This is a genomic window from bacterium, assembly GCA_030655055.1.
GTDB lineage: Bacteria > Edwardsbacteria > AC1 > AC1 > EtOH8 > UBA5202.
In genome coordinates this window covers 1-53664 of record JAURWH010000011.1, presented here as the reverse complement: position 1 = coordinate 53664, position 53664 = coordinate 1, and the positions used below count along the sequence as shown (strand labels likewise).

Annotated in this window: 42 protein-coding genes and 1 tRNA gene; 7 read left to right on the top strand and 36 right to left on the bottom strand. The window is 56.3% G+C overall.

The genetic code is table 11. The annotated features are described in order from the left end of the window. Nucleotides 1-166 precede the first annotated feature (166 nt). From pstB to Q7U71_00430, 6 genes are all read right to left on the bottom strand, one after another. Nucleotides 167-934, bottom strand: coding sequence for a phosphate ABC transporter ATP-binding protein PstB (pstB, locus tag Q7U71_00455; GenBank protein MDO9390230.1), 768 nt, complete (start codon nucleotides 932-934; stop codon nucleotides 167-169). 1 nt (nucleotide 935) lies between these two features. Further along, on the bottom strand, nucleotides 936-1850 hold the full coding sequence (gene pstA, locus Q7U71_00450) for a phosphate ABC transporter permease PstA (GenBank protein MDO9390229.1): 915 nt from the start codon (nucleotides 1848-1850) through the stop codon (nucleotides 936-938). A gap of 6 nt (nucleotides 1851-1856) precedes the next feature. Further along, nucleotides 1857-2783: a phosphate ABC transporter permease subunit PstC gene (pstC, locus tag Q7U71_00445; GenBank protein MDO9390228.1), complete on the bottom strand. Its 927-nt coding sequence runs from the start codon at nucleotides 2781-2783 to the stop codon at nucleotides 1857-1859. 88 nt (nucleotides 2784-2871) lie between these two features. Further along, nucleotides 2872-3699, bottom strand: a complete 828-nt coding sequence (locus Q7U71_00440) for a phosphate ABC transporter substrate-binding protein (protein MDO9390227.1) — start codon at nucleotides 3697-3699, stop codon at nucleotides 2872-2874. Between the two features lie 26 nt (nucleotides 3700-3725). Next, a complete protein-coding gene (locus Q7U71_00435) occupies nucleotides 3726-5084 on the bottom strand; it encodes a porin (protein MDO9390226.1) in 1359 nt (452 codons plus the stop codon). Between the two features lie 84 nt (nucleotides 5085-5168). After that, nucleotides 5169-5882, bottom strand: coding sequence for a CehA/McbA family metallohydrolase (locus Q7U71_00430; GenBank protein ID MDO9390225.1), 714 nt, complete (start codon nucleotides 5880-5882; stop codon nucleotides 5169-5171). Nucleotides 5883-6261: 379 nt separating this feature from the next. Between Q7U71_00430 and Q7U71_00425 the strand changes: the two genes are divergently transcribed. The 3 genes from Q7U71_00425 to Q7U71_00415 all read left to right on the top strand — a co-directional run bounded on the left by Q7U71_00425 (nucleotide 6262) and on the right by Q7U71_00415 (nucleotide 10863). Next, nucleotides 6262-6948, top strand: coding sequence for a response regulator transcription factor (locus Q7U71_00425; protein MDO9390224.1), 687 nt, complete (start codon nucleotides 6262-6264; stop codon nucleotides 6946-6948). Beyond that, nucleotides 6945-8708: an ATP-binding protein gene (locus tag Q7U71_00420; GenBank protein ID MDO9390223.1), complete on the top strand. Its 1764-nt coding sequence runs from the start codon at nucleotides 6945-6947 to the stop codon at nucleotides 8706-8708. Before Q7U71_00425 ends, Q7U71_00420 begins: the two co-directional genes overlap by 4 nt. 91 nt (nucleotides 8709-8799) lie before the next feature. Next, nucleotides 8800-10863, top strand: coding sequence for a carboxypeptidase regulatory-like domain-containing protein (locus Q7U71_00415; protein MDO9390222.1), 2064 nt, complete (start codon nucleotides 8800-8802; stop codon nucleotides 10861-10863). A 71-nt stretch (nucleotides 10864-10934) separates the two neighbouring features. On the opposite strand, the gene Q7U71_00410 is transcribed toward Q7U71_00415, so the two are convergent. The 19 genes from Q7U71_00410 to Q7U71_00320 form a co-directional block, all read right to left on the bottom strand. Further along, a complete protein-coding gene (locus Q7U71_00410; GenBank protein MDO9390221.1) occupies nucleotides 10935-12020 on the bottom strand; it encodes a tetratricopeptide repeat protein in 1086 nt (361 codons plus the stop codon). A gap of 25 nt (nucleotides 12021-12045) precedes the next feature. Then, a complete protein-coding gene (locus tag Q7U71_00405; GenBank protein MDO9390220.1) occupies nucleotides 12046-14466 on the bottom strand; it encodes an SdrD B-like domain-containing protein in 2421 nt (806 codons plus the stop codon). 70 nt (nucleotides 14467-14536) lie between these two features. Next, nucleotides 14537-15202, bottom strand: a complete 666-nt coding sequence (locus Q7U71_00400; protein ID MDO9390219.1) for a hypothetical protein — start codon at nucleotides 15200-15202, stop codon at nucleotides 14537-14539. A gap of 167 nt (nucleotides 15203-15369) precedes the next feature. Next, complete coding sequence (locus Q7U71_00395) at nucleotides 15370-15888, bottom strand: hypothetical protein (protein ID MDO9390218.1); 519 nt, start codon at nucleotides 15886-15888, stop codon at nucleotides 15370-15372. 332 nt (nucleotides 15889-16220) lie between these two features. Further along, nucleotides 16221-16814: a hypothetical protein gene (locus Q7U71_00390; GenBank protein MDO9390217.1), complete on the bottom strand. Its 594-nt coding sequence runs from the start codon at nucleotides 16812-16814 to the stop codon at nucleotides 16221-16223. A 69-nt stretch (nucleotides 16815-16883) separates the two neighbouring features. Further along, nucleotides 16884-19706 carry a right-handed parallel beta-helix repeat-containing protein gene (locus Q7U71_00385; GenBank protein ID MDO9390216.1) on the bottom strand — a complete coding sequence of 941 codons (2823 nt, stop codon included), beginning with the start codon at nucleotides 19704-19706 and terminating at the stop codon, nucleotides 16884-16886. Nucleotides 19707-19810: 104 nt separating this feature from the next. Continuing rightward, nucleotides 19811-20329 (bottom strand): hypothetical protein, encoded by a 519-nt coding sequence (locus Q7U71_00380; protein ID MDO9390215.1) that lies wholly within the window; start codon nucleotides 20327-20329, stop codon nucleotides 19811-19813. Nucleotides 20330-20517: 188 nt separating this feature from the next. Beyond that, entirely contained in the window at nucleotides 20518-20718 is a 201-nt protein-coding gene (locus Q7U71_00375; protein ID MDO9390214.1) for a winged helix-turn-helix domain-containing protein, read from the bottom strand. 336 nt (nucleotides 20719-21054) lie between these two features. Continuing rightward, a tRNA-Val gene (locus Q7U71_00370) sits at nucleotides 21055-21131 on the bottom strand. Between the two features lie 241 nt (nucleotides 21132-21372). Then, nucleotides 21373-22365, bottom strand: a complete 993-nt coding sequence (locus tag Q7U71_00365) for a M23 family metallopeptidase (protein MDO9390213.1) — start codon at nucleotides 22363-22365, stop codon at nucleotides 21373-21375. A 90-nt stretch (nucleotides 22366-22455) separates the two neighbouring features. Further along, complete coding sequence (gene kbl / locus Q7U71_00360) at nucleotides 22456-23667, bottom strand: glycine C-acetyltransferase (GenBank protein MDO9390212.1); 1212 nt, start codon at nucleotides 23665-23667, stop codon at nucleotides 22456-22458. 91 nt (nucleotides 23668-23758) lie between these two features. After that, on the bottom strand, nucleotides 23759-24265 hold the full coding sequence (locus Q7U71_00355; protein ID MDO9390211.1) for a GNAT family N-acetyltransferase: 507 nt from the start codon (nucleotides 24263-24265) through the stop codon (nucleotides 23759-23761). A 262-nt stretch (nucleotides 24266-24527) separates the two neighbouring features. Next, a complete protein-coding gene (gene kbl / locus Q7U71_00350) occupies nucleotides 24528-25775 on the bottom strand; it encodes a glycine C-acetyltransferase (protein ID MDO9390210.1) in 1248 nt (415 codons plus the stop codon). 70 nt (nucleotides 25776-25845) lie between these two features. After that, nucleotides 25846-26103 carry an acyl carrier protein gene (locus tag Q7U71_00345; GenBank protein ID MDO9390209.1) on the bottom strand — a complete coding sequence of 86 codons (258 nt, stop codon included), beginning with the start codon at nucleotides 26101-26103 and terminating at the stop codon, nucleotides 25846-25848. Nucleotides 26104-26399: 296 nt separating this feature from the next. Further along, nucleotides 26400-28100 (bottom strand): acetate--CoA ligase, encoded by a 1701-nt coding sequence (gene acsA / locus Q7U71_00340; GenBank protein MDO9390208.1) that lies wholly within the window; start codon nucleotides 28098-28100, stop codon nucleotides 26400-26402. Between the two features lie 157 nt (nucleotides 28101-28257). Next, the gene (gene acpS, locus Q7U71_00335; protein ID MDO9390207.1) at nucleotides 28258-28620 is read right to left on the bottom strand and encodes a holo-ACP synthase; all 363 of its coding nucleotides are present in this window, start codon (nucleotides 28618-28620) and stop codon (nucleotides 28258-28260) included. 542 nt (nucleotides 28621-29162) lie between these two features. Continuing rightward, nucleotides 29163-29750 (bottom strand): acetate uptake transporter, encoded by a 588-nt coding sequence (locus Q7U71_00330; protein ID MDO9390206.1) that lies wholly within the window; start codon nucleotides 29748-29750, stop codon nucleotides 29163-29165. Between the two features lie 268 nt (nucleotides 29751-30018). Next, nucleotides 30019-31050, bottom strand: a complete 1032-nt coding sequence (gene tdh, locus Q7U71_00325; protein MDO9390205.1) for an L-threonine 3-dehydrogenase — start codon at nucleotides 31048-31050, stop codon at nucleotides 30019-30021. A 259-nt stretch (nucleotides 31051-31309) separates the two neighbouring features. After that, nucleotides 31310-32476, bottom strand: coding sequence for a tetratricopeptide repeat protein (locus Q7U71_00320; GenBank protein ID MDO9390204.1), 1167 nt, complete (start codon nucleotides 32474-32476; stop codon nucleotides 31310-31312). A 357-nt stretch (nucleotides 32477-32833) separates the two neighbouring features. Here Q7U71_00320 and secD point away from each other — a divergent pair, with 357 nt between their 5' ends. The 4 genes from secD to Q7U71_00300 all read left to right on the top strand — a co-directional run bounded on the left by secD (nucleotide 32834) and on the right by Q7U71_00300 (nucleotide 39923). Continuing rightward, nucleotides 32834-34438 carry a protein translocase subunit SecD gene (secD, locus tag Q7U71_00315; protein MDO9390203.1) on the top strand — a complete coding sequence of 535 codons (1605 nt, stop codon included), beginning with the start codon at nucleotides 32834-32836 and terminating at the stop codon, nucleotides 34436-34438. 12 nt (nucleotides 34439-34450) lie between these two features. After that, nucleotides 34451-35383: a protein translocase subunit SecF gene (gene secF, locus Q7U71_00310; GenBank protein ID MDO9390202.1), complete on the top strand. Its 933-nt coding sequence runs from the start codon at nucleotides 34451-34453 to the stop codon at nucleotides 35381-35383. Between the two features lie 181 nt (nucleotides 35384-35564). Then, nucleotides 35565-36308, top strand: coding sequence for a CsgG/HfaB family protein (locus Q7U71_00305; GenBank protein ID MDO9390201.1), 744 nt, complete (start codon nucleotides 35565-35567; stop codon nucleotides 36306-36308). A 12-nt stretch (nucleotides 36309-36320) separates the two neighbouring features. Next, a complete protein-coding gene (locus Q7U71_00300) occupies nucleotides 36321-39923 on the top strand; it encodes an Ig-like domain-containing protein (GenBank protein ID MDO9390200.1) in 3603 nt (1200 codons plus the stop codon). 83 nt (nucleotides 39924-40006) lie between these two features. On the opposite strand, the gene pnp is transcribed toward Q7U71_00300, so the two are convergent. From pnp to Q7U71_00245, 11 genes are all read right to left on the bottom strand, one after another. Further along, nucleotides 40007-42085 (bottom strand): polyribonucleotide nucleotidyltransferase, encoded by a 2079-nt coding sequence (gene pnp / locus Q7U71_00295; protein ID MDO9390199.1) that lies wholly within the window; start codon nucleotides 42083-42085, stop codon nucleotides 40007-40009. Between the two features lie 126 nt (nucleotides 42086-42211). Beyond that, entirely contained in the window at nucleotides 42212-42475 is a 264-nt protein-coding gene (gene rpsO, locus Q7U71_00290; GenBank protein ID MDO9390198.1) for a 30S ribosomal protein S15, read from the bottom strand. Between the two features lie 138 nt (nucleotides 42476-42613). Then, a complete protein-coding gene (gene dtd, locus Q7U71_00285; GenBank protein MDO9390197.1) occupies nucleotides 42614-43066 on the bottom strand; it encodes a D-aminoacyl-tRNA deacylase in 453 nt (150 codons plus the stop codon). A gap of 251 nt (nucleotides 43067-43317) precedes the next feature. Further along, nucleotides 43318-45519, bottom strand: coding sequence for an aldehyde ferredoxin oxidoreductase C-terminal domain-containing protein (locus tag Q7U71_00280; GenBank protein ID MDO9390196.1), 2202 nt, complete (start codon nucleotides 45517-45519; stop codon nucleotides 43318-43320). A 50-nt stretch (nucleotides 45520-45569) separates the two neighbouring features. Continuing rightward, nucleotides 45570-45953 carry a 4Fe-4S binding protein gene (locus Q7U71_00275; GenBank protein ID MDO9390195.1) on the bottom strand — a complete coding sequence of 128 codons (384 nt, stop codon included), beginning with the start codon at nucleotides 45951-45953 and terminating at the stop codon, nucleotides 45570-45572. Nucleotides 45954-46053: 100 nt separating this feature from the next. Next, nucleotides 46054-47052: a CapA family protein gene (locus Q7U71_00270; GenBank protein ID MDO9390194.1), complete on the bottom strand. Its 999-nt coding sequence runs from the start codon at nucleotides 47050-47052 to the stop codon at nucleotides 46054-46056. A 175-nt stretch (nucleotides 47053-47227) separates the two neighbouring features. Then, a complete protein-coding gene (locus tag Q7U71_00265; protein ID MDO9390193.1) occupies nucleotides 47228-48151 on the bottom strand; it encodes a M23 family metallopeptidase in 924 nt (307 codons plus the stop codon). A 104-nt stretch (nucleotides 48152-48255) separates the two neighbouring features. Further along, entirely contained in the window at nucleotides 48256-50706 is a 2451-nt protein-coding gene (gene lptD, locus Q7U71_00260; protein ID MDO9390192.1) for an LPS assembly protein LptD, read from the bottom strand. A gap of 28 nt (nucleotides 50707-50734) precedes the next feature. After that, complete coding sequence (locus tag Q7U71_00255) at nucleotides 50735-51295, bottom strand: signal peptidase II (GenBank protein MDO9390191.1); 561 nt, start codon at nucleotides 51293-51295, stop codon at nucleotides 50735-50737. Nucleotides 51296-51304: 9 nt separating this feature from the next. Then, nucleotides 51305-51700: a TraR/DksA C4-type zinc finger protein gene (locus Q7U71_00250; GenBank protein ID MDO9390190.1), complete on the bottom strand. Its 396-nt coding sequence runs from the start codon at nucleotides 51698-51700 to the stop codon at nucleotides 51305-51307. An 18-nt stretch (nucleotides 51701-51718) separates the two neighbouring features. Further along, nucleotides 51719-53664, bottom strand: a 1946-nt coding sequence (locus Q7U71_00245; GenBank protein MDO9390189.1) for a DUF5915 domain-containing protein, incomplete at its 5' end; no start/stop codon positions are given.

Below are 53664 nucleotides of genomic sequence, written 5' to 3'. Positions count from 1 at the left end.
GGCCTTATACCACAGCTCTTTTAAACGGGTGAATTTTCCTGCGGTCATAATTTCTTCAGACCGGCATGACAGTTTTTGCTGAATTTGGGAGGCGATCGAAGCGCCGCCTTCATCCGGAGTGTAATGAACCATTAATGTTCTCATAATCTCTCCTTGTTTTATAATGTCACCCGAATCTTCCGGTGATGTATTCCTCGGTGGTCTTATTTTTGGGATTGGTGAATATTGTGGCCGTGTCTCCGTACTCTATAAGTTTGCCCAGCATTAAGAAGGCCGTCTGGTCCGAGACCCGGGCCGCCTGCTGCATGTTATGGGTCACGATGACGATGGTGTACTTTTCCTTGAGCTTGAAGATCAGTTCCTCTATCTTGGCGGTGGCTATTGGATCCAACGCCGAGGCCGGCTCGTCCATCAGGATAACTTCCGGCTCCACCGCCAAGGCCCGGGCAATGCAGACCCTTTGTTGCTGTCCCCCCGAAAGCTCCATGGCCGAGCGCTGCAGCCGGTCCTTGACCTCGTCCCAGATGGCCGCCTCTTTAAGCGATCGCTCCACCACTTCCTCCAATCTGCCCTTGGAATATGCTTTCTCGCCCATCCTCAGCCCAAAAGCCACGTTCTCGTAAATGGACTTGGGAAAGGGGTTGGGCCTCTGAAAGACCATCCCCACCTTGCGCCGCAGTTCCACCACGTCTATGTTTTTGTGATAGATGTCCTCCCCGTCCAGCAATATCTCCCCCTCGGTTGTCACTCCCTCTATCAGCTCGTTCATCCGGTTGATGGACCGCAGCAGGGTGGATTTTCCGCAGCCCGACGGCCCGATGATGGCGGTCACCTTTTTTTCGGGAATGTCCATGGAGATCTCCTCCAGGGCCTTGGTGCGGTGGTAGAAGAGGCTGAAATCAATTATTTCCAAGCGGTTTTCCCTTGTTTCCATTCTATCTTCCTTTGCTAAGCTGTCTTCTGGTGCGGGATCTGATGATGATGGCGATGATATTGAGCGAAAAGGTCAATGCCAGCAGTACCAGGGTGGCGCCCATGGCTATGGGTACGGTGGCGTCTATATCCGGAGACTGGGTGGTCATCACGAAGATGTGATAACCCAGGGTCATGAACTGGTCGGTTGGCAGTTTGGGCAGGTAGGGCAGGTAATAGGCCGCGCCGGTGAACATGATGGGCGCCACCTCCCCGGCTCCCCGGCTGACCACCAGCACCACTCCGGTCAGTATGCCGGGGATGGCCTGGGGCAGCACCACATGCCGGATGGTCTGCCATTTGGTGGCTCCCAGAGCCAGGGCCCCGGCCCTTTCCGCCTGGGGCACCGCCCTCAGGGCCTCCTCGGTGGCCACGATGATGATCGGAAGGTTCATCAGGGCCAGGGTCAGCGAGGCCCACAGAATACAGGGCTGGCCAAACAGGCCGCTCTGCCCCAAAGACCGGTCCAGGCCTCCGCCGATGAACTGGATGAAGAAGCCCAGCCCGAACAGGCCGAAGACTATGGAAGGCACCCCGGCCAGGTTGTTGACCGCCCCCCGGATCAGTTTGGTTAAAAAGAAATCAGACCGGGCGTACTCGTGCAGGTACACGGCCGTGGCCACGCCCACCGGCACCACCGCGATCAGCATCAGGATCAATGAGAAAACCATCCCGAAGATGGCCGGGAATATCCCGCCCTTGGTCATGCCCTCTCGGGGCGGCTGGGTCAAAAACTCCCAGCTCAGGCTTTTAAAACCTCCAATTATGACTGTGCCCAGTATCACTGCCAGAATGGCCAGGATCAGCAGCACCGCCGACCCGGTCAGGCCGATCTTAAGCTTATCCCCTATTTTTCTTATTTTTGTTTTATAATTCATATCAGTCTATTTCCTGGCTCCGTACAATTTGATCATCAGGCCGTCAAACAGCGCCCAGGAGACCAGGTTTATCACAAAGGTGGCCAGGAACAGCACCAGTCCTATGAAGAATAAGGCGTGATAGTGCCCGCCGCCGAAGACCACCTCCCCCAGCTCGGCCGCAATGGTGGCGGTCATGGTCCGGGTGGATTCCAGCGGATTGAACGACAAAAGCGGGGCGTTGCCGGCGGCCATCAGCACCACCATGGTCTCGCCCACCGCCCGGCCCATGCCGAACAGCACCGCCGCCGATACCCCGGGCAGGGCCGCCGGCAGCACCACTTTGACCGCGGTCTGCCAGGGGGTGGCGCCCAGCCCCAGAGCCGCCTCCCGGTAAGATCTGGGCACGGCATTCAGGGCGTCCTCGGCCAGGGAGTAAATGGCCGGTATTATGGCAAACCCCAGGGCTATGCCGGCATTGACGGCATTAAGGCGGTAGGTCCAGCCGAAGACGCTTTTCAGGAAAGAGGCCATTATTATCAGGGCAAAGAACCCCAGCACCACCGAGGGTATCCCGGCCAGCAATTCCACCACCGGCTTGATGAACTCCTTGAGCCGGCGCCCGGCGAACTCCGAGCTGTAGAGGGCCGCTCCGACGGCCGTTGGTACCGCAAAAACCAGGGATATCAGGGTCACTTTTAAACTGCCAAGGATTATCGGCCACAGCGAGAACCGGGGATTATCCGACACCGGCTGCCAGTCGATCCCCTTGAAGAATTGCCCGAAGGTTATCTCCTGCATCACTTCCCGGCTGAAGAAGATCGGCAATGTCTCCCGCAGTATGAACAGAAAAATCAGGAATATCGCGATGATGGCCAGGGTGGCGGTGATCTTGATGTTGCCCTCTATCACGGATTCCCAGAAGTAACGGAACCTTTTTTTCTGGAGGCTCATGAAGTTGATCCTTATAACAACGCCTAAATCCAGAGGACCTTGGGCCGGTAAAAGTCCCCTGGATCAGGCATTCATGGTTTTGACCGGCCTATTTTATGGTAAAATAACCGACTTTTTTCACTATCTCCTGTCCTTCGGGAGAAAGGACCCAGTCCACCAATTTTTTCATCTCACCGGAAGGCTTGCCCTGCAGGTACCAGTAAAGGTTCCGGGCCAGTGGATACTGCCCGCTCTTGACGGTTTCGGTGGTGGGCTTAAAGCTGCCCTTGGCGGTCTTGATGGCCACTTCCTTGACGCCCTTGGCATAGGCGGCTCCGCCGTATCCGATCCCGTAGACATCCTTGGCCACGGCATTGACCACCGCCGCGGTGCCGGGCAGGGACTGCATGCTGGAGGTGTAATCGGCATTCTTCAGGGCCACTTCCCGGAAGAATACGTAGGTGCCCGAGCTGTTCTCGCGGCCGTAGACAATGATCTTGGCGTCCGGCCCGCCCAGCTGGGACCAGTTGGTGGTGTATCCGGTGTAGATATCCTTGATCTGGTCCAGGGTCAGCTCGCTGATCTGGTTCTTTTCGTTAAGATACAGGGTCACACCGTCCTTGGCCACCGGCACCTCATATCCCAGGCTGAAATAGCGGTCCCGCAGTTTCTGTTTTTCCGAATCCTTCATGCTGCGGGAGGCCTGGCAAATGTTGGTGGCGCCGTTGATCAGGGCGGCGATGCCCACCCCCGACCCGCCGCCGGTGACCTGGATCACCGTTCCGGGATTTTTCTGCATGTAAATTTCAGCCCAGCGCTGGCCCAGCATCAGCATGGTGTCTGATCCTTTCAGGGTTATGGCCTTGCCGGCCAGGGACATCCCGGCCATGACAGCGACCAGAGCCACCGCCGCAAATATGATGATTTTTTTGGTCATTTTCAATTCTCCTTATTTATTTATTCTTAGAACTTGATCTGCATCTGGGCGATCAGCCGGTCGGTCTGGTAGGTCTTGTACTTGGGGTGCTGGTCCATGATCATCATGTCGGTGTTGTACAGGGTGCGGTCGGCCGACAGGGTAAAGCGCACCGCGTCATCCCACCAGTAATTTAAGGCTGCCGAGAGATTCGAGGTCTGGTCGTACTTCAGGTCGTTGGCGGTCCCGCCGTATAACGTGGTGTCGGAAGAGGTGTTGGGATCGTAGGTGTCGGCCCGGAAAGCCAGACCGAACTTTTTCCCGATGTTCTGGACCAGCATCACATATCCGCCCAGCACCTTTTTGCCGGTCTGAATGCCCTGGACGCCCTCGGCCAGCAAAGCCGTTCCGCCGATGGGCAGGAACTGATAATAGGCTTCCAGCGAACCGCCCAGCCGGCCTTTGTAATAGTTGCCTGAGGTGGCCGAGGTTTTTTCATTGCCGTCATAATAGGAGGCTGTCAGGGCCACCACCCCCAGGTCGGCCTTGGCCCGGGCGATGAAATCCTTGGGCTTGGTGGGGTCATTCCAGGGGAAAGTGCTGTTGTCAATGCCGTAGCCGTTGTAAACCCCCAGGTCCACTACCAGCGACGCCAGCGGTCCCATTTTGGTCAGCGGAGTGAACGACAATTTTACGCCGCGGTCGCGCTCGCCTTTGAACAATTTACCGGAGGCGGTGGAACGTTCCGGCAGCTCCCGCACCGAGGATGATCTTTCGATCTCCACCCCGAACGGCCAGTTCATCTGGCCCATGGTCAGTTTGAAGCCCATCGGGGTCCAGGGTTCGGACAGGGTTACCCAGGCCTCTTTCAGGGAAACCGTATTCTTGGAGAAGTCGGGGTAGATACAATACTGGGAGGTGGTGCTGGGTGTATAAACGAATTTGATCCGGCCCCGGCGGACGTAGAACCAGCTGGAGTCGGCGCCCTTGTCTGCGGCGTTGGGCAGGGTGTCTATCTTGATGTTCTTGAAGTATTCAAACCTGGTCTGGAGATAGCCCGAAACCTTAAGCTTGCTCAGCCCCGCTATGGAGCTTTCGGCAGTCAGCAGCCTTTCATCCAGCCCGTTCACCCGGTCGGAGACCACAGACACCTGCTCTTCGGCATTGGCGTTCTGCCCGGCAGTGGAAGACATCTGGTCAATCTGCAACTTGGTCGCGCTCAACTGCTGATTCAAGACATTGACCGTTGAACCCAGGTATTCCACCTGTTTTTTCAGTTCCATTACCGTGGTATCCGGTTTGGCCTTCCTGGCCGTCTGGGCCGAGGCCAAGCTGGCGGCGGCCAGCAGCGCCAATCCTGTTAAAACGACCTTGTTGAATCCCATGGTGGTTCCTTTCTTTTTCATTTTTTTATTTTCCTGCTTGCAGTTTACTGTCGCCATTATATATTTGTAATATTTCGTCCGCTTTCCCGCCAGATTAAAAGTATGTTAAACCGGTTCCGTCTGTCCCAAGCCTCCGCCCTGGGAGCCGTACAACGCCAGCTTTCCTTTTAAGTGTTCGCCGATGAAATCCAGCAGAGCTTTAAACTGGGAGCCGGTTATTACATCTCTGGTGGCTTTATGGGTGATGGATTTCCTTAACCAGGCCGCTCCCCGGCCGGGAAACACCGTATATGCCTGACCCAAAGCCTCTATGGTATGGGCGTCTGAGCCGCCAACTCCGGCCAGCTTTGCCACCTTATTGTTATAGGCCTTGGTGTACCGGTTGCTGAAAGTTTCGGTTAAGGCGCCGTTGGCCACCTCCAGCGCGTCGAATTGAAGCCGATCCGCCAGCCGTCCCACCCCGCCGCATTTGAAAAGCTTGAGCCAAAGTGAGAACGGGTGCACCGCTACCGCCAACCCGCCCTGGCGGTGGATCTCGTCCACCGTGGCCTGGGCTGTCATCAGGGGCCGGATCCTTTCTTTCAGGAAAAGGCCCACCACATGCCCGTCCGAGGTGGTGATCTCTTCCCCTAATATCACATCAATTTTTAGCCCCCACCGCTCCGCCAGTTCCCGTGCCTTTACGGCCCCGGCGATCTCATTGTGGTCGGTGATGGCTATGGTATCCAGTCCCATTTCCACCGCCCGCCGCAGCACCTGCATCACGGTGGCGGAACCGTCCGAATAGTTGGTGTGAATGTGAAGGTCCGCTTTACCCATATTAATTGCCTCCTATTTTCGGGCTTCGGCTTGGCAGCCGGTTTTGCCTGACTGGTTCAGGTCCGCAGATTTCTTTTAAAACGAACAATCCGGACAATAGCAATATATAAAATACTCCCACTAAGATCACCCCATACCGTACTAGAAATGACGCTTCGTTTTTCATTCTAACCAGTCCTTTAAGTTTACGTCCCAAATATAATCCAACCGCGTTTCTTCCCCGTATGGCCTGTGTTAATTTAATGTGAAATGGTTTGGCGGCAAGTTAACTCCGGCTTAACACCAGATTCACCTCTTTTTCACTTTACATTGGCCCTGTTTTTTATTATCATTGTAATATAACGGTTTTGTAGAAAAGCAATTTTAACCGGGGGTACTTATGGCGAAACTTATTTATATAGTGGAGGACGAGCGGGACATCGCCGACCTGGTGGAGCATTACCTTAAAAAGGACGGCTTCAGGTCCGAGTCCATTTCCGACGGCCAACGGGCGCTGGAGCGCATCCGCCGCCAGCCCCCGGACCTGCTGGTGCTTGACCTGATGCTGCCCGGGATGGACGGCCTGGAGCTTTGCCGGATCCTCCGTTCCGAGCCGGCCACCAAAAGGCTGCCCATCATCATGCTGACCGCCAAAGCCGAGGAGACCGACAAGATCGTGGGCCTGGAGATGGGGGCCGACGACTACCTAACCAAGCCTTTCAGCCCCAAGGAACTGATGGCCCGGATCCGGGCCGTCTTCCGCCGCAACCAGCCGCCGGAGGAAGCCAAGGCCGTTTTGAACTACGGAAAGATAACTCTGGACGGAGAACGCCATGTGGTCAGCGTCAGCAAGAAGGCAGTGGAACTGACCGCCAAGGAATTCGGCCTGCTGGAATATCTGCTTAAACGTCCCGGCCGGGTGCTTTCCCGGGAGCAGATACTGAATGCAGTCTGGGGCCAGGACTACTACGGCGGCAACCGGACGGTGGACGTCCATATCCGGCACCTGCGGAAAAAGATCCCCCTGCTGGATGCGGCCATCCTGACCGTCAAATCCTTCGGCTACAAGATCAAAGAGGAAGAATGAAGCACCCCAGCCTTAAAATAAAACTGGCCTCGGCCGGCCTGGTCTCGGTTCTGGTGGTGTTGAGCGGATTTTCCCTTTACCTTTATTTCAACACCCGGCAGCACCTGCTGAGCCTGGCCCTGGACGGACTGCAGGGACAGGCCCTGCTGATCAGCTCCGAAATATCCCAAAAGCTGGCGGCTGACCCGGGGGCCGACATCGACTCCCTGGCCCAGGTCCAGTCTGTAGCTCTGGGCAAAAGAGTGACCATCATCGACAGCCTGGGACGGGTGCTGGGGGATTCGGATGAGGATGCCGCCGGTCTTAAGGCCATGGACAACCATCTGGGGCGGCCGGAGATCGCCCAGGCCAGACAAAAAGGCCGGGGCCATACGGTACGGTACAGCCGGAGCCTTAAATTGGAGATGATCTATTTTGCCGTCCCAATCATGCGAAAAAACGCCCTATGGGGTTATTGCCGGATAGCCTGGCCCTGGGAGGGCTTGATAAATTACCAGAGACACCTGCTGGCCGGTGTGATCCTCGGACTGGTCTTAAGCGCGGCCCTGCTCTGGCTTTTGGTCAGCCTGGCCTGGCACCCCGAGATCGAGGCCATCAGGGACATTGAGCAGACTTCCCGCCGGCTTTCCTCCGGCGACCTGAAGGCCCGGGCGCCCCTGACCAAGGGCAGCCGGGAGACGGCGCTGGTGGCCCAGACCCTTAACCAGCTGGCCCAGTCCTGGGAGGGAACGGTCAATGACCTATCCGAACAAAGGAGCAACCTGGCCGCAGTGCTGGAGGGCATGAGCGAAGGGGTGATCACCCTGGACCAGCGCCAGGTGATAAAGATGGTCAACCACGCCGCCGCCGAAATGTTCGGGCTGGACCCCGGCCAGGCAGCGGGCCGGCTGCTTTTGGAGGCCATCCGCAGCCCCATCATGGAACAGCTGGTAAAGGAACAGCGGGAATGGATCGAGCTGGAGTGGGAAAAGAAATTTTACATCGTCCGGATCGCCGCCATCGTGGATCAGGGAAGCCTCCGGGGCTGGGTGCTGGTGTCTTCGGACATCACCCGGCTGAAGATGCTGGAGCGGATCCGAAAGGATTTCGTGGCCAACGTTTCCCACGAACTCAAGACCCCGCTCTCGGCCATCAATGGTTTTTCCGAGGCCCTGCTGGACGGCGCCCTGAATGACCGGGGACAGCTGGAGGATTTTCTGGGCCGGATCAATGCCCAGTCCCTGCGGATGAGCAAACTGGTGAACGACCTGCTGGAGCTCTCGGCCATTGAGTCGGGGAATTACACCCTCAACCAGGTCCCCTCTGCTGTCGGCCCCCTGCTGGAACGGGCCGTTGACAATCTACAGCCCCGGATCGCCGAAAAGGGACATCTGGTTCAAACCGATGACCAGACCGGCCAGCAGCCGGTCCAGATGGATCTTGATAAAATGGCATCGGCCCTGGGCAACCTGCTGGATAATGCCGTCAAGTATGCTCCCCAGAACAGCCGGATAGATCTGGCGGCCGAGATCCGGGAAAATACCCTGATCCTGTCGGTGTCAGATAACGGCCCCGGCATCAGCCGGGAAAACCTGCCCCGACTGTTCGAGCGGTTCTACCGGGTGGACCGGGCCCGCTCCCGGGAAATGGGCGGCACCGGCCTGGGTCTGGCCATCGTCAAGCACATCGCCGAGCTTCACGGGGGAAGCGCCGGAGCCGAAAGCGTTCTGGGAAAAGGCAGCCGCTTCTGGATCAAGATCCCCCGGGCCAGCCACAGTTGAAAGCGGACATGGCCGGGTGATCACCGTCGCAATACAGTTCATGATTGACCGTTGGTTTTCAATGATCCCCTTTAATTTTACTAATAGAAAAATGAGATACTTTCTGATCCCTCTTTTGCTGGCTGCCGCAACCGCATCACTGTCTCCAGCCGCAGTGATGCAACAGGACCATTTCGGTCCGGGGGTGGAACACGATCTGGCGGCCGTTTCCATCGATACCCCGGCCGCCGCTTTGGTGCCGCCGGGAATGCCCTTTTATCCGGCCTTCACTTTGGAGAATTTCGGCATTTATTACGAGGACAGTGTTTGGGCTTACTATGCCATCGACGACAGCCTGGCCCAAAGGGTCTACTTTGATTCCCTGATGATGACTGACAGCCTGGCCCCGGGTGCCGGACGCCAGCTTGTTTTTGGAACCGCGTTTGTCCCTGAGTCATTGATGAAATATACCGCTACGGCATATCTTGTCCTGACCGGGGATGAAGTCACTGCCAACGACACCCTCCAGCAGGGATTTGCCACCTTCGAATATACCGGACAGATCGAGGGCCTGGTTACCGACGACAATGCCGGGGGAATTCCCTTGGATGGAGTAATAATTACTGCCACCTCCGGCGGAACGCTGCTGGTTGATACCACCATGGCGGGGAATTACAGTTTTCCCTCGGCCCCCATCGGCACTTATACCCTTACTGCCCGGAAGACAAATTACCTTGACTCCGCTGTCACCGCCATCGATCTCACGGTGGGCGCAACGGTTTCAGTGGACTTTTCCCTGGGCTACCCCACGGTTGCCTTGAACCCGGCCGAATCGGTCAGCGTTGTCCTGTCCCCCAATTCCATTGATTCCTCACAATACCTTCATTTGGGAATTGGAGGTACAAGGGATCTGCAGTATACCGTGGAATGGCCGGAACAGGCGGCTAAAAGCAAATCCTTCGGCGACTCCCTGTGGGGCTTGGATATCAGCGGCATCACCGGCGACAACCTCTGCCTGGGAGTTGAATACGACGGCGTCAACTTATGGGTCACCGGGGCGGCAGATGACCCCGCTGCCGACCCCAATTACCTGTATAAGCTTGATAAAGGCGGCTCCCTGCTGGCCAGCTATCCCCAGCCTTCCGGTAATGGCTGGGGCTGGCGCGACCTGTGTTTCGACGGCGCTTACCTTTACGCCGCTTCCGGCGATTCGATAGAACAGATAGACACTGCCAGCGGCGCGGTCACTGGAGTGAAGATTTCCGCCCACACCAGCCCCTGCCGGGGACTGGCTTATGACCCGGCGGCCGACTGTTTTTACACCGCCAATTATTCCGATGATATCCGACGGGTGAACCGCGACGGCAGCCTGGCCGGTTCATGGCCCAACAGCAAGAACATCTTCGGCCTGGCCTGGGATGCCACCGCTCCCGACGGTCCCTGGCTCTGGGTCTTCAGCCAGGACGGCTGGCCTCAGATCCAGGCCAGCCAGTTCGACCCTTCCTCCGGCAGTTATACCGGGGTTGAGTTCCAGTGCCCGGCCGTCGACCCGGCCAACGCCTGCGCCGGGGGCGCCACCTTCAGCACTGGACTGGTGCCGGGGCGCGGAGTCCTGCTGGGCCTGCTGCAGGATGCCACCGACCGGCTGGCGGCCTATGACATCCGCGCCCACAATGCGCTCTGGCTGACCTTATCCAAAACCAGCGGCGGTTTTACCCCGCCGGACAGCGACAGCATCCGGCTGACCTTCAATAATGCCGGATTGGACAGCAATCTTACCTACCGGGCGCATATAAAAGTGATCGATCAAACAGGCACTGTCCGTGATTCAGTCACGGCAATCCTGTGCTCCCCCACCGGGGTTGAAGGCCGGGAGATATCCGGTGATATTTTGACCGGCAGAATATCTCTCAGTACCGCCCCCAATCCGTTCAGCCAACTAACAATGATCAATTTGCAGTTAACTAAACCAGGTCCGGCCAGCCTTTCGGCATATAACATATCGGGACAGCTGGTCAAGACCTTCCTGTCCCGGCGAAAGATGGCCGGCGGCATTCATCATTTCATTTGGAACGGAACCGGCGACGGAGGGCGAAGACTGCCCAACGGCTTTTATTTCCTGCGCCTGCAAACCAACGATGAACGATTGATACATAAAGTGCTTTTGCTGCGGTAATTCGCGGCCAACATGAAAAAACCGGCTTGCTATGCAAGCCGGTTTTTTTCTATCATTTGCCTCAGTATCTGCTATCCCCTGGCCTTCTTCAAGGCTTCTATTTTCTTCCTGGCGCGTTCGGCCCCGTTCTTGGCCCCGTTGTGACCGGGATCGGCCCGCAGCACCTTTTGCCACTGGGCCAGGGCTTTTTCATAATCCCCCTCGGAATATAATTTCACCGCCTCCCGGTTCAGCGTCTCGATCTCGGCGGAAGAAAGCGAAGAAGAGTTTTTCGGCTCGGCCGGCCCGGGAGTCTTCTTTTGTCCTTCGGACGATAACCGGTCTCCGCCCTTGGTCCTGCCGTTGGCCGTCCGGTTGCTTTGGGCTATCAGTTCTCCGGCGTTGATGGTCACCGTGGCCTCGCCCTGCAGTATCTCGCTGCCCTGATAGTCCACCACCGCCAGCACTTTATACTGTCCGTTGTAAAGCCCCTCCAGCGGGATCCGGAAGCGGCGCATGGAGGCGGGCAGCACCGGTTCATTTTCCCGGTTGATGGCAAAGTTCACCTTCCCGCCCCGCTTGAGATCGGTGACCTCCAGAGTGCCGGTGGGATTGCATATCATCGACCCGGAGTTGCTGATCCCCAGCACTGCATTGGCGTTCCCTCCGTCGATGCCTTTTTGAAAGGAAAGCTCCGTCAGGTCTGCCCTCTTCTGTCCCGTTCCCGGCACATTCTCAACCACCAGCGCTCCCGGCAGGTTCTGATAGTCGCCGTTTGAAACATTGGTCTCGAAAAGGATCACCGCCATATAGGTGCCCTGGGCGCTCTGGGGAACCTCTATGGAGTAGAGTACCTGCTGGCTGGCCCGGGGTGAAAGGTTGAATTCCGCCGGATCAACCTTCAGCCATTGGCTGCAACCGAAAGAGACATTCTTATTAGTGTAAATTATCGCCCCATCCTCGGTCATCCGGCAATTCATTATGTTAACTTTTAGCCGCACTTTGTTCAATCCCTGGTTCTGCACATTTACATAACCGGTCTTGGCGCCGCCGGCCTTGACCGATAGATCGATCTTGCTGGGCCAGGCCATCAGGCCGGGCGTGGCCTGCGCCGGAACCTCGGCGGCCAGCTGGATCATCATGACTGAAAATACTATGGTAAATAAAATGCGGTTCATATTTATTTTTGTTTCTCTGTTCATGCTATTGGCCTTTGATCTTCTGCAGGGCGTCCAACTTCCCTTTGGTCCTGTCCCGGTTTTTTCTGGCCTCGCCGTTTCCGGGATCAATCCTAAGTAGTTGGTTCCAGGTGGTCATGGAGCTCTGGTAATCTCCGGTTGAATATTGTTTGATCCCCAGATCATACAGCCTCTTGATCTCTTCCGCCGAAGCCTTGGCGATTTGTTTGACCGGCTGGCCGGTTTTGGAGCGGCCCGGTTTTACCGGAACGGTTTTGGGACCGGGCTCCGTCACTTGGGATGGGGCGAAGACCATCTTTCTTACCGGCCTTACCTTTTTGCCTATTCCGAAGGCTACGCCGCCTACATCGTTCTTGTTCTCTACCTCAATGAAACGCTGCTGCTCCCCGGTCACGGCCAGAGTGTCGGGCAGGAAGCGGGGATCGATAAAGACCCGGTACCTTCCCGGCTGGACATTATGGAAGATAAAATCCCCTTCATTGTCGCTGGCGGTAAACCGGCGGTTGTCTCCCATCAGCACAAATACCCCTGGCAGTCCGGCATCTTCCTCATCGCGGATGCCGTTGCGGTTCTCATCCAGAAAAACATTGCCGTAGATCTCGTTGAGCGGGGCCAGGGGAAAATCCACCCTGGGGCCCCAGACCCCGACGGTGGTGAATCGTCGCTGGCCTCCGATGCTGGGATCCATCCCGGCATCCAGCTTGGAAATGTCCATTTTCACCGAATGGCTGCCGGCGGCCACCCCCAATACCCGGTACTCTCCGCTGCGGCCGGTCTGGGCGGCCTCTTTCCCGTCTATCATTATCGGTATCCCGGGAATGCCCTTGTCGCCGTTGTCAAAGGTCATGTTTCCGTTGGCGTCCTCGTAAACCCGCCCGTTTATCTGACCCAGGCTGACCAGCTGGCCCCAGCCGTCAAAGCGCCGCTCCAATTTGAACCCCCAGCTGGTGTTCCGGACCACCGGGCCCAGGTCGGAATAATAATAATAGTTCTGGCCGAGGTCGGCCGACAGGTTCCAGCCGCTGGTCCGGTCTGTCCCGGCCTTAAGGCTCCAGCCCCAGTTCTCGGTCTTCCAGCGGTAGGTTTCGGAATTGCCCTGGCACCAGTTAGCCGATAATGAGGTGTTGAGCAGCCGGCCCCAGCGCTGGTCAAAGCCGAAGCTCTGAGACCACTGCAGTTGCTTGGGGCTGTTATAGCGGCTGCCCCTTTGGTCCAGGTTCAGCCCAAAGCTCCCCATGCGGTAACTTCCGGTCAACGATCCCTGGTGCCAGAGCCTCTGGCTTCCGGCAATGAGATCCCGGGACTCCTGCAGCTGGTAACCCAGCCTCCAAAGATAGAGCCGCCAGTTGTATTGCAGTTCCAAGCTGTTGGTGTACTGCACCATATCCTGAAAGGTCCTCCGTCCCCGGTGATAGCCCCAGGTGTAACGGTCAAATTTGTAGCTGAACAGGGGCCAGCGGGGGATCGCCGTCTGCAGGCCGGTGCCCCACTTCTGGAACTGGTTCCAGAACAGGGTGGTGTCATCCGGAGTCCTGGCCCATTTTTGACTGTAGTTGCCGAAAAGAGTGATCTTTTTCAGCAGCACCCCGCTGGAGGAAAGCGCCAGCTGGTTTTCTCCGCAACCATTGCCGTCGTTGGCGGAACTGATGTAGCCCGGACCCCGGTATTGGTAATCGGCCGAGCTGCGGAACCAGGGGTTGAAATATTCCCAGCTGCTGCTTCCGCTGATATCGGTTCGCCGGATGCCGTTAAAGTCCCGGTTATAGCTTAAGGCCAGCTGGTGCTGCCCCCTTAAGTTGGGGCGGAGGTCCCATTCCACCCGGTTGGCCCATTCGCAAAGGTCCTTAGCCTTGAGATAACTGTAATACAGCTCGGCCTTCTTATCCCGGCGGTAGGATACCCTGGATTTAAAATTGAATTGTTTGGATAATATCCCCTTGATCCCCTGGGAAATTAAAATATTATTGTTATTGAAGGTGGGGAAATTGGCCCGGTGATAAAGGTCCGGTATCCTTCCGGCGAATGTTTCGGCGGAGATCTTCTGTCCCCACCCGGTCACCAGTTTGGTGCCCCGCAGGGAAACCGAACTCTGGCCCGGGGAGACCGGTGACATGGTGATATCGCCCAGGCTGGCGTCCCATCTTCCCCCCAGGAATTTCCAGCCCGAGAACTGCATCTCGATCCGGTTCAAGGCCGGATCCTTGATTGCATTGTCGTTGAATTCCAAAAAATACCGGGTACGAAAATCCCCGGCGGTCTGGTCGGAGCCGATGCGATAATATGCCTGATAGTATCTCTGCCCGCTGGGCTGGTAAAGATAGTCGCGGTATTCCAGATTCATGAAACTATAGGCCCGGACCTGGCTAAACCCGGCCAACACCAAAAGGGTCGGCAGCCAGGCCGATATGTAGGCTGAACGGCCCATGCTTAGTCCTTAAAAATAAGGAAGCCCGGCAGATGAAGGCGGCCGGGCCGGATTAAAAGCATCTGCCTTATCAAGGCACCACCTCAAAAGAGGTCTCGCCCTCCAGCAGCTCCGGTTGACCGCAGTCGATGGTGATGTTGGCTGTGTAGTGTCCCGGTGGGATCACCTCATTGATGGTGATCTTTATGTCATTCTGCGCTCCGGGAAGGACGACCAGGTCATCTGGAAAAGGTGTGGTATTTATCTTTTTGCCCGCGGCATCTTTGATCTCCACTGTGCCCTTGGGCCTGAAATATGCATTGCCGGCGTTCTTGATCCCCACTTTAAACTCGTGCTTTTTATATCCCCCTCTTTTATAGGACAAACCCGTCATTTCCGACTGGTACTGCAGGGTGCCGTCGACGTTAACATACACCGAAACGCCCACCCGGCCGACAAACCTGACCCCCACAGTGGTCTTTACCATTGTGTCTGGCTGGCTCTCAAAGAAGATTATCGCCCAATATGAACCACTGACAGTTTCCGGTACGGTAACGGTAAACCTCGCTGCCTCAACGCCTCCGGCCGGCATCTCGAATTCGGAGGGATTGACCTCCAGCCAGTTCCCGCAGGAACGGTTCTTGCCGGCGGGATCGTAGTAGGTGATTTGGCCGTTTCTTTCTTTCTCCCAGCCTTTGACCGAAACCTTTAATCTCCGCGGCGCAGTGCTGTCTTTATTGATTATGTTTATGATCACAGTTTGGCTTTGACCCGAAGCCATCGTTAACTCACAGCGGGGGGGGGGTCACTAAACAGCCCAGCCCCCGGCCCGGTCCCGCGGCCATGGCCAGGATAAATACTGCCAATATGATTTTTTTCATATGATGCCCGCTCGTCTTCATTTACCTGTACCTATAGTTGTAATTACGGTTGGGTAATAATGTGGACCAGGGTCATTACGCCTGTGCCGATATCTTCGGTGCCGTCAAGGTTCACCCGGTACATCATGTTGCGGTTCTCCCAACCTGCCGTTGCGGCCAGCCCGGTCTGGAAGGTGCCTCCCGCTCCGAAGCTCTGCCAGCCGGCCCAACCGGGGATCCAGCCGGTGGCGTCATACTGGAAATCGCTCACGGTCAGGTTGGCCAATGAAGTGGTCATGGAAGCGGTATAGCCGTAGGTGTACGGATCGTTTGATAGGATCTGCACGGTTGCGTTGTTCGTGATCACAAAAGGGGTGGTCACGGCCGGCGGGTACAAAGGATTAAGCGACAGGTCAAGCGTCCAGTTGTGTTCGACCGCAGGAATGTTGATGCCCAGCCGCCCCGGGATGATCACGGTGAATGTTACGTTGTGGGATACCGGCGAAGTGCCGGTGATTGCATCGGCCCATACCATACCGGCGGTTGCTGCCAATACGGCAAGAAGAATTAGTAGTTTCTTCATTTCCTGCTACCTTTTTCAATTTAAAGTTTAACTGGCGCCGCTACAGAATAAACAGCAGCGACTGCATCTGTTGCTGACCTTAAGCCTGCAAACAAAAGCAACCATTGTCGGTGCCTGCATGCCGGCTCTGAGCCTCCCGCCCATACCACGTCACCCGGTGTTTCCCGGTTTTTTCTCTGCTCTAACAGGTCTTTTATCGCCTATACTGCGCTGAGAGGGGCGTCACCACAAAGCCCATCATCCCGGCCCGATCCTCGATCTGGGCCGGGATGAAAATCGCCAATGCTCTTTTTGGGTGGCGCCCCCCTGTTGTCATTTGCCTGTAGTTGTAATTACGGTTGGGTAATGGTGTGGACCAGAGTCATTACGCCAGTGCCCACTGCCTCGGTGCCGTCAAGGTTCACCCGGTACATCATATTGCGGTTGACCCAGCCAGCGGTCGCAGCCAGCCCGGTCTCGAAGGTACCGGCCGCACCGAAGTTCTGCCAGCCTGCCCAGCCAGGGATCCAGCCGGTGGCGTCATACTGGAAATCACCCACTGTCAGATTGGTCAAGGTTGTTGTCATGGAAGCGGTATAGCCGTAAGTGAACGCATTGTTGGAGATGATCTGCACGGTCGCGTTGTTGGTGATCAGGTACGGGGTCAGGGCGGCCGGCGGATAAGTCGGATCTAATGCCAGGTCAAGCGTCCAGTTATGCTCGATAGCGGGAATGTTGATGCCCAGCCGTCCCGGGACGATCACGGTAACCGTAACGTTGTGGGATACCGGGGAAGGTCCGGTGATTGCATCGGCCCATACCATGCTGGTGGCCAGCACTAATGCCGTGAGAATCAGTAATGATTTCCTCATGTTTTTGGGTTCCTTTCTATTGATTTGTTGGTTGACATCAGCCAGGCCCTGCTGATAAGGAATGCTTTTTTTCAAAGATGCGTTTCCTTTCGTTTTGGTTATTAATTAATGTTTATGTTGTTTATTAAATAACAGTGTTTTGGATCACTTGACATACAGCAGTGACCGAGTCTGCGTCTGGCCCCCGCTGGCCAGCCGGCAGTGGTAGACGCCCGCGCTCACAATCCGTCCTCCGGCATCCCTCCCGTCCCAGTTTACGCTGTGCTCTCCGGGATTCTGAACTTCACTTACCAGGCTCCTCACCAGCTGTCCGGTGATGTTGTAAACCCTTAGACTGACCGCCCCCGCAGCCGGCAGTTGATAGGTGATGGTGGTGGTCCGGACGAACGGATTGGGCCGGTTCTGTTTTAAGCCGAATTTCGGGGTCAAGCCTCCGGGGTATGCGCCGTCAACATCCAGGAACTTGGCCCAGTCCTCGTAAGCGCCTATGTCCGGGGCCGTTCCCAGATAGGGCAGGCCCACCGGGATCCCGGCGTTGCGGCAGGGGCTGGTGGACAGCAGGTGATAAGCGGCCGTATACTGCGGATCGGCCGATATGTCGTGGACGCCGGCCGGGACAACGTTGGTGTCTCCCGGAGCCTGCGGGTTCTTGTAGTTATAAGTGTTGTTCCAGATATTATTATAGTCGCTGAAGACCGAGCCGGAGCTGTCCCAGCAGATGCCGTAGATATTGTTGGTGCTGTTGGTATTGCGGATGACCAGCGTCCCGCTGAGGCCCTGGACATGGATGCCGGAATTGAGGTTGCCGTCAAATGTGTTGTTGTATAGCGAATCGCCGCTGCTGCCCCATAGATCGATCCCAAAAAAGCAGTGGTCCGAAAGGTTGCGGCAGACCGTGGTGCGGGTGTCCGAGTCCAGCACAATGCCGGCGTCTATCATACCCGAGATCCGGTTGCTGTCGATCCTGACCTGGTCCGTTCCCCATAGATAGACTCCTTCGGCCGGGTTGACGTTGTCGGCGGCGGGTCCCACGGTGTTGCCCTTGATTAGCGATGTTGTCGAACTGACGGCCAGAAGCCCGAAGCCCATGGTGGGGACATAGATCCGGTTGTTGGTGAACTGCACCTGGACGGCATCCTGGAAATAGGCCGAGACCACGCTGCCGGGATAAACCGTGAATCCGTTGAAGGTAATGTAGGAAGCGGCGCTGTCGATGATGGAGCCGTCCGCCCCGCCGGCGTAAAGCAGGGGAGTATGCCCGGCCTGGGCGGTGATCACCGTCCGGTTGGCGGCGGTGCCGGAATGCCGAGGAGTGAAGGTCAGCCGGCCGGTGTAACTGCCGCTGCGGGCATAACAGGTATCGGTACTGCTTATCACCTCCACCGCGTGGGTCATGGTCTTTAGCGGCAATGCGCTGGTGCCGGGATTAAGGTCGCTGCCGGCCACGGCATCCACATAGATGGCGGAATTGCGGGGTTTGTGGACATTAGCCCGGATCATCACATCCTGGGTCTCCAGTCCCCGGAAAGGGGTCCAGCTCCCGGTGAATTCCCAGGTCCTGCGGGATATGGGACTGTTCTGGTCCAGGCCAAAGCGCACGGTGGGATCGGATGTTTTTACGCAGATGAAGAACTTACCGTTGGAAATGGTGATATTTCTGGTGGTGTAGGAAATCGGTATCCATTTATATTGGTTATTGCCGTTCACCCTTATCGTGTCGGTAGCCAAAAGGGTTCCCGGCCCCCCGCCCGGCCCGGAGGCGTCATAAACCTGTATGAATATGGCATCCTTGTTGCGGTAATTGATATAGACCTGGGCGCTGTCCACCATCACCGGGTAGCGGCTTAGCTCGAAATACGATCCGAATCCCTTTTGGGCTGTGGCACTGGCCCCGCTCCAGGCCCAAAAAGCTTCGGCGGTGTTGTCGTCGTAGCGCAGCCACGACTGGTAAGCCACCACCGGCAGTTCCACGATCACCGAATCGTTGGCCGGGTTGGCCGGGCTTTCGGCCAGACCCTCGGTCCTGACCACCAGGGTATAGGTGCCGGCCACCATAGGATTGAATGTTTTAATGAAGGCCGTGTCCTGCTGTTGGCTTTTTGACAGCGCGATGTTCAGGATGGTGTCGGCGTAGACCACCGTTCCTGCCGCGTTCCTTATCCGGCAGATGGTCATGGGAATGACCACCGGTCCGGTCCCGAAATTTGCCACTGAAGCCTGGGGCTGGAACATATCCAACGTATGCATCACCAACGCCCCGCTTTGGGGGTTAAGGGCCCAGGCCGCGCCGGCATCGGTGGAAGTGTATGAGGAACTGGCCGGCGGATATATCCTGACCGCCCGGCCCGCCGCCGGAAGATTGCCGGCCGGGACGCCGTTGTTGTAGTAACTTAAGCCCACCGTGCCGTTATTGTTCTCTATGCCGATGCTGGCATTGGCGGCGGGAAAGGCCGGGTCGATGCGGTGGTATTGCAGTTTGATGGAGCTGTCGGCACTGGTCAGCAGTATCTGGAAATTATACCAGGCCGTGGTGTTCCAGCCCCGCACCCCGTTCCAGCTTACCACCAGCGAATCGTTGCGGGAGCGGTATTTGCACTTGCCGGCGTTGGTAAGATCAAGGTCTATGCCCAACCCGCCCACCAGGTCCTGGGGTTTGGCCAGGTTGGGAAAGCCGTTCTCCCCGCTTGCATAAGGGGTCCAGCCCCTCAAAGGCTGGGACAAGGAGATCCCGCCGTTGGCATGAACCCAGAACTGAGTGGCAGTGTTCCAGTAATATGGGAACGGAGAAGTGAAACCGATGTTGAACGGCCCGGAAAAATTGTCGTCCCCCAGGCCGGTAACGGTGGTCCAGCCCGCTCCGATGGTGTCGATCCAGACATAGGCGGGGCTGCCGGCCTGTACCGGGTTATTGTCGATGTAGCTGTAGCCGTAGGCATCCGGTCCGCCAGTGCCCTTGCTGCCGGACATACCGGCGGACCCCTGGCCGGTTAAAGGAACAGCCTGCCCTGTCAGCGGTGTAAAAATACCAGCCGACAGAATCAGCATTATGTATAACCTAATGTTCATCACTATTATTGAGACGGACTCAGGGTAAATACCAGGGGCAGGCTGTAATTCCCGGCCGGGTTCTTAAGACTGGTCACCAGCCGGTATTCCACCAGGATATACAGCCCCTCGTTGGGCGTGGCATCGCCCCGGGCTATGGTCATGGCCTGGCCCTTGGCAAAGCTCAAGTATTCTTCCTGCTGCTCCCGGACATTCTCGGTACTGCCGCTGAGGCGTGATTTGAATTCCAGCTGGCTGCAGGGAATGGTGTTCAATGCATTATCGGTGCACAGGAAATCGGTGTTGGCAGTAGCGGCCAGCGCCCACGGCACATTGCTTTTTATGGTGACCATCACCGGACTGCTCAAGGCCACCGGTCCCGAGGCAAAATTTTTGGTAAGCTGAACCGAGATCTGCGAACGGTCTATTTCCATGCTCAACAGCGCCGGGTTTTTAAAATCTATCGTCAGCGATGAATTCACCTGGGCCTGGGAAATGCCGCAGCAAATCAGGATAAATACAATGACTAAAATATTACTCTTCATGATTACACGCGCTTTATAGTGATTTTCATTAATGACCGGGGATGGTTTTAAAATTGACGGGCTTCCGGAAAAAAATATTTTTATTTGGTTTTTAGCCAACAGGCATTTTCCGTTTTTAGACAAAAATCCCGCCCTAGTATTGCCCAATGTAAAAAACATTGATCAGGATGGCGGGAATGATCCAGGGCCTATTTGAGAACGATCATGATGCTGCGTTTTTCGGAGCGGAAAATTATCTTCCCCTCCCTGGCCAGCCATCCCAAGGCAAGACATAAATTCTTGTCATCAAGTCCGGTAAGTTTCTTAAGTGTGGTTGCGGTCTGGGAACCTTTTTGATTCAGTGCTTTCCAAACCAACCCCGCATTTCCGCCGATCTCCGCAATATCCATCTCAAACCTCCACTTAACTATATTTGCATAATCTATGCCAACAAATACAGCCCTGATTTTGATAACGATTTTATCATAATCTTTTGGGAAAGAATTGGGCGGATCATTGAGAATGTCCGGTACAAACCCTTGTTTTCTGGCCCCTTATATTATATTGCTCTTATTTGACCAATAAAAGGGGTAAAGGAAATCAGCTCTAAAGTTACATCGGCTAATTTACCTGTACCGAGAGAGTGATCATAACTGAGAAATAATGTATCATTGATAATAATGCCTCCGGACCATCAATTTTAGACTTTCTGCAATCTTTGCATTGTGCAAATGTTTTGCACAAAATGGTGGGCAATGAGGGGCTCGAACCCCCGGCCTTCTGCGTGTAAAGCAGACGCTCTAACCAACTGAGCTAATCGCCCATCTTATATTTTGCATTCGTCATCCTGAATTTGTCATCTTCCGGTGCCAGCGAAGAACGCCCAATACCAGTGTTATGAATGCGTTACTAAGGGATTTGATGATCTCTTGAACGCCTGTTAAAACACGGATATTGAGGTAATGCCAAAGTTTAGAGAATTCTCTTTTTTTGACGAACTGGATAGTCTATCAGTTTAAACTATAACAAATTATGCGCTTAAAGTCAAGTAGGGAATTAGAGTATTATTGTTTTTGTCCTACCGACCCTAAATAGCCTATGGGATCTATGGCTTTCCCCTGAAACCGAACCTCGTAATGCAGGTGGGGGCCGGTAGATCGGCCGGTGGAGCCTACTGCTCCTATGATCTGCCCCTTGATCACCCTGTCCCCTATCTCCACTTCTATCAAGGAGAGATGGCCAAAACGGGTGGTATAGCCGTTCCCGTGGTCCAACTCTATCAGGTTTCCGTAATCCCCCTTGCGGCCGGCATAGATCACCACCGCCTCGGCCGGGGAATAGACCGGAGTGCCTTTTGGAACTGCAATATCCAACCCGGCGTGGTTCTCGGTATGGCCGCTGCGCCGCCAGCGCCTGACCCCGAAGTTGGAGGTCATCCGGCCGAACAGCGGGGCCAGTTCCGGGGTGTCGGATACCAGGGATTCCTTGGTGGAAAGATAGGCGTCGATCTCCTTGAGTTCTACGTTCTGCTCCCCTATTCCCGGGCGGACCTTGTTTTCCAGGGGGCCGGGATCTATCGGCTGGTTCACGTCCTGCCAACCGATGTAGGTCCGCTCGCCGGCCGGGCCCCCGGCGGCCTCGTTCTCGTCCACTATGTTGGAGGACTTGAAACCGGATTGGATCTTGACCTTGATGGCCAGTTTTTTGAGGTTGTCCAGCTCCCGGGCCAGCCCGTTGACCGAGGACAGGTAGACCGAGCGCTCCTTTTTAAGCTGGGCCTGCAGCGATGAGATATCGTGGGACAGGGAATCCTTTACCTGCCCGTAGCCTTTGCGCTCCTCCCGCAGGACCTCGTTCTCCTTGAAGGTGGGCTCAAAGGCCGTCTTTAGCTTGTGGTGGTAAAGCAGGTGCCGGGCGATGAAAAATCCGGAGACGCCCAGCCCCGCCACGGTGATGAGCAAGAGGGCATTCAGCCACTGCGAGTGGAAGAACACCGACTTGCCCTGCTCCCCGTGGTGCGGCAGGATGATGAAGGAATAAGACTTTTTGAAGATCATAAGCTCCCCTTTTGCCACCAAGACACAAACACGATTTCCAATTTTCCATTTTTTAAATAACTCTTGGTGCCTTCGTGTCTTTGTGGCAGTTTATTTCAGTACCCCCAGTTTCTTGCCCACCTTGGTGAAGGCTGCAATAGCCTTGTCCAGGTGCTCCCGCTCGTGGGCCGCCGAGATCTGGACCCGGATCCTGGCCCGGCCCCGCGGCACCACCGGGTAGAAGAACCCGACCACGTAGATGCCCTCGTCGTAAAGCATCCGGGACATCTGCTGGACGATCTCGGCCTCGTGCAGGATTATGGGCACTATGGGATGTATCCCGTCCCGGATGTCGAAACCGGCCTCGCGGATCTTCTGCCGGAAGTACTTGGCGTTCTCCATCACCTTGTCCCGGAGGACGGTGGAACCCTGCATCATCTCGATCGCCTTGATGGTGGCGGCCACTACTGACGGACTGATGGTATTGGAGAACAGGTAGGGCCGGGAGCGCTGGCGCAGGAGGTCCACGATCTCCTTGCTGGAGGAGACACAACCGCCGGAGGCCCCGCCCAGGGCCTTGCCAAAGGTGGTGGTGATGATGTCCACCCGGCCCATCACGTCGAAATGCTCGTGGGTGCCGCGGCCGGTGGAACCCACGAACCCGCTGGCATGGCTCTCGTCCACCAGTACCATGGCCTCGTACTCCTCGGCCAGGTTGCAGATCTGCTCCAGCGGGGCCAGGTCACCGTCCATGGAAAAGACCCCGTCGGTGACGATCATCCTAAAGCGCTTGTTCATGGTCTGCTTCAGGTGATTTTCGAGATCGTGCATGTCCATGTGCTTAAAGCGGCGCCGCTCGGCCTTGCAAAGCCTGATGCCGTCGATGATGGAGGCGTGGTTCAGCTCGTCCGAGATCAGGGCGTCCTCCTCGCCTAAAAGGGCCTCGAACACGCCCAGGTTGGCGTCAAAGCAGGAAGAATACAGGATGGCATCCTCCATGCCCAGGAATTTGGAGATCTTCCGCTCCAGCTCCTTGTGTTTGTCCTGGGTGCCGCAGATGAACCGGACCGACGACAGCCCGAAGCCCCGTTCCTCCAGGCCCTGCTTGGCCGCGGCCACTATGGCCGGGTGGCTGGAGAGCCCCAGATAGTTGTTGGCGCAGAAGTTGATGACCTCCTTCTGGGGCGAGTTGGGCGGGTACTCTACCTTGATGCTGGCCGCCTGGGGCGTGTGGATGTAGCGCTCCTCCTTGAAGAGATCGGCGTCCTGCAGTTCCACCAGTTCCTTGCGGTAAAATTCCTTTACCTTGATGTGAAGTGCCATGATGAGTTGGTGATTACCCCTTGTTTTATATGTGAAAGATAAAAGTTAACAAAGTTTAAATCTCAGGGCTTCAAACATTCACCTTTTGAGACTATCTTGAATTTTTCAAGTTGATTTCATAATCAATTGTGTCGATATTGACTTTGGTCCTATAAAAACCGTTTTTCTCCAATACTTTTTGCGAGCCAATATTGCTAGCCAATACATCAATGGCTGTGACCTTCTCTATTTTCTTTGTATTCCAAGCCCAGGCGACCATCAAGCTTAGAGCTTCTGTGGCGTATCCCTTTCCCTCGAATTCTCCCGATATTCCATAACCTATCTCAGCTGATTTTTCTTCTTTATCTATCCCCTTAAAACCTATCGTCCCGATCGCTTCCGAGTTGTCATTCTTTATTATTAGCCAGTAAGTAAGCCATAGTTTATCTTCATTAGCAGCACTTTTCATCATTACAAGCTTTATATTAATTGCTTTTTTTAATGGCTCGGAAATCGCAAGTGATGCAATATTGACGTTATTTATATTATTCTGACCTGTTAAGAGAGCCTCAAGATCCTGTTCCGATAAAGGCCTTAGCTTGATTCTATCACTGATCATCTTTCTGCACCAGCGCTTGAGTAAATGTTTATTGCATGCCAACCTGGTTGGTATGCAATTTTGCGGTTTTTAAACCTGGACAGTAAGCACAAACGGCGGGACGGGAGTTAAATCCCTTCCCGCCGCATTGTTACTCTCTAAATTACGGCTTGTATTATAGCCTGGATTGCTTCACCCGTCAACTACTGGGCCTTCTCGCAATGACACGTAAGCCCGAATAATTGAAAACCCTTGGTGTCTTTGTGTCTTGGTGGCAAATGTTTTACAGTCCGTACTTGGCTATGATCTCGTCCTTCTTCAGCCCCAGTATCCCGTACTTCTGGCCGATCTTGGTAAAGGCCGCCAGGGCCTTGTCCAAATGCTCCATCTCATGTCCGGCCGAGATCTGGGTCCTTATCCGGGCCTGCCCCTGGGCCACCACCGGGAAGAAGAAGCCCGTCACGTAGATCCCCTCGTGGTACAGGTCGCGGGCGATGTCCTGGGCCAGCTTGGCATTGTACAGCATCACCGGGACGATGGGGGTATCGCCCTGCTTCAGGTCGAAACCGGCCTTGGTCAGGCCCGCCCTCCAGTAGGTGGTGTTCTTTTCCAGCTTGTCCCTGCGGTCGGTGGATTTGGAGAGGATCTCCAGCACCTTTAGCGATCCGGCCACCACCGCCGGGGGCATGGTGTTGGAGAACAGGTAGGGACGGGCCCGCTGCCGGCACATCTCGGCGATCTCCTTGGGGCCGCTTACCGAGCCGCCGGTGGCGCCGCCCAAACCCTTGCCGAAGGTGGTGGTGATGATGTCCACCCGCTTCATCACATTGTGGTACTCGTGGGTGCCCCGGCCGGTCTTGCCGATGAACCCGGTGGCGTGGGAGTCGTCCACCATCACCATGGCGTCATACTTGTCGGCCAGGTCGCAGATCTTGTCCAATGGAGCGATGTCGCCGTCCATAGAGAACACCCCGTCGGTGATGATCATCCGCAGACGGCAGCTCTGGGCCTCCTGCAGTTTCTCCTCCAGGTGGGACATGCTGTTGTGCTTGTAGTTGAACATCTGGGCCTTGCACAGCTTCAGCCCGTCGACGATGGAGGCGTGGACCAGCCGGTCCGAGATCATGGCGTCCTCCGGGGTCAGCACCACGTCGAACAGCCCGGCGTTGGCTTCCATGCAGGAGGGGAACAGGCAGGTGCCCTCCATCCCCAGGAACTCGCTCATCTTGATCTCCAGCTCGTTGTGGATGTCCTGGGTGCCGCAGATGAAGCGGACCGAGGACAGCCCGTAGCCCCGGGAATCCAGGGCCTCGTGGGCCGCCTTGACCACGTCTGGATGACTGGAAAGCCCCAGGTAATTATTGGCGCAGAAGTTCAGCACCTGCTTGGGCTCGGCCCCCTTGGGGTATTCCACCTTGATGCTGGCGGCCTGGGGCGACTGGATGTATCGTTCTTCCTTGAAGATCCCCTTGTCCTTCATCCCCTGGAGTTCTCCGGAATAGAAATCCTTGGCTTTGGAACTGTAGGCCATCTTACCTCCCTTATAATCTGAATACTGAATATCGAATTCAGAATTTTGAATTAGTAATTAGTGATTTAGTTTAGACCTTGGCTCCGAATTTTTTGATCAGCTCGATGATGTTGTTGACCGAGTCAAAAGCCTCGGGGGTGGCGTCCTCGTCCGGCAGCTTGATGCTGAATTTCTTTTCCAGGTAGGTCTTCAGGGAGACCATGGAGAACGAGTCCACGATCCCGCTGGAGATCAGCTTGGTGTCTTCCTTGACCTCCTGGTCGGAATCCTCGTCCAGGTACTCTTTTTTGACGTATTCGATGATCATTTTTTTGATTTCGTCGGACATTGTTGTCTCCTAAAGTAAACTGTTTATTGATTGATTTTTTGCCCACTAAAAAGCACGAAATAGTCTAAAAATATAAAATTGGGGGTTGTTTCGAGTTTTTTCGTGTTTTCCGTGAGTGCGTTTCTTTTTGCCCACTAAAAAGCACGAATATTCTAAAATATAGATTAGGGGTAGTTTCGTTTCTTTTCGTGTATTTCGTGGGTGCGTTTCCTTTGCCCACTAAAAGAACTAAACATTCTAAAATAAGTTTGAACCAAGATTTTTCGCGTCTTTTCGTGTGTTTCGTGGGAGCGTTCCTAGTCATTTTCCAAAGTGGAGATGTCTCCGATCTCCTCGCCCCACTCCTTGGCCCGCAGCATCCGGCGCATGATCTTCCCGCTCCGGGTCTTGGGCATCGAGGCCATGAACTCGATCTCCTGGGGCATGGCCAGCGGCGACAGCTTCTTGCGGATGAAGTTCATGATGTCCATCTCCAGATCGCTGGAAGGTTCGAAGCCCGGCTTGAGGGCGATGAAGGCCTTGACCACCTCCATGTTGAGGGGATCGGGCTTGCCCACCGCGGCCGACTCGGCCACCGCCGGGTGTTCCAGCAATGCGGACTCGATCTCGAACGGCCCCACCAGGTGGCCGGCGGTGTTGATGACATCGTCATCGCGGCCCACGAACCAGTAGTAGCCGTCGGCGTCGATGCTGGAGCGGTCGCCCGAAAGGTACCAGCCGTTCTTGAACTTGCCGTCGTAGGTTTCCTTGTTGTTCCAGTAGGCCCGCATCATGGAGGGCCAGCCGGGCTTGAAGGCTATCAGCCCCACGGTGCCGGGATGGTTCACCGGCTCAAAGGTCTTGGGGTTGACCACGGTGGCGGTGATGCCGGGGAAGGGCTTGCCCATGGATCCGGGCTTGACCTTCATCCCGGGATAGTTGCAGATCATCATGGCCCCGGTCTCGGTCTGCCAGAAGGTGTCGTAGAACGGCTGGCCGAAGGCCTTCTCCGACCAGATCACGGCCTCGGCGTTCAGCGGCTCGCCCACGCTGCACAGGTGGCGCAGGGAGGAGGTGTTGTGCTTCTTGACCGCCTCCACTCCCTCCTTCATCAGCATCCTGATGGCGGTGGGGGCCGAGTACCACATGGTGATCTTCATCTTCTCGATGAAGGCGTACCAGTTCTGGGCGCTGAAACCGGCGTCCAGCACCACCTGGGTGACCCCGTTGGCCCAGGGCCCGATGATGCCGTAGGAGGTGCCGGTGACCCAGCCGGGATCGGCGGTGCACCAGTAGATGTCCTCCGGTTTCAGATCCAGCACCCACTTGGCGGTGATGTACTGGGCCACCAGGGAATTGTGGACGTGCTGGGCCCCCTTGGGCTTTCCGGTGGTGCCCGAGGTGTAATGCAGCACCGAGGCGGTCTCGGGCTCAACTTTTACGATGTCGAACTTTTCCACCCGGGGCAGTTTTTCCATGGCAAAGGCGGCCTCACCGGCGTTCAGCGGCTTGTCGTCGGCGTCCACGATGATGATGGTGGCCAGCTCCGGCAGGTCTTTGCGGATCCGGCGGACCTTGCCGGCATGTTTCCTGGTGGTCAGCACCGCCTTGGTCTTGGCGTCGTCCAGCCTGGTGATCAGGGACTCTTCGCCGAAGGCCGAGAACAGCGGCTGGGCGATGGCCCCCATCTTTAAGATGCCCAGGAAGCAGATGTACAGCTCGGGGATCTTGTCCATGAACAGGCAGACCCGGTCGCCCGGCTTGACCCCCTGGTCCTGCAGAAATTTGGCGGTGGTGTTGCTGTAGGCCCGGATGTCGTCGTAGGTGTATTTCTTGATCTCGCCGGTGAACCCTTCCCAGATCAGGGCCAGCTTTGAGCCCAGGCCCTTTTCGCAGATCCGGTCGCTGCAGTAATAACCGATGTTGTACTGCCCGTTCTTCCCGTACTCCAGCTCCTGTTCCGAAAGTTTCCAGTCGAAACTCTTGTAGCGATCCTCGTAGGAACCGATGTTGCTCATTCTGTTTCTCCCAAGTTAATATTTTTATTCCTTTGGATTATTTAGGAAACCTACCACAGAACCACGGAAAGAAAAGAAAACCGGAAAAATGCGATACATTAAAATGCACCTGCATAATTATTCCGTCAGTTCAGTATTGCCGCAGTAAAATTCGTTTTTATATTTTAATTTCGATTATTACGCAGGCCGTGGCGTATTCCCTGGTGCTGGAATGGCTGACCATGATCTTGGGGTTTGAACCCTCCGGGACAAATCGCATCAAGGATCCGGCGATGACTGCCCGCATGTCCTGGGAGATCTGGATATCGTGCCAGAAAGACCCCTGGCTTAGGCCGCATCCCAGGGCCTTTAAGACCGACTCCTTGACGGCGAACAGCGAGGCGTAGAACCGGTCCCGGTTTGCCTTGGGCGCGCGGGACAGTTCCTCGGGCGAAAAGACCTGGGCCAGGAATTCCTCCTTGTCCTTAAGCGTTCTGAACCTGTCCACCGCCACGATATCTGCCCCGATGCCAAGAACCATCTTACTCAAATCCCAGGCACTAAACTCGAAACCCTAAACAATATCTAAATACGAATGGATAATTCTCAAAACTGTTTTAAGTTTAGTGTTTCGGTATTAGCGCTTGTTTAGTGTCCTTCGGCTTTGCTCAGGACAAGTTTAGAAATTAGCCTTTAGATATTATCCCCGGTTCCTTTTAGCGCCAGCATTCAGAAAAGTATAGCATCTGTGAATTTCAAAGTCAACGGCAATCAAGTAAACCTGCCTACCGGCTAATGTGCGGCTAAATGTCTCATCAAAGCTGCGTCCAAGTTCCCCGTATCAACCCTGGTTGTCGCGTTAAGAACCATCAGTGAGCATCGCAGTTGACGGCGGTTAAAAGCTTGTCTGGCCTGTTTGAGGGCTGGCCAAAGCCCGAGTTCAGACAAGCCCGACGGCAACGAGAAGCGCAGCGCCCGGATGGTTCTTTGCGACGAGCTTTTTTCTTTTTGGTTCTTTTTCTTAGTTGGCGGCACAAAAAAGAAAAAGAACATTAACAATAAGTTTTGGCAAGAAAAACTGTTTTATTGTATCTTGACCGGGCCCAGCGGCAGCACCACTTTCCCGTGCATCTCGTTGAAGACCTGGGCGATGGCCGCGTACATGGCCAACAGACCGCAGACGATGCCCTCGTACCCGGCAAAGGTAAGGATGGCGGCATTCCCGGTGGCCTTGCCCGCCGCCAGCAGGAAGAACAGGACCACCAGGGTCCCGAACACCAGCTGCAGGGCCTTGTTCAGCCTGAGGGTGCCGATGAACAATAGGAACGAGAAGAAACCCCAGACCGAGAGGTAGCTGGCCATTGAGGCCGGGGACGGGGCCTCGGTCCAGCCCAGCTTGGGCATCACCATCAGGCCCACCAGGGTGATCCAGAAGGCGCCGTAAGATGTGAAGGCCACAGTGCCGAAAGTGTTGCCCTTCTTCCATTCCATGATGCCGACGATCAGCTGGGTGATGCCGCCGTAGAACAGGCCCATGGCCAGAATGGCGCTGTCCAGGCCAAAGAACCCGGCATTGTGGAGGTTCAAAAGGATAGTGGTCATGCCGAAGCCCATCAGGCCGAGGGGAGCGGGATTGGCGGTGGTGTCCTGGATCTTGGTGGCGTTGTCCATGCAGCGTCTCCTGAAAATTTGGATTTTATGGTTAGGTTGGTTTTGTTTTTTAAGCCGGGGTAACTGAAAGAATATAAGCCTTAATGATATCAAAATATCGGCTTTAATGCAATAATATAAGACAAAAAAACGCCCCGGAAAACCGGGGCGTTTGAATGTTCCAACTTCGACCATTTCTATCTTATCAAGAAGAGCTGTTATAGTTTCATCCTCTTCTTGTCCGCGTCAAAGCCCTTGACCTAGTCCTTTGGCTCTCACAGGCGGGTGCTTATTTCACCCCCCAGTCCAAAACGACCTTGCCTGATTTGCCGCTGCCCATGACCTCGAACCCCGATTTGAATTCTTCGATGGGAAAACGGTGGGTGATGACAGGGCTGATATCCAGCCCCGAGCGGATCATGGCGGTCATCTTATACCAGGTCTCGAACATCTCCCGGCCGTAGATCCCCTTCAGGAACAGGCCTTTGAATATGACCTTGCCCCAGTCAATGGCCTCATTTTCGCCCATGATCCCCAGCATCGCGATGCGACCTCCGTTGAGCATGGCATCGAGCATGCTGCGGAAGGCGGCGGCGTTACCCGACATCTCCAGACCCACGTCAAATCCTTCGGTCATCCCCAGGTCGCGCATCACAGTCTTCAGGTCTTCCCTGGCCACATTCACGGCCCGGGTGGCTCCCAGCTTCTTGGCCAGGTCCAGGCGGTAATCATTGACGTCGGTGATGACTATGTTGCATGCGCCCGCGTGCCGGGCGATGGCCACGGCCATGATGCCTATGGGGCCGGCCCCGGTGATCAGCACGTCCTCCCCCACCATGTCAAAAGAAAGGGCGGTGTGGGCCGCATTACCGTAAGGGTCGAAGATCGAGACCACCTCGTCGGGGATGCTGTCCGGCACCGGGAAGACATTCTCCGCCGGGATAGCCAGATATTCGGCGAATGATCCCGGCCGGTTGACGCCGACGCCGGTGGTGTTGGGGCAGAGATGGCGCTTGCCCGCCCGGCAGTTGCGGCAATGGCCGCACACCAGATGGCCCTCGCCCGTCACCCGCTCGCCCCCCTTGTACCCGGTGACGGCGCTGCCCACTTTCTCAATGACCCCCACGTATTCGTGCCCCACCGGCATCGGCACGGGTATGGTCTTCTGGGCCCATGGATCCCAATTCCAGATATGCATGTCGGTGCCGCAAATGGCGGATTTGTGAATGCGGATAAGCACATCGTTGGGTCCCATCTCCGGCAAGGGTACATCCATCATGGTCAGGCCCGGTGCCCGCTCGTTTTTTACCAGGGCGCGCATTTGATCCCTCCTCAAATTTTAAATGATTTTATGATATTGTATATTTATTCCCCCAGAAAGTAACCTGGCTATTTCAGCATCCACCATTTCCCGGCTGTTCCCCTGTTCAAGAACCAACCGGGCGAAATAATGAATCACCTCGCAGCAAGCTGCGAGGTGTCTCAAGGTAATTTTGTTTAATGAAAACCTTACGGTTTTCAAATGCCTTCATTTTTTGAGGCATTTCCTGTGCTCCTGTGATTATATGTTATGGGTTTGGTTATTGGTTCTTTTGCCGTTCCGTTAACTGCAACAATTCCGCCTCGATCTCCGGCTGGGAAATTCCCTGTTTCAAGGCTTCTGCGGTATAATTCCTGGCAGCCTGCTCGGCCAGGGGTTTATTGCCCAGACGACAATAACACTCAACCAGACAGCCCAGGGCATTTTTAAATTCGTATGGCAGATCGCTTGATTCGGCCAAAGCAAGGCCCTTTTTGATGTGGGAAATTCCGGCATCGTTATTATCCCTGAACACCCTGTTTTTGCCCAGCCAGCTGTAGCCTCCGGATAAAAACGACATCATCTTCATCTTTTCCGAGACATCTATCAGGCGGATAAAACATTCTTCTGCTTTTTCGTGTTGACCGGCCGAAAAATACAAAGTCCCGGCTTCACCGTGCCGGTATGTAACCAGATGGGGATCAGTCAGGCCGTGCCCGCTTATTATCTGATCAGCCTTTTGCAGGAACTCCTGGGCCTTGTCGAACTCCCTTTCCCCCGCTTGCAATCCTACCTGGGTTAAAAGGTTGTTTACGATACCGCGGTAGTCATTTACCTGCTCGCGCAAGGCAAGCGAGCGAATCAATAAAGCCTTGGCCTGGGTTATATCTTTCTGGGCCATCAATATCTGTGACATGGAATGTAAAACGTGGGCGGTGCGGTAAATGTCATTCTGCCTTTCAAAGCAATCAAGCGCCTGTCTATAGAGTTCCAGCGCCCGGGGATAATTGCCTTGAATGTTATGGATATTTGCCAGGTTGTTCCTGACTATGCCGACCGAGGTATCCATTTCTAATTTTTGGTAATGTTCCAGAGCCTGGAGAAATGACTCTTCGGCCAACCTAAAACTGCAGCGCCGCAGGTGGATGTTTCCCGAAGTATTCCAAGCGCTGGCCCGGTTTTCATGATTGTCAACAACCTCAGATGAAATGACCAGCCGGGTCAGCTCCAAGCCTTCATCAAACCGGCCCCACAGATAATACAGCGCCGCCTTTTCGGCCAGAACCTTGTTCTTCATTTCAGCCTGGCCAACTGTTTCGGCCAAGGCTGCCGCCCGGTTAAGCCGGGACTCCGTATCCGGGTAGTCGGTCAGCAGTTTGGCGACCAAGGCGCTGTTGACCAGCAGTTTGACCACCACTTCGGCTGTTATTTCCTTCTTGGGGTGCATCAGATTTTCGGGCTTTATTGTCAAAGCAGTTTCACAAAGAATTTCCGGTTTTACCAAAGGGATAAGAATAGCTCCAAAGTCATGCTTGGCAGGAAAAGATATAAAACGGCAAACTGTAAATCGGGAATTGTAAACAATTCTTAGTTAGTGACCCTTCGGCATGGCTCAGGGCATGCTTTGTGTCTTAGTGGCTAGTGTACTTAATCGGTAAGAATATCACGATAAATTTGGGATGTCAATGGTAAAATGGAAATGTCCGATTATACTTGACAAGACCTTGTAATTTAGGCTAAAATAATGGTTTACTGTCAATAATACAATCATTATCACTTAAGGATAGGAGCTTAGTTTAAGGCGATGAGAAAAGCCAATCTATGGAAAGCCTTGCTTACTGTGGTCCTTTTGGCAGCGGCCATCTGGCAGCTGATCCCCACATTCAAGCTGCAGGGTTTGACCGAGACCCAGAAGGCCGAAATGCCCCGCGAGGAGCTGAACCGGCTTTACACCAAGGCCATCCACCTGGGCCTGGACCTTAAGGGCGGCATGCACCTGGTGATGGAGATCAACCGCAAGGGCCTGGCCAAGGCCATGGGCAAGGAACCGTCTGATATCACCGAAAAGGAGATGTCCGACGCCACCGACCGGGCGCTGGAGATCATCAACAACCGGGTGGACCAGTTCGGCGTGGCCGAGCCCTCCATCCAGAAACAAGGCAGCGACCGGATAGTGGTCCAGCTGCCGGGGGTGGACAAGGACCGGGCCCGGGGCCTGATCGGGACCACCGCCCTGCTGGAATTCAAACTGGTCCAGGAGGACAAGGTGACCATGGAGGTGCTGGACAAGATAGACAAGGCCCTGTTGTCCGACAAGACCCGGAAGATCGCCTCTGACAGCGCCATGCTGGGAATTGAGGACAAGCCCTTCAGCGCGCTTTTGGCCCCCACCGGCAGCGAACTGATGGTGATGGAGCAGGACAAGCCCCTGGTGGAAAAACTGCTGGCCGATCCCCTGGTGGTCGCGGCCATCCCCCCGGACTACCAGTTCCTGTGGGGCGAGAAGAGCAGCGGCGAGAACTTCCGGGGCTATCCGTTATATATGATGAAAAAACAGCCTGAGATCACCGGGGCCTCGCTGGCCGAGGCCCGGATGGGGGTGGGCACGGCCGACAATCCCGGCGGCCTTTATGTGGACTTTGTGCTGGTGCGCCAGGCAGCCAATCTCTTCTCCCGGGTCACCGCGGCCAACGTCAAGCGGCGGCTGGCCATCGTGCTGGACGGCGTGGTCAAGTCGGCCCCGGTCATCCAGGAGCGGATCCCCAACGGACGGGGGCAGATAACCTTGGGCACCTCCTCCAATCCCGACCAGGCCAAGGACCTGGCCATCATCCTGCGGGCCGGCGCCCTGCCAGCCCCGGTGGAGATCATCGAAGAACGTTCGGTGGGCCCGACCCTGGGACTGGATTCCATCTCCAACGGCATGAAGGCCACCCTGATCGGCGGCGCGGCCGTGATCCTGTTCCTGGTCGCCTATTACAGCCTGAGCGGGCTGATAGCAGTGATGGCCCTGGGGCTGAACGCAGTGCTGCTGCTGGCGGTGATGGCCGCCTTCCGCTTCACCCTGACCCTGCCCGGCATCGCCGGTGTGGCGTTGACCATCGGCATGGCGGTTGACACCTACGTGCTGATATTCGAGCGCATCCGCGAGGAGATCCTGGCCGGCAAGACGGTCCGGGCGGCCATCGAGGCCGGATACGACAAGGCCTTCACCACCATCCTGGATTCCAACGCCACGGTCTTCTTCTCCTCGGTGGCCCTGCTGTGGTTCGGGACCGGTCCGGTCAAAGGATTCGCCGTTTCGCTGATCATCGGCCTGTTGGTGTCGATGTTCACCGCCGTAGTGGTCACCAGATTGATCTTTGACTGGATCACAGTCAGGTGGAACACGTCCAAACTATACATTTAAGGAGACAGCAGCATGATTTCAATTTTCAAAAGCATCCCCAAGTTCGCCTTTATACCCAACCGGTATAAAGCCTATATATTTTCCATCGCCATCACAGTGGTGGCCATAGTTTCGGTGCTGGCCCACGGGGGCCTTAAGCTGGGGGTTGATTTTACCGGAGGAACCCTGCTTCAGGTGCATTTCCAAACGCCAGCCAGCACCGATCAGGTCCGGGCCGCGCTGTCCGATGCCGGGTTCAGCATCTCCGAGATCCAGAAGATCAAGGACACCGACAAGATCAAGAACGCCTTCCTGATCCGGACCGGCCTCCAGAACGACGCGGCGGGAAAGGACAGGTCCATGGGCCAGCAGATGGCCGAGGCTTTGACCCAAAAACTGCCGCAGAATGCGGTGACCGTCGACAGCGACGAGACCGTGGGGCCCAAGATCGGCAAGGAGCTTCAGCTGAAGGCGCTTTGGGCGGTACTGGTGGGCCTGTTGTTCATCCTGATCTACGTTAACTTCCGGTTCGACTTCCGTTTCGGGGTGGCTGCCATCATCTCCCTGTTCCATGACGTGGCCTGCACCGTCGGCTTCATCTCCCTGACCGGCATGGAGTTCAACATGCAGTCGATGGCGGTGCTGCTGACCATCCTCGGCTACTCCATCAACGATTCCATCGTGGTGGCCGACCGGATCCGGGAGAACGTCAAGAAACCCCACAAGGAGACCTACGGCGAACTGGTGAACCGGTCCATCAACGAGACCCTGTCCCGGACCCTGGTCACCGCCGTGTCGGTCTTCCTGGTGCTGATCGCCCTGCAGCTTTTCTCGGGACGGGTGCTGTCCGATTTCACCAAACCCATGCTGTTCGGACTGATCATCGGCACTTACTCCTCGATCTTTATCGTGGCCAGCCTGGTGGTGGACTGGGAAATAAAATCCCCCATCAAGCGCAAGAAATAGTTTTCCATTACAGAAAAAATCCCGGCATATCATGCCGGGATTTTTATTTTATCCCGAGGCGGTTTTTAGGTCAAAAATAATCTTAAATATTGTTGACTTTAATCCTCTTTCATAGTATCATAATTAGATGTATTTCTAAGACATTACAAAGCAAATAAAACACAATGGAGCGAACTCAACAATGAAATGGTTATCCGTATTTTTGGCGCTCAATATCCTGCTTTCGCCGTTCACGGCCTCCCTGGCGGTGGCCCAGAGCCAGGCCCGGGCCAGCGTGGCGGTGATGGATATGGAGCCCAAGGGAGTGCCCGAGAACGAGGTCTCGGCCCTTTCCGACCGCCTGCGCACCGAGCTTTTCCGCACCGGGGCCTTTGACGTGATGGAGCGGGGCAAGATGCAGGACGTGCTTAAGGAACAGGGTTTTCAGCAGAGCGGGGCCTGCAACACCGACGCCTGCGCGGTGGAGATCGGCCAGATGATCGGGGTCCAGAAGATCATCGGCGGCTCCCTGGGCAGGGTGGGCAAGACCTATACCGTGAACTTGAGGATGATAGACGTCAAGACCGGCCGGATCGAGCGCAGCGTCACCGAGGACTACACCGGAGAGATAGACAAGCTGCTGACCAGCACCATGAAGACCGTGGCCTACACCCTGGCCAACTCGGTGACCACGGACCAGAAGGCCCAAAAAGCCGAGAACAAACAGGACCAGAAGTCGGAGAAAAAGCCGGTGGCTCAGGCCATGCCCAAGCCTGCCTCCGAAGGAAAACCCCTCTACAAAAAATGGTGGTTCTGGGGAGGCATCGGCCTGCTGGGCGCCGGCGGCGCGGCCGCGGCTCTGGCCGGCGGCAGTTCCACTCCCGCCGTTGATGAGACCCCGATCGTAGACAACACCATCCCCCTCCCGCCAACCATAAGGCCATAAGGAGAAAAGACAATGAAAAAAATATTTTTTGCTCTTATATTGACTGTTGCTTTATCCTCGATGGCCCTGGCCGGGGTATGGCAGATGAGTAGCCACATGCTCCAGGGAGCGGCCGACGACATGGCGGTGACCACCTTCAAGGATTCGCTTGGCAGCACCTGTATCATGACCATTGGAGGGCAGCGGGGCGGCAGCTCATTGTATGATGTCACCTATTATAATCCGGCCTCAAATTACTGGTATAATAAGGCGCCGATCCCCAAGACCCTGATCGGAGCCAGGGCGCTCAGTATTAGTGATACCTTGGTCTTTCTTAACGGGGGATACAGCCAGTCGGCCGGCAGCTACAGCACCACCACCTACACCATGCGGGATACCGGGTACTGGCATGAAGTATCCGGCCTGGCCACCACCGGCTACATGGCCAATCACGGTTTTGTCTGGCTTCCCAACGTCTATTCCGGGGTATATATGTATGCCGTTGGCGGCATGACCACCGGTCCGGCCGACAGCCTGATGGAAAGACTGGACCCCCAGTCAATGACCAAGACCTGGAGCAAGGATATGCCCGCCGCCCGGGCCAACGCAGTGGTGGCCGGGGCCCTGGGTCAGGACGGCAAACCGCACATCTTCGTGATCGGAGGGAAGAGTTTTAGCGGGGTCCTTACCAACACCGTGCTGGTATATGATACCACCGGGCCACAGGGCTCATGGACATACAAGACCAACATGCCCGGCTCCGGCCGCTGGCAGGCAGCCGGGGCGTTGCTGGGAGGAAAGATCTATGTGATCGGCGGCATCGTTGACCTCATCGGCACCGTCACCCGCCGGGTCGACATCTACGACCCCCAGACCGACACCTGGACCCTGGGGGACTCCATACCCGAGCCGCTGTGCCGGGCCGGAGCCGCGGGATTGAACAACGCCATCTACGTCTTTGGCGGATACAATAAGACCACTTCCATGCAGAGCGACAGCGTCTGGCAGTACCGGCCCCTGGCCCCCAGCCCGCCGCCGCTGATCCAGCCGCTGAACAACGCCCTGACAAACAACAACTACCCCGAGTTCTACTGGGGGTCGGTGCCGGGTTGCACCCAATATAGGTACGAGATATCTTCAGATCCCACTTTCGTCACCATTGACGTCGCTCAGGGCTCCACCTCGGACACCAGCAAGCTTTATCCCTCAATATATATCAGCTCGGGAGGATCTTATTTCTGGCGGGTTAAGGCCTACAACTGGTCCCTGCCCGACAGCTCCGGCTGGTCACCGGTGCGAAAACTGACCTTGGACCTGACGGGACCAAGCACTCCAATACTTTCAACCCCGGCAGACGGTTCCATCCTGAACAGTTCCAACGTTAATTTCTCCTGGTTCCCCGTGGACAGCGCCGTGGTTTATAATCTGCAAATAGACAACTTTGACGGATTATTCATCACTCCGTTGATCAACGATTCCACCATCTCATCAACTGGGATATCCATCAACCTGACCTCATATGGCGGGGGCGACGACTTGTATTACTGGCGGGTGAGGGCCAGGGACTCGGTTGGCAACTGGTCGGGCTGGAGCGAAGTTCCCACGTTCACCGTTGACATGACCGCTCCCTACGTAACCTATACCGACCCGGCAGGAAGCGCAGGCAATATTCCTGTTTCCAGCCCTGTTGTCATCGGATTCTCCGAGGGAATAAATCACACCAGCGGCACAGGCTTTTCCTTCACCTGCTCCCCGGATCCCGGAAACTGGATAGAATCCTGGAACTTGGCCAGCGATACCGTGACCCTCACTCATGCTCCATTTGTAGCTGGACAAAATACACAGTTCATGGTCACTGCTGCCACCGACTTGGCCGGCAACAACCTGGTATCCAGCTACGGGTGGAATTTTACCACCGCGGCCGCCAGCCTGCCCCCCCGCCTGCATGTCCAACCATGCACTTCGGCTACCGCCGCCTACGCCCAGGGATTTAGCGCTCAGGTTTCAGCTGTTAAGCCTGGTGCAGTAAGCGGAAATTGGGGGATAGCCGGAGTTTCCATCAGGTTTTACGTTCCCGGGACCCATACCCTGATCGATTCGCTTAACTTATCCAACTACTCAGATAGCTTATGGGGTGCCAATGCTGGCTCCTCTTTAGGTGGCCAAAGCTTCCCGCGGGCTGACGGACTGCAATACCGGATCGCTGCCCGGAGCGATGAAGGGGCGGTGACCATTTATCCCGACTCCACCCAGTCTATGGCCGCCGGTTTTTATCACCACCACCCGGTCTCCATCAACTCAACCGAAGCCAAAAACATTTTTACCATAGCAGTTCCCAATGACCAGTGGCGGATGTACTCTTTCCCGGGCAATATGAAGAACATCTCCATTTATAACGAACTGTCAGACGATCTGGGAAGCTACGACCCCGCCAAATGGAGGCTTTTTACCTGGGATTCATACAGCTCCAAGTATCTCGAGCATGGCGGCCCCAATACCTGTTATGTCGACAATTTGCGGGCCTTCTGGCTGCGCCACCGGATGGGGGGTGTGGTTACCATTGATCTGGAAGCCACCGCCAACGGCGGGCTGGAGACCTGGACCTCGGGCGATGACAATTATCCCGGCGCTTTGACCGGCTTGCCCGAGGGCTGGACGGATATTGCCAACCCCTTTATGTTCCCGGTGCCGTGGGATTCCGTTGTATATAATCCAAGCTTGGGAATTCAAGGCCCCTATGCTTTTGACGGCTCTGACTGGCAACTGCCGGTCACGGTCAGCACCCAGCCCATGATGCCTTTCAGGGGCTACAGCTACAAAACGCCTGTAGGCAATGCGTCCAGCCTTTGGATCATGCACCGCCGGGCGCCGGGATATAAGAACGAAACCCCGGCGCTGCAGTGGCCCCAGGGATGGCGGGGCCAGGTGGCAGTCAGCACCAATGACGGAAGCGACGGCCAGAACTTTTTCGGCATCGGCGCCGGAATGACCCTGGGCAAGGATGCTTACGATTACTCCGAACCGCCCAAGGGCATTGCCGGAACCGCCGGGTATTTTAAACTGGAAGACGGCGAGTGCGCCGTGGATCTGCGCCCGGAACTGGGCGACGGCCAGACCTGGGATTTTGCGGTGGACTGCCAGGGCCAGACCAAATTGACCCTCACCCTGCCGGTGGAATTCCCGGCCGGGACCGAATGTTACCTGGCCGATCTCAGCCGCCAGGTTTCGGTGAACATCAAAGACAACAACACTTACAGCTTTGCTCCGGAACCCGGCGAGACGGTCAGGGAATTCAAGATAATAGCCGGAAAGGTCGATTACGCCAAAGCAGTTCTGGGGACCTCCTTTGCTCTGCCGGCTGTAACATTGCTGGCACAGAACCGGCCCAATCCCTTAAGGGACAATACTTCCATCAGTTATCAGCTGGCGGCGGATGGACCGGTGAAACTGGCGATATACAACGTGGCCGGGCAACTGGTGAAGACCATAGTGAACCATCCCCAGATGGCAGGCCGCTACACCGTTTCCTGGAACGGGCGGGATGAATCCGGACGGCAGGCCGCCACCGGCGTTTACTTCTACCGCCTGACCGCCAACGGAACCTCGGCCGCCCGGACCATGAACCTGATCAAATAAAACCGGCACGGATCCAAACGAAAAAGCGCCCCGCTAATTGCGGGGCGCTTTTCTTATGACCTGACAGTATCAAAAACAAATAACTAGGCCATGGCCTGCTTGCGTGACAGGCTGTACTTTCCGGTGTCGGGATCCACCTTGATCAGCTTGACCGTGATGGAGTCCCCTTCTTTGACGATGTCCTCCACCTTGTTGACCCGGGTCTTGTCCAGCTCGGAGATGTGGACCAGCCCCTCGGTGCCCGGCATGAATTCCACAAAGGCCCCGAAGTTCATGATCTTCACCACCCGCCCCTGGTAGATCCGGCCCATCTCGGCTTCCACCGTCATGGCCTTGATCTTCTCGAAGCAGGCCTGGGCTCCGCCCACATCGACTGAAGCGATGGTGACCTTGCCTTCGTCGCTGATGTCGATCTTGACCGAGAATTCCTCCTGCAAAGCCCGGATCATCTTGCCGCCGGGCCCGATTATCATTCCGATCTTTTCCACCGGGACGTTCAACGCCAGGATCCTGGGCGCATAGACCGAGATCTCGGCCTTGGGAACGGAGATGACCTTCTCCATCTCGCCCAGGATGTGCATCCGCCCCTGGTGGGCCTGGGTCAGGGCCTTTTCCAGGATGTCCTTGTTCAATCCCTGCACCTTGATATCCAGCTGCAGGGCGGTGATGCCGTCCTTGGTGCCGGCTACCTTAAAGTCCATGTCTCCCAGGTGATCCTCCAGCCCCATGATGTCGGAGAGGATGGCCACCCGGCCCTGCTCCATCACCAGGCCCATGGCGATGCCGGCCACCGGCGCCTTGATGGGCACCCCGGCGTCCATCAGCGAGAGCGAGGCTCCGCAGACCGAGGCCATGGAAGATGACCCGTTTGATTCCAGGATCTCGGAGACCACCCGCACCGTATAGGGGAAAAGGTCTTCCGATGGGATCACCGGGGCCACCGCCCGCTCGGCCAGGGCTCCGTGCCCGATCTCCCGCCGGCCCGGACCCCTGATGGGCTTGACCTCGCCCACTGAGAAGGGCGGGAAGTTATAATGCAGCATGTAGCTCTTGGAGTATTCCCCCTCCAGGTCCTCTATCCGCTGTTCGTCAGAGGCGGTGCCCAGGGTGGTCACCACCAGGCTCTGGGTCTCGCCCCGGGTGAAGATGGCCGAACCGTGGGTCCGGGGCAGAAACCCGACCTCCCCGGTGATGGGCCGGATCTGGGTCAGGCTCCGTCCGTCGGCCCGCTGGCCCTTGCTCAATATCCGCTCCCGCAGGTCGTGGCTCTGGATCTCCTCCACCATGGCGTTGATCTGCTTTCCCGTTTCCGGGAATTCGGTCAACAGGGCCTCGGCGGCGTCCTGGCAGATCTTCTTGACGGCGTCCTGCCGCTCTTCCTTGAGGGCAATGACATTGGCTGCCTGGATCTTTTCTGTGGTCAAGGCCTTGACCTTTTCCAGCAGGGCCTGGTTGACCGGGGCGATCTCCAGCTTGCGTTTGGGTTTTCCGCACAGTCCCACCAGTTCCTCCTGGAGGGCGATGATCTGCTTGATGTAATTATGCCCGAACTCTATGGCCTCGATGATCTCGGCTTCCGAAACCTCGCGGGCCCCGGCTTCCACCATGGTGATGGAATCCTTGCTGCCGGAGATCACAATGTCCAGCCGGCTCTGTTCCAGCTGCTGGAAGGTGGGGTTGATGACATACTGATTGTCCACCTTGCCCACCCGCACCGCGGCTATCGGCCCGTTAAAGGGAATGTCGGACAGCGACAGGGCGGCCGAGGCTCCGGTCAGGCCCAAAACGTCGGCATCGTTCTCCCGGTCGGCCGAGATGATCAGGCAGACTATCTGCACTTCATTCCGGTAGCCTTCGGGGAACAACGGCCTGATGGGCCGGTCGATCAGCCGGGCCGAAAGGATCTCCTTGTCCCGGGGCTTGCCCTCGCGCTTGAAGAACCCGCCCGGTATCCGCCCGGCGGCGTAGGCCTGTTCCCGGTATTCCACCGACAAGGGGAAGAAGTCAATTCCCTCCCGGGGCGAGTCGGATCCCACTGCGGTCACCAGCACCACGGTCCCTCCGTAGCGCACCGTCACCGAGCCGTGGGCCTGTTTGGCGATCCTGCCGGTCTCGATGATGAGCTTGCGGCCGCCGATCTCCAGTTCCTTGGTATGAACCATAAAACCTCCTTTTTTGTCCCAGGCTCCTTGAGTCTGGGCTTCTCCCGGCTTTTTTATCCGGGAGGAATTGTTCCGGTTAGGTTAATGACAAGGGGCGATTTTAACCGTAAAATCGCCCCCAGATTTTTACTTCCTTAAGTCTAATTTTTCCACGATGGCCCGGTACCTGGCGGCATGGCGCTTGATGAGATAATCCAGCAGCCTGCGGCGGCGGCCCACCATCATCAGAAGTCCGCGCCTTGTGGCGTGGTCCTTCTTGTTGGCCTTGAGGTGCCCGGTCAGCTGGTTGATTCGCTCGGTCAGCAGGGCGATCTGGACCTCGGGTGATCCGGTGTCGCTCTCGTGCTTCTTGTGGACTGTGATCACTTCCTGCTTCTTTTCCTTTTGCAAAGGCATGGTCTTTCCGTCTCCTAAAATATGGGTTGTTTTTGATACGCCGCAACCTGCGAAGAGGGGCAGGCAGGGCAAAGTTAAATGACCTGTAATTATACCCTATTTATGACCCGTAAGTCAACTGTAAAGGGAACCTTACAATCCCAGGGCGGCTGAGTCCAACACAATGGTCACCGGCCCGTCGTTCTGAATATCCACCAGCATCTTATCCCCAAAGCTTCCGGTTTTGACCTCAGCACCAGTACTTTTGAGTATTTTTACGAACATTTCATAGAGCTTTTCGGCGGTTACCGGCTCGGCCGAGTCGGTGAAAGACGGCCTCCGCCCCTTTTTACAGTCGGCGTACAGGGTGAACTGGGAGACGGCCAGCACCGAGCCCTTGACCTCCGAAAGAGATAGGTTCATCTTGCCGTCCTGGTCCTCGAAAATGCGGAGATTGAGGCACTTAGCGGCCATCTGCTCCGCAGTCGATTCAGTGTCCCCGTGGGTGAACCCGCAGAGCAGGCACAGGCCCGGGCCGATCTTCCCGATCACGGCGCCGTCAACTGTGACGCTGGCGGATGAAACACGTTGGATCACTAACCGCATAACTTTGGACCAATTTCTAATTACTAATTTCGAAACACTAAACAAATTATAATATCGAAGTTTCAAACTCAAAACAGTTTTGAGAATTGGGGATTCGAAATTGTCCCGCAGAAGCGGGATCCCGCCAACGGCGGTGATTTAGATATTAGGTTTTTAGTTTTTAGGGCTTGTCTGTTCCATTGCCCGACTTCAAAGCCCGGCATCTCAGTCATTGCTTGCCTGAGTGCCGGGCTTCTCCATCGTTTTAGCGCCTACTGGTGCTTGGCCACCACTTCCACCACCTCGGGAAAATCTATCCCATTGCGCTTCAGGGTCTCCAGAGTGGGGACGCCGTCGGCGGTCCAGCCCCGGCGCTTGTAGACCGCCTCCACCAGTTTCTGATAGCGGTCCTCCCGGTACTTGCGGTGCAGGGCCATTTTCTCCTCGGTGGATTTTCCAGCCGGGTCTATCTGCATCCAGTCCTTCAGCTGCTTGTCATAGCGCTCCTGGCGGGAATCGTATTCCTCTTTGGTGACCGGCCCCATGGCCCGGTAGGGCGGCTGGTCGTATTTCCTGACCCCCTTGCCCATTCTCAGGTCGAAGACCCGCTGGAACTGGTAGACCCGCTCCGACATTTTGATGATCTCCTCCTTGGTGATCTCCCGGCCGGTGACCCCGGAGAAAAGGTCGACGTAGTTCTGGACGTGCTCCGGCACCTTGGCCGCGTCCATGGGGGCGTTCTTGGTGCGGTTGTCCCCGGGCTCGATGTCGTTCCAGGGCAGTTTGCACAGGCCGTTCAGCCCGAACCAGGTGCGGAACATCGGAAAATAATACAGGGCCTCGGCCTTGTCCTCAAAGGTGGGGATCTGGTTGTTGACCATGTCCATGAAGATCACCCAAGCCTCGTCGTGCTGGGGGCCCTTGTTGGTGAGGTAGTAGCCGCCCTGCTGGGCCAGCGACTCTTTTGACATGTACTCCGACTGCTCCAGCCCCTTGCCCTCCAGCCCGATGTCCGTAAGAAAGGCGAAGTCCCCCCAGCCCTTGTCGGCGAAGATCCGCTTCATCCGCTGGACGCCCTGCCCGGCGATCAGGCCGAATCCCTCGCCCCGGGCCATCTGGTGCATCATCTCCATCTGGGATTCCCCGTTGCCCCAGGACAGGTCCAGTCCCCCGGTGCGCTCGGCATTTAGGATGCCCCTCTGCCAGCATTCCATCACAAAGCCAGTGATGGTGCCGAAGCTGATGGTGTCTATGCCATAGGTGTCGCAGTAGAAGTTGCATTCAATGACCCATAACGGGTCGAAGATCCCGCAGTTGGAGCCGCAGCCGGCCGCGGTCTCGTATTCCGGCCCGTCCACCACCACCTTGTGGCCCTTGTAGGGCCCGGTGCGCAGGGCAAACTCGTCCACCCCGTGGGCGCAGGCCATGGAACAGCCGTACCAGCAGCCATCCGGGATGCCCTGGGTGAACTGCTTGATCCAGGTGGTCTTGTCTATCTTGGGGGCATCCACGTGGCTGCCGTACTGGAAGTTCATCACCGGCAGCAGGTCGTAGGAGTTCATCACGCCCACGATGTTGGTGGTGCCCACCTTGCGCATCCCGCACATCTTGTCGTCGAAGTCGTGCATCTCCTTGTGCAGGCGGACCCCGGCCCGCTGGATCCGGCCCAGGTCGGCCGGATGGTTCATGTCGCCTTTCACCTGCGGCCCGTGAACGATCAGGGCCTTGATCTTCTTGTCCCGGAACACCGTGCCGATGCCGCCCCGCCCGGCCTGCTTCAGCCGGGTCACCTTGCGCCGCACGTCGTAGTAGCAGAAGTTGAGGCAGCCGATCAGCGAGTGCTCGGCGGCCTGCCCGGCCGAGGCCACCGACACATTGCGCAGGTCGGCCTCATCCGTGGCATATTCGTGGGTGAACTGCTCGGCCGCGATGTGCGAGTTGACCGACTCCAGCGGCGCCAGTTCGATGGTGACCCTGCCCTTGACCCCGTCCAGCACCACGATCACGTCCTCCTGGGCCTTGCCCTGGATCTCCAGGGCGTCGAAACCCGAGAACTTCAGCAGCGGCCCCAGGTAGGCGCCGACGTTGGAATCGATGGGGATGTTGGTGATGGGCGACAGGGTGACCACCAGCGACTTGCCGGCCCCCGGGTACTGGGTGATGCCGCAGATCGGGCCGGGGGAGATGATGATGTCGTTCTCCGGGTCGTTCCACTTGGTGGTGGGCTTGATGGCATCCCACAGGTATTTCAGGCCAAAGCCCCGTCCCCCGGTGAAGGTCTGCTTCATGGCCTCGTCGATCTTCTTCTCGGTTATCTTGAAAGTGCTCAGATCGACATGCAGGGAGCGGTTGTTGTAGCCCTTTTGGGGCAGGCTGGGGGTGAAGGCATATTCGGCCAGCACCTGGTGGGCCGCCTTCATCTTTTCGATGTCCTGGGTGTATTTGGTATATTCAAAGACCTTGTTCTCGTCCATGGTTCCCTCCTGGTTGGGGCACGATGCATCGTGCCCTTACTGTTATAAGATTACCGTTCTGCGATCTCCAGGGCTTTCTCGGGGCAGGCCTTGACGCAGGCCCCGCAGGCCACGCACTTGAAGGGCTCCCTCAGCTCGGGATGGGTCCGCATGGAAAGGGTGGGACAGTAGCCCACGCACATCAGGCAGCCCACGCACAGCTTCTTGTCCAGCATCACCACCCCCTGCTTGTTGCGCTTGAGGGCCACCACCGGACAGACCGGCATGCACTCCCCGCACTGGTTGCAGACATTGATCTCCAACTTTCCGTCCGCTTCCTTGACCTGGATGGCCGATTTGGACGGATCCTCGGTCTTGAAGAAGGTCTTGGAGCATATCTTCTCGCAGGCCCGCACCCCCTTGCATATGGCCGGACTGGTCTTGAGATACTTCATTTGGTTTGACCTCGTGTGGTTTATATGATTATTTTGGATTTTTCAGATATTGGATTTTCATTTTAGCATCAAACAGCCCCAAAATCAAGGATAAAAGATCTCAGAACTCCACCACCGCCGTGCTGTCGCTGGGCACAAACTCAAACCCCAGGTCCCTTGAAAGCCGGGCCAGGTTTGACAGCACGGCCAACCCTTCCGGCCCGGATAAAGGTGTGGGCTTAAAGAACACCCGGTTGTTGTCCACGCACAGCGGCACCAGTTCGATCCGTTTTAACCCAGTGGAATCGAACTCTGTTTTAAGGATCACGCTCTCGGTGCATTTCCGGCTGCGCGAGCCGAAGGCGAAATTCCCCAGGCTGTAGGCGATCAGTTTGCCCTGGTAAAGCTCCATCCCCTGGAGGATGTGGGGATGGTGCCCCAGCACCAGATCCGCCCCCTGGTCGATGCAGAAATGGGCCAGGGTCCTTTGATAAAGCTTGGTGGTGTCCATCAGCTCGGCCCCCCAGTGAAAGGAAACGACCACCAGGTCCGCCAGCTCCTTGGAGGTTTGAATGTCCTCTTTTATCTGGTTTTCGTAGGCCGGGGCGGTTCCGGCCTTCTGGGCCGTGGCCCAGAACTGGGTGGGATGCACCCGGGAATAGGAGAGAAAAGCCACTTTGATCCCGTTTCTTTCCACAATGGCAGGCTTCCTGGCCCCGGCCAGGGTCATCCCCGCCCCGCTGTGGGCTATGCCTAATGAATCCAACAGAACCAGCGTGGCTTTAAGCGGCTCCGGGCCATAGTCCATCATATGGTTGTTGGCCATGGCCACCACGTCGAAACCGGCTTCCTTTATGCCGGCGGCCAGCCGGGGCGGGACCAGGAAGGTGAACTTCTTGTCGAAAGCTTTCCCCTTGGTGCCGTAAGGCGCCTCCAGATTACAGACGGCGATATCTGCCTGTTGTATCAAGGACCGGGTATTGCTGAAGGGATAATCCGGCCCGCTGTCGTTGACCCAGGGCGCCATGCTCCCGCCGGTCATCACATCACCCACCGCCAGGATGGAAACCCTGCCGGAATCGCTCTGTGCCGAAACCTTTGCCAGGCTGATAAAAAACATAATGGTTGATAAAAACAGGATTTTCATTAAAATACCTTATGCAATATATTTTCCCTCTGTGTGTTTAGTGCCTTTGTGTCTCTGTGTCTTTGTGGCAAGGTGCCCCCGGCCATAAAAAAACCCAGTCCATTATACCATAAAATGAACTGGGAAAAAATACCTGGGACAAACAGGATCAAAACATCCGGGCGGCCAGGATATAGCTGGTGGGATCTTTGGGCTGTCCGTTGACCATCACTTCGTAATGCAGATGGGGCCCGGTCACCCGGCCGGTCTGGCCCACCAGAGCCACTACCTGCCCCCGGCTCACATTCTGCCCCACCGATACTTTGATGAGGGAGCAATGGGCAAACCTGGTGGTGATGCCGTACCCATGGTCCAGTTCCAGACAAAGGCCGTAGTTGTTGCGGTAACCAACGAACTTGACCGACCCGGCGGCCGGAGCCGCAATGATGGTCCCATCGGGGCCGGAGATGTCTATCCCCTCGTGCATTCTAAGCTCGCCCACCAGCGGGTCGCGCCGCACGCCGAAGGTGCTGATGATCCATCCCGGGGTGGGCTGGATCGAGGGAAGATGGTTCCACATCTCCTGTTTTTCGCTTAAGGCGGAAACAATGGCTTCAAAACTTTCCAGCTGCAGGCGGGCCTCCCGGTCCAGCTTCTCCAGGTCCTGCTGCACTGTTTGCAGGCTGGCGGCGGTTCCGGGGGTGATCCCCTCGGGCAATGGAGCCGGAGCAAAACCGCCCACCCCCACCCTCCGGACATCCGGGTCGATGGGAGACAGACCGGTCATCATCCGGACCTTGGAATCGAAGTTGACAAATTCGTTGATCTGGTCCTGCAATCCGGCCAGACTGTTCCCGAATTCCGAAACCTTGTCCCTTAATATCCGGTTCTCAAGTTTCAGGGTCTGCAGCATGGAGGCATCCACGAACTTGCCGACGTAGCCGGTGGTAACACCGACCAGGCCCAATACAATGAACACGGCTAAAACCGCCAGAGTCTTGGCCGCCCAAGTGGGCAGCCTTAAAGTGACGGTCCGGCCGCTTTGATGCGGTACGATTATCAGGGTTAGATATGTCTTGTCCTTGATGGCCATAAGTCTTTATTAAATGGAAAAATAGCTGAAAACCTAAATAGGCTTCAGGCCCAGTATAAAGATAGCATAAAAATGTAACGTTTGTCAAGCTAAATCTGGCGGTTTTACTGATACCCTACCACCCGGCCCGACTTGTTCTCCAATTTTACTTCGGGAATGGCCTTCAATCTGATCACGAACATGTACGACCAATTATTCTGGCTTTTGCTGCTGGAGAACCTGGCCTCCCAGCAATGAAGGTCCCGGAACAGGGAATAGTCCTGGGATATCATCTCGCCGGTCTTGATGTTATAGTAACGGTGGTAGCTGATGTTCCAGTTCTTGGTCAGGTTGAAATTGGCAGACCCGTTCAGGTCTGAACCTGAAACCCCCATATTTTTCAGCCAATTCTGACCGAACCCAAGATTAATGGACCAGGGCAGGCCCTTGGACGGGGCCTGGACCGGGGCGGGAACAGCAGCGGTATCAGTTTCAGCCCCCAAACTGTCGCCGCCCGGCAAGGGCAAACTGTCGGCCGGCCAGGCTTCTGGCCGGGCCAGTGTATCGGTTGGCATTACTGCGGCGGCGGAATCGGCGCTATCTGGTTTGGCCAGGACCGAGTCCTTGGGCTCAAGCCATCCCAGCCAACTACCGGAAAGTCCGTAACTCATGTCCAGCCTGGCCCACTGGTTCCTTTTCTGGTAAAAGTTGTATTCCCAGGAGAACTGGCAGTCCAAAGGACTGACATATGGCAGAACCTGGAGAAAACTGGTCAGACTGCCCCATTTGTCGCCCGTGGCCAGAAAATTGTAACTGGTGCCGGAGGATATTGTCAGCAGGTCTATCTTTTGTTCCGTGGTATCCTTTTTAAACTTAGCCTGGAACTGCTGGCTCAGGGAAAGACTCATTGATTTGCTCTCCCCCTGGCCTCCTCCCAAAAAGCTGTCGAACCTGCCCTGGTCTATCTTGGGAGAATAGGAGAATGAGGCCTGTGGTTTTACCACGTGACGCAGGGCCTTAAGTTTGCGGTCTCCGAAATCCAGCAAACCATAGAGGGTGGTACTGGCGCCCACCCCCCCGCTGTACAGCCAGCGCAGGGCGTTGCGGTTCTGGCTGGTGTCGCGGTCGTACCAGGTCCCCGATATTCTTGCGTTGGGATTCAGGTTTATCCAACGTAAAACATTGAAGGTGGCATCCAAATTGATGTTATTTTCCCATCCCTGGTGTTTTTCGGTCATCAGCGTATCCCGCTTGTCCGTAGCCAGAAAGTGGGAGGTCCCTGAAAATCCCAGCAAGCCCTTGATGATGTCCTTGCGGTAAAGGCTGACGGTGACTTCCGGCAACCGGCTGCTTTTGGTCTCAGTTTCCAGGTTGTTGTAGTGATCAACCGCCCCGGTCAGGCTGGCGATGGTGGACAAGGGGGTGTTGAGGGCCAGGTAGGAATGCAGGTTGCGGTCCATCCGGACGGTGCGGTTGTCGGAAAAATCGGTGTAATAATTCCGGTCGCTGACGAAATTGGCGTTGCCGTTTAGATAGGTCCTCTTGCCCAGTATCTGGCTGTATAATCCGTTCAGGCTCCAGCGCTGGTAACCGGTGTTCTGGTCGTTCTGGTAGGAAAAATTCAAAGTGGAGGAGAACCGGGGGGGCATCATGTAACGGGCCTCAAAATTGCCGCGCCAGCCGATGTTCTCCAGAAAATCGGCCGAGGCGGTGGCGTCTGATTGGTCGTTGAACACCTGGTAATAGGCCAGGTTCTTGACGAAGGCCCCCTCGTAGTTGTTGCTGCCGAACCGGGGCATCAAAAAGCCGGAATGCCGCTCCTTGCGCATGGGAAAGAACCAGAAAGGTATGGCCAGCACCGGGATCCCCTTAAAGCACAACAATACCGGCTGGGCCACGATCTTGTCATTAAGGTAGATCTTCATCTGCCGCGACCAGAAGTAAAAATGCGGGGTATCGCAGTCGCAGGTGGTGTATCGGCCCTGGTCTATGTTGAGCACCCGGTCGTCCACCTGGCGGACCCGGCGGCCCCAGTAGCGGCCCTTGTTGAAATCGGTGTTGCCGTTGTATATCCAGCCCAGCCGGGTCTTGAAATCATATACCATCCGGTCTCCCCTGATGGGCTCGTTGCCGTCATACAGCACCGGGCTTTGGTCCACCGTCAGCATCTGGTTCTTGGTGTCCAGGCTGATGCTGTCCCCGGTAACTTTTATCTCCTTGTATCGCACCTCAGCCTTTCCGGTCAGGCTGATCAGGCTCAGGTCCAGCCGGTAGTCTATCAGGTCGGCCTGGTAGCGGATGGCGGTTTTGGTGGTGTCGTCATTGGCCAGGCCCCATTCGTTGGAAACAGCTTTGGCGGTGGTGTCTTTTTTGGGTTTTACAGAATCCGGCAAGGCAGGATAATCTGTTGCGCCCGGACCGGCAGCCAGCGAGTCGGCGGCCCCTGTTTCTGCCGGAAGAGGAGAGGTTTGTCCCCATAGCAAATCCGGGGCGGCCGTCATGCTGAAGGCCGCCAAAAACAGAAACAGCGGCCAATACCCCAAGGGCCGCCGCCTATGTCTCCGGATTTTTATCATCGGTTGGGAAGAATATTTTGCTGGTTTATTATTTGTCCGCGATACCGGCATCGGCCCGGTACTCTTCTTTTATGGTAATAACAATCATCAGGGCCACCCCCACCATCACCGCGCTGTCGGCGATGTTAAAGGTGTACCAGCGGTCCAGGTAAAAGCCCGAAAATCTCAGGATCCCCGCCTGGAACGGGTGGATGATGATATCCGGCATGTCGCAGTCTATGAAGTCCGTCACCGCCCCGGTGCGGAACCGGTCCAGCATGTTGCCGGCCGCCCCGCCCAGGATGGAGCCGGTGGCCAATGCCGCCAGCAGGCTCCGGCTCTGGCTGCGGAGATAAAAATACACTATGGCGGTGATGGCCAAAAGAGACAGGGGCAGCATCAGGTAGCGGCTGAAGGGGCCGAAGGAAATGCCCATCACTCCGTTGCTGTTGGTGATATGGGTGAACTGCAGGGTCTGGCCCAGCACTTCATGGCTTTCTCCCAGGGCCAGGCGGGATTCCACCAAAAGCTTGGTCCAGCGGTCCAGCACGAACACCCCCAGGGTCACCGCTATTATGACGATGCGGTTGCGCAGTCGTAGTTCTGTCACAAAGGCCCCTTATTGTTCCTTGTTGCCGTTCTTGATCACCTGTTCGGCCTGGCGGCTGCATTTGATGCAGTATCGGGCGTAGGGCATGGCTTCCAGCCTGGCCGGATCCACCTCTTTGCCGCAGCTGTCGCAGATCCCGAACTTGCCATCCTTGGCCCGCATCAGGGCCTGGTCGATCTCGTAGAGCTCGTTGCCCTTGCTGGAGGCCAGGAACACGCTCTTTTCCTTTTCCATGGTGTCGGAACCCTGGTCGGCCGGATGATAGGAGGCCGAGGACAGGTCCCCGGAAGATTCCTTCTGGCTGGCCATCAGTCCCTCGCTTTTGATCTGAGCCAGTTCGGTGATGAAGCGCTTTCTTTCGTCCAGCAGGATGTTCTCGAATTTCTGCAGTTCTTTTTTGTTCATACCGGGTTTGATACCTCCTTAGGATTTTACCTGTTCTATGACTAAGTTGATGGGATGGCCGTTGATCTGCATCTGCTGCCCGGCTGTTTCCGGCGATCCCGTTTTTAGTTCCAGGGCCAGGGTCTCGTTCATGATATAGGTCTTGAATTTATTGATGGCCGCCGCCAGTTCTATATCCGTGTTGTATGTGACCGTGATCCGGTCGGAGACCTCAAAGCCGGATTCCTTGCGGATGTTCTGGATGCCGTGCACCAGCTCCCGGGCGCAGCCTTCGCCGGTCAGCTCCGGGGTCAAAGTGATGTCCAGAGCCGCCAGGTCCCCGCCTTCCTCCTTGACCATCAGCCCGGGCTTGGAGACGGCGGTGATCTCCGCGTCCCCGGTTTCGACCTCAAATTGTCCGGCCGGTATTTGAATGGAACATTTGCCCTGGGCTTTAAATGTTTTCACCTGCCGTCCGTCAAGTTTCAATATCTCCTCGGCTATGGCTTTGGCGTTGGGGCCGAACTTGGGACCCAGTTTGGAGACCAGCCCCTTGGCCCGGTAGTCCACCAGGCTGTCGGCGTCGGCCGCCTGCTCCACCGCCTTGACGTTGACCTCGTCCCGGATGATCTCCTGGTGCCTTAACACCGCTTCCCACCCGGAGGCCTGATCACCCTTGAACAAAAGCCGGGCCAGCGGCTGGCGGACCTTGAGCTTGGCCTCCTTGCGGGCGGCGTGGCCCAGCGAGACCACCTTGCGGACCACCGCCATCTCCTGGGAAAGCTTTTGATCTATCAGCTTTTCATCGGCCTGGGGGTAGGCGGTTAGATGGACGCTCTGGGGTACCGTGGCGTCAATTGACCGCACCAGGTTCTGGTACATCTCCTCGGCCCAGAACGGCATGATGGGCGACATCAGTCTTATCAGGGTCTCCAGGCAGGTGTACAGCGTCAGGTAGGCGGCCTCCTTGTCGGAGTCGGATTCCGATTTCCAGAACCGCCTCCGGGACCGCCGGACGTACCAGGTGGAGAGGTCCTCGGTGAATGCTTCCAGCTTCTTGCAAGCCGAGGCCGCATCGTAGTTGTCCAGATTCTGGCGGGTGTTCTTGACCAGCAGGTTCAGCTCGGAAAGGATCCAGTTGTCCAGCAGGGTCAGCTGGCATTTATCCAGGCTTTTCCCTTTAGGAACGAACCCGTCCAGCTTGGCGTAGGTGATGTAGAAGGAATAGACGTTGTGCAGTGTCAGCAGCTTGCGTTTGAATTCGGTGGCCATGTGGTAGCCGAAATTCAGATTTATCACCGGGTTCTGGCAGCAGAACACCCAGCGCATCAGGTCGGCCCCGATCTTGCCGGCCGCCTCGTCAAAGGGAATTGAGTTGCCGGCCGACTTGTGCATGTCGTCGCCCTTTTCGTCCTTGACCAGGGCGTGGCCCAGCAGGCATTCAAAGGGCGCCCGCCCCTCCAGCACCGTGCTCATGGTCAGGATGGCATAGAACCAGTTGCGGAACTGGCCGGGAAAGCACTCGGTGATGAACTCGGCCGGGAACCATTGCTGCCAGTACTCCCGGTTGGCCGGGTAGGCCTGGGAGGGATCGTAGCGGTACTTTCCGGATTTTTCCTTGCCGGGGGTATAGCACTTCTCCGGAGGCATCACCGTGGAGAACATCACGATACCGGCGTCCAGCCAGGGGTTGCCCACGTCGTGGATGCGGGCGGCGTCCTGGCCGCACTTGGAACACCTGACCCTGATCTCATCCACCCAGGGGCGGTGCGGGGTGTGGCCGTCGAATTTATCCCAGCCGGAGACGGCCCGGGCCTTAAGATCCTCGTATCCGCCTGCCACATCAAAGTTGCCGCAGGAGCACTGGAATATGGGCAGGGCCAGCCCCCAGTAGCGTTTTTTGGAGATGCACCAGTCACCCATGTTCTTCAGCCAGTCCAGCTCCCGGACCAGCCCGTAGTCCGGGATCCAGCGGGCCTGTTTGA

Bases quoted from the DNA above. Each gene is read 5' to 3' on its own strand.
- pstB (MDO9390230.1), bottom strand. From the start codon at position 934: ATGGAAACAAGGGAAAACCGCTTGGAAATAATTGATTTCAGCCTCTTC.
- pstA (MDO9390229.1), bottom strand. From the start codon at position 1,850: ATGAATTATAAAACAAAAATAAGAAAAATAGGGGATAAGCTTAAGATC.
- pstC (MDO9390228.1), bottom strand. From the start codon at position 2,783: ATGAGCCTCCAGAAAAAAAGGTTCCGTTACTTCTGGGAATCCGTGATA.
- Q7U71_00440 (MDO9390227.1), bottom strand. From the start codon at position 3,699: ATGACCAAAAAAATCATCATATTTGCGGCGGTGGCTCTGGTCGCTGTC.
- Q7U71_00435 (MDO9390226.1), bottom strand. From the start codon at position 5,084: ATGAAAAAGAAAGGAACCACCATGGGATTCAACAAGGTCGTTTTAACA.
- Q7U71_00430 (MDO9390225.1), bottom strand. From the start codon at position 5,882: ATGGGTAAAGCGGACCTTCACATTCACACCAACTATTCGGACGGTTCC.
- Q7U71_00425 (MDO9390224.1), top strand. From the start codon at position 6,262: ATGGCGAAACTTATTTATATAGTGGAGGACGAGCGGGACATCGCCGAC.
- Q7U71_00420 (MDO9390223.1), top strand. From the start codon at position 6,945: ATGAAGCACCCCAGCCTTAAAATAAAACTGGCCTCGGCCGGCCTGGTC.
- Q7U71_00415 (MDO9390222.1), top strand. From the start codon at position 8,800: ATGAGATACTTTCTGATCCCTCTTTTGCTGGCTGCCGCAACCGCATCA.
- Q7U71_00410 (MDO9390221.1), bottom strand. From the start codon at position 12,020: ATGAACCGCATTTTATTTACCATAGTATTTTCAGTCATGATGATCCAG.
- Q7U71_00405 (MDO9390220.1), bottom strand. From the start codon at position 14,466: ATGGGCCGTTCAGCCTACATATCGGCCTGGCTGCCGACCCTTTTGGTG.
- Q7U71_00395 (MDO9390218.1), bottom strand. From the start codon at position 15,888: ATGAAGAAACTACTAATTCTTCTTGCCGTATTGGCAGCAACCGCCGGT.
- Q7U71_00385 (MDO9390216.1), bottom strand. From the start codon at position 19,706: ATGTCCGGCAGCAAGGGCACTGGCGGACCGGATGCCTACGGCTACAGC.
- Q7U71_00380 (MDO9390215.1), bottom strand. From the start codon at position 20,329: ATGAAGAGTAATATTTTAGTCATTGTATTTATCCTGATTTGCTGCGGC.
- Q7U71_00375 (MDO9390214.1), bottom strand. From the start codon at position 20,718: ATGGATATTGCGGAGATCGGCGGAAATGCGGGGTTGGTTTGGAAAGCA.
- Q7U71_00365 (MDO9390213.1), bottom strand. From the start codon at position 22,365: ATGATCTTCAAAAAGTCTTATTCCTTCATCATCCTGCCGCACCACGGG.
- kbl (MDO9390212.1), bottom strand. From the start codon at position 23,667: ATGGCACTTCACATCAAGGTAAAGGAATTTTACCGCAAGGAACTGGTG.
- Q7U71_00355 (MDO9390211.1), bottom strand. From the start codon at position 24,265: ATGATCAGTGATAGAATCAAGCTAAGGCCTTTATCGGAACAGGATCTT.
- kbl (MDO9390210.1), bottom strand. From the start codon at position 25,775: ATGGCCTACAGTTCCAAAGCCAAGGATTTCTATTCCGGAGAACTCCAG.
- Q7U71_00345 (MDO9390209.1), bottom strand. From the start codon at position 26,103: ATGTCCGACGAAATCAAAAAAATGATCATCGAATACGTCAAAAAAGAG.
- acsA (MDO9390208.1), bottom strand. From the start codon at position 28,100: ATGAGCAACATCGGTTCCTACGAGGATCGCTACAAGAGTTTCGACTGG.
- acpS (MDO9390207.1), bottom strand. From the start codon at position 28,620: ATGGTTCTTGGCATCGGGGCAGATATCGTGGCGGTGGACAGGTTCAGA.
- Q7U71_00330 (MDO9390206.1), bottom strand. From the start codon at position 29,750: ATGGACAACGCCACCAAGATCCAGGACACCACCGCCAATCCCGCTCCC.
- tdh (MDO9390205.1), bottom strand. From the start codon at position 31,050: ATGCGCGCCCTGGTAAAAAACGAGCGGGCACCGGGCCTGACCATGATG.
- Q7U71_00320 (MDO9390204.1), bottom strand. From the start codon at position 32,476: ATGCACCCCAAGAAGGAAATAACAGCCGAAGTGGTGGTCAAACTGCTG.
- secD (MDO9390203.1), top strand. From the start codon at position 32,834: ATGAGAAAAGCCAATCTATGGAAAGCCTTGCTTACTGTGGTCCTTTTG.
- secF (MDO9390202.1), top strand. From the start codon at position 34,451: ATGATTTCAATTTTCAAAAGCATCCCCAAGTTCGCCTTTATACCCAAC.
- Q7U71_00305 (MDO9390201.1), top strand. From the start codon at position 35,565: ATGAAATGGTTATCCGTATTTTTGGCGCTCAATATCCTGCTTTCGCCG.
- Q7U71_00300 (MDO9390200.1), top strand. From the start codon at position 36,321: ATGAAAAAAATATTTTTTGCTCTTATATTGACTGTTGCTTTATCCTCG.
- pnp (MDO9390199.1), bottom strand. From the start codon at position 42,085: ATGGTTCATACCAAGGAACTGGAGATCGGCGGCCGCAAGCTCATCATC.
- dtd (MDO9390197.1), bottom strand. From the start codon at position 43,066: ATGCGGTTAGTGATCCAACGTGTTTCATCCGCCAGCGTCACAGTTGAC.
- Q7U71_00280 (MDO9390196.1), bottom strand. From the start codon at position 45,519: ATGGACGAGAACAAGGTCTTTGAATATACCAAATACACCCAGGACATC.
- Q7U71_00275 (MDO9390195.1), bottom strand. From the start codon at position 45,953: ATGAAGTATCTCAAGACCAGTCCGGCCATATGCAAGGGGGTGCGGGCC.
- Q7U71_00270 (MDO9390194.1), bottom strand. From the start codon at position 47,052: ATGTTTTTTATCAGCCTGGCAAAGGTTTCGGCACAGAGCGATTCCGGC.
- Q7U71_00265 (MDO9390193.1), bottom strand. From the start codon at position 48,151: ATGGCCATCAAGGACAAGACATATCTAACCCTGATAATCGTACCGCAT.
- lptD (MDO9390192.1), bottom strand. From the start codon at position 50,706: ATGATAAAAATCCGGAGACATAGGCGGCGGCCCTTGGGGTATTGGCCG.
- Q7U71_00250 (MDO9390190.1), bottom strand. From the start codon at position 51,700: ATGAACAAAAAAGAACTGCAGAAATTCGAGAACATCCTGCTGGACGAA.